The organism is Variovorax sp. YR266, assembly GCF_900107295.1.
Classification (GTDB): domain Bacteria; phylum Pseudomonadota; class Gammaproteobacteria; order Burkholderiales; family Burkholderiaceae_C; genus Variovorax.
Map to the genome: position 1 here is coordinate 1 of NZ_FNPM01000020.1, position 57,671 is coordinate 57,671.

At 66.7% G+C, this 57,671-nt stretch carries 45 protein-coding genes (1 of these 45 running past the window's edge); 15 read left to right on the forward strand and 30 right to left on the reverse strand.

Annotated elements, in window-relative coordinates; translation table 11 throughout:
- Positions 1-158: 158 nt before the first annotated feature.
- From BLW48_RS32080 to BLW48_RS32095, 4 genes are all read right to left on the reverse strand, one after another.
- Positions 159-1,154, reverse strand: coding sequence for an ABC transporter ATP-binding protein (locus tag BLW48_RS32080; protein ID WP_093179667.1), 996 nt, complete (start codon positions 1,152-1,154; stop codon positions 159-161).
- Between the two features lie 5 nt (positions 1,155-1,159).
- Entirely contained in the window at positions 1,160-2,041 is an 882-nt protein-coding gene (locus BLW48_RS32085; RefSeq protein ID WP_093058179.1) for an ABC transporter permease, read from the reverse strand.
- Positions 2,038-2,988, reverse strand: coding sequence for an ABC transporter permease (locus BLW48_RS32090; protein ID WP_093179669.1), 951 nt, complete (start codon positions 2,986-2,988; stop codon positions 2,038-2,040). The genes BLW48_RS32085 and BLW48_RS32090 overlap by 4 nt, the downstream gene beginning before the upstream one ends.
- Before the next feature lie 306 nt (positions 2,989-3,294).
- Positions 3,295-4,377, reverse strand: a complete 1,083-nt coding sequence (locus tag BLW48_RS32095; protein WP_093179671.1) for a tartrate dehydrogenase — start codon at positions 4,375-4,377, stop codon at positions 3,295-3,297.
- 349 nt (positions 4,378-4,726) lie between these two features.
- Here BLW48_RS32095 and BLW48_RS32100 point away from each other — a divergent pair, with 349 nt between their 5' ends.
- On the forward strand, positions 4,727-6,154 hold the full coding sequence (locus BLW48_RS32100; RefSeq protein ID WP_093179672.1) for a sensor histidine kinase: 1,428 nt from the start codon (positions 4,727-4,729) through the stop codon (positions 6,152-6,154).
- A 31-nt stretch (positions 6,155-6,185) separates the two neighbouring features.
- A complete protein-coding gene (locus BLW48_RS32105) occupies positions 6,186-7,043 on the forward strand; it encodes an aldo/keto reductase (RefSeq protein ID WP_093179674.1) in 858 nt (285 codons plus the stop codon).
- Between the two features lie 7 nt (positions 7,044-7,050).
- On the opposite strand, the gene BLW48_RS32110 is transcribed toward BLW48_RS32105, so the two are convergent.
- The 5 genes from BLW48_RS32110 to BLW48_RS32130 all read right to left on the reverse strand — a co-directional run bounded on the left by BLW48_RS32110 (position 7,051) and on the right by BLW48_RS32130 (position 13,663).
- Positions 7,051-8,541: a nucleobase:cation symporter-2 family protein gene (locus tag BLW48_RS32110; RefSeq protein WP_093179676.1), complete on the reverse strand. Its 1,491-nt coding sequence runs from the start codon at positions 8,539-8,541 to the stop codon at positions 7,051-7,053.
- A gap of 204 nt (positions 8,542-8,745) precedes the next feature.
- Entirely contained in the window at positions 8,746-10,518 is a 1,773-nt protein-coding gene (locus BLW48_RS32115) for an EAL domain-containing protein (RefSeq protein WP_093179677.1), read from the reverse strand.
- 115 nt (positions 10,519-10,633) lie between these two features.
- A complete protein-coding gene (locus tag BLW48_RS32120; RefSeq protein ID WP_093058878.1) occupies positions 10,634-11,389 on the reverse strand; it encodes a GntR family transcriptional regulator in 756 nt (251 codons plus the stop codon).
- A gap of 14 nt (positions 11,390-11,403) precedes the next feature.
- The gene (locus BLW48_RS32125) at positions 11,404-12,141 is read right to left on the reverse strand and encodes an aspartate/glutamate racemase family protein (protein WP_093179679.1); all 738 of its coding nucleotides are present in this window, start codon (positions 12,139-12,141) and stop codon (positions 11,404-11,406) included.
- A 28-nt stretch (positions 12,142-12,169) separates the two neighbouring features.
- Positions 12,170-13,663, reverse strand: coding sequence for an NCS1 family nucleobase:cation symporter-1 (locus BLW48_RS32130; RefSeq protein ID WP_093179680.1), 1,494 nt, complete (start codon positions 13,661-13,663; stop codon positions 12,170-12,172).
- A 198-nt stretch (positions 13,664-13,861) separates the two neighbouring features.
- Here BLW48_RS32130 and BLW48_RS32135 point away from each other — a divergent pair, with 198 nt between their 5' ends.
- From BLW48_RS32135 to BLW48_RS32145, 3 genes are all read left to right on the forward strand, one after another.
- Complete coding sequence (locus BLW48_RS32135) at positions 13,862-15,274, forward strand: Tle-like phospholipase domain-containing protein (RefSeq protein WP_143047847.1); 1,413 nt, start codon at positions 13,862-13,864, stop codon at positions 15,272-15,274.
- A 221-nt stretch (positions 15,275-15,495) separates the two neighbouring features.
- A complete protein-coding gene (locus BLW48_RS32140; RefSeq protein ID WP_371127416.1) occupies positions 15,496-15,882 on the forward strand; it encodes a VOC family protein in 387 nt (128 codons plus the stop codon).
- A 114-nt stretch (positions 15,883-15,996) separates the two neighbouring features.
- On the forward strand, positions 15,997-16,746 hold the full coding sequence (locus BLW48_RS32145; RefSeq protein ID WP_093081345.1) for a TerC family protein: 750 nt from the start codon (positions 15,997-15,999) through the stop codon (positions 16,744-16,746).
- Positions 16,747-16,770: 24 nt separating this feature from the next.
- On the opposite strand, the gene BLW48_RS32150 is transcribed toward BLW48_RS32145, so the two are convergent.
- Positions 16,771-17,670 (reverse strand): LysR family transcriptional regulator, encoded by a 900-nt coding sequence (locus BLW48_RS32150; RefSeq protein WP_093179684.1) that lies wholly within the window; start codon positions 17,668-17,670, stop codon positions 16,771-16,773.
- Positions 17,671-17,800: 130 nt separating this feature from the next.
- Here BLW48_RS32150 and BLW48_RS32155 point away from each other — a divergent pair, with 130 nt between their 5' ends.
- The 3 genes from BLW48_RS32155 to BLW48_RS32165 all read left to right on the forward strand — a co-directional run bounded on the left by BLW48_RS32155 (position 17,801) and on the right by BLW48_RS32165 (position 20,797).
- On the forward strand, positions 17,801-19,453 hold the full coding sequence (locus tag BLW48_RS32155) for a sensor histidine kinase (protein ID WP_093179734.1): 1,653 nt from the start codon (positions 17,801-17,803) through the stop codon (positions 19,451-19,453).
- A complete protein-coding gene (locus tag BLW48_RS32160) occupies positions 19,450-20,136 on the forward strand; it encodes a response regulator transcription factor (RefSeq protein WP_093058870.1) in 687 nt (228 codons plus the stop codon). The genes BLW48_RS32155 and BLW48_RS32160 overlap by 4 nt, the downstream gene beginning before the upstream one ends.
- 175 nt (positions 20,137-20,311) lie before the next feature.
- A complete protein-coding gene (locus BLW48_RS32165) occupies positions 20,312-20,797 on the forward strand; it encodes an SgcJ/EcaC family oxidoreductase (RefSeq protein ID WP_093179685.1) in 486 nt (161 codons plus the stop codon).
- Between the two features lie 28 nt (positions 20,798-20,825).
- Here the strand turns inward: BLW48_RS32165 and BLW48_RS32170 are convergent, their stop codons facing one another.
- Entirely contained in the window at positions 20,826-22,535 is a 1,710-nt protein-coding gene (locus BLW48_RS32170; protein WP_093179687.1) for a CehA/McbA family metallohydrolase domain-containing protein, read from the reverse strand.
- A 167-nt stretch (positions 22,536-22,702) separates the two neighbouring features.
- On the opposite strand from BLW48_RS32170, the gene BLW48_RS32175 reads away from it, so the two are divergent.
- Positions 22,703-24,733, forward strand: coding sequence for a putative bifunctional diguanylate cyclase/phosphodiesterase (locus BLW48_RS32175; protein ID WP_093179688.1), 2,031 nt, complete (start codon positions 22,703-22,705; stop codon positions 24,731-24,733).
- Between the two features lie 12 nt (positions 24,734-24,745).
- Here the strand turns inward: BLW48_RS32175 and BLW48_RS32180 are convergent, their stop codons facing one another.
- The 4 genes from BLW48_RS32180 to BLW48_RS32195 are packed head-to-tail and all read right to left on the reverse strand — an operon-like array spanning position 24,746 to position 29,410.
- On the reverse strand, positions 24,746-25,972 hold the full coding sequence (locus BLW48_RS32180) for a M20 family metallopeptidase (RefSeq protein ID WP_093058866.1): 1,227 nt from the start codon (positions 25,970-25,972) through the stop codon (positions 24,746-24,748).
- Positions 25,973-25,989: 17 nt separating this feature from the next.
- Entirely contained in the window at positions 25,990-27,768 is a 1,779-nt protein-coding gene (gene uraD, locus BLW48_RS32185; protein WP_093179690.1) for a 2-oxo-4-hydroxy-4-carboxy-5-ureidoimidazoline decarboxylase, read from the reverse strand.
- A complete protein-coding gene (gene puuE, locus BLW48_RS32190; RefSeq protein WP_093179692.1) occupies positions 27,765-28,727 on the reverse strand; it encodes an allantoinase PuuE in 963 nt (320 codons plus the stop codon). The genes uraD and puuE overlap by 4 nt, the downstream gene beginning before the upstream one ends.
- An 8-nt stretch (positions 28,728-28,735) precedes the next feature.
- The gene (locus tag BLW48_RS32195) at positions 28,736-29,410 is read right to left on the reverse strand and encodes a GntR family transcriptional regulator (protein WP_093058863.1); all 675 of its coding nucleotides are present in this window, start codon (positions 29,408-29,410) and stop codon (positions 28,736-28,738) included.
- A 74-nt stretch (positions 29,411-29,484) separates the two neighbouring features.
- On the opposite strand from BLW48_RS32195, the gene uraH reads away from it, so the two are divergent.
- Positions 29,485-29,835 carry a hydroxyisourate hydrolase gene (gene uraH, locus BLW48_RS32200; protein WP_056519771.1) on the forward strand — a complete coding sequence of 117 codons (351 nt, stop codon included), beginning with the start codon at positions 29,485-29,487 and terminating at the stop codon, positions 29,833-29,835.
- A 2-nt stretch (positions 29,836-29,837) separates the two neighbouring features.
- On the opposite strand, the gene BLW48_RS32205 is transcribed toward uraH, so the two are convergent.
- Positions 29,838-30,335 (reverse strand): hypothetical protein, encoded by a 498-nt coding sequence (locus BLW48_RS32205; protein WP_093179694.1) that lies wholly within the window; start codon positions 30,333-30,335, stop codon positions 29,838-29,840.
- Positions 30,336-30,391: 56 nt separating this feature from the next.
- Here BLW48_RS32205 and xdhC point away from each other — a divergent pair, with 56 nt between their 5' ends.
- From xdhC to BLW48_RS32220, 3 genes are all read left to right on the forward strand, one after another.
- A complete protein-coding gene (gene xdhC / locus BLW48_RS32210) occupies positions 30,392-31,201 on the forward strand; it encodes a xanthine dehydrogenase accessory protein XdhC (RefSeq protein WP_093179696.1) in 810 nt (269 codons plus the stop codon).
- Between the two features lie 218 nt (positions 31,202-31,419).
- Positions 31,420-32,625 carry a urate hydroxylase PuuD gene (locus tag BLW48_RS32215; RefSeq protein ID WP_093058860.1) on the forward strand — a complete coding sequence of 402 codons (1,206 nt, stop codon included), beginning with the start codon at positions 31,420-31,422 and terminating at the stop codon, positions 32,623-32,625.
- 77 nt (positions 32,626-32,702) lie between these two features.
- Positions 32,703-34,043 (forward strand): glycerate kinase type-2 family protein, encoded by a 1,341-nt coding sequence (locus BLW48_RS32220; RefSeq protein ID WP_093179698.1) that lies wholly within the window; start codon positions 32,703-32,705, stop codon positions 34,041-34,043.
- Positions 34,044-34,049: 6 nt separating this feature from the next.
- Here the strand turns inward: BLW48_RS32220 and BLW48_RS32225 are convergent, their stop codons facing one another.
- On the reverse strand, positions 34,050-34,637 hold the full coding sequence (locus BLW48_RS32225) for an LURP-one-related family protein (protein ID WP_093179700.1): 588 nt from the start codon (positions 34,635-34,637) through the stop codon (positions 34,050-34,052).
- A 239-nt stretch (positions 34,638-34,876) separates the two neighbouring features.
- Here BLW48_RS32225 and BLW48_RS32230 point away from each other — a divergent pair, with 239 nt between their 5' ends.
- A complete protein-coding gene (locus tag BLW48_RS32230; protein ID WP_093179702.1) occupies positions 34,877-36,319 on the forward strand; it encodes an NAD-dependent succinate-semialdehyde dehydrogenase in 1,443 nt (480 codons plus the stop codon).
- Positions 36,320-36,326: 7 nt separating this feature from the next.
- On the opposite strand, the gene BLW48_RS32235 is transcribed toward BLW48_RS32230, so the two are convergent.
- The 4 genes from BLW48_RS32235 to BLW48_RS32250 all read right to left on the reverse strand — a co-directional run bounded on the left by BLW48_RS32235 (position 36,327) and on the right by BLW48_RS32250 (position 41,002).
- Positions 36,327-37,043 (reverse strand): MgtC/SapB family protein, encoded by a 717-nt coding sequence (locus BLW48_RS32235; RefSeq protein WP_093179703.1) that lies wholly within the window; start codon positions 37,041-37,043, stop codon positions 36,327-36,329.
- Between the two features lie 32 nt (positions 37,044-37,075).
- Complete coding sequence (locus tag BLW48_RS32240; protein WP_093058892.1) at positions 37,076-37,651, reverse strand: HAD family hydrolase; 576 nt, start codon at positions 37,649-37,651, stop codon at positions 37,076-37,078.
- Between the two features lie 163 nt (positions 37,652-37,814).
- Positions 37,815-40,583 (reverse strand): magnesium-translocating P-type ATPase, encoded by a 2,769-nt coding sequence (gene mgtA, locus BLW48_RS32245; protein ID WP_093179705.1) that lies wholly within the window; start codon positions 40,581-40,583, stop codon positions 37,815-37,817.
- A gap of 215 nt (positions 40,584-40,798) precedes the next feature.
- Entirely contained in the window at positions 40,799-41,002 is a 204-nt protein-coding gene (locus BLW48_RS32250) for a hypothetical protein (protein WP_093081375.1), read from the reverse strand.
- A gap of 821 nt (positions 41,003-41,823) precedes the next feature.
- Between BLW48_RS32250 and BLW48_RS32255 the strand changes: the two genes are divergently transcribed.
- On the forward strand, positions 41,824-42,321 hold the full coding sequence (locus BLW48_RS32255; protein WP_093179706.1) for a low molecular weight protein-tyrosine-phosphatase: 498 nt from the start codon (positions 41,824-41,826) through the stop codon (positions 42,319-42,321).
- On the opposite strand, the gene BLW48_RS32260 is transcribed toward BLW48_RS32255, so the two are convergent.
- The 9 genes from BLW48_RS32260 to BLW48_RS32300 all read right to left on the reverse strand — a co-directional run.
- A complete protein-coding gene (locus BLW48_RS32260; protein WP_256331045.1) occupies positions 42,287-48,778 on the reverse strand; it encodes an autotransporter outer membrane beta-barrel domain-containing protein in 6,492 nt (2,163 codons plus the stop codon). The two genes, BLW48_RS32255 and BLW48_RS32260, sit on opposite strands and share 35 nt — an antisense overlap.
- Before the next feature lie 136 nt (positions 48,779-48,914).
- Entirely contained in the window at positions 48,915-49,334 is a 420-nt protein-coding gene (locus tag BLW48_RS32265) for an acyl-CoA thioesterase (RefSeq protein WP_093179708.1), read from the reverse strand.
- Positions 49,334-50,635, reverse strand: a complete 1,302-nt coding sequence (locus BLW48_RS32270; RefSeq protein ID WP_093058852.1) for a TRAP transporter large permease — start codon at positions 50,633-50,635, stop codon at positions 49,334-49,336. Before BLW48_RS32270 ends, BLW48_RS32265 begins: the two co-directional genes overlap by 1 nt.
- Entirely contained in the window at positions 50,632-51,156 is a 525-nt protein-coding gene (locus tag BLW48_RS32275) for a TRAP transporter small permease (protein WP_256216979.1), read from the reverse strand. The genes BLW48_RS32270 and BLW48_RS32275 overlap by 4 nt, the downstream gene beginning before the upstream one ends.
- Before the next feature lie 3 nt (positions 51,157-51,159).
- On the reverse strand, positions 51,160-52,242 hold the full coding sequence (locus BLW48_RS32280; protein ID WP_256331046.1) for a TRAP transporter substrate-binding protein: 1,083 nt from the start codon (positions 52,240-52,242) through the stop codon (positions 51,160-51,162).
- 48 nt (positions 52,243-52,290) lie between these two features.
- The gene (locus BLW48_RS32285; protein WP_093179710.1) at positions 52,291-53,532 is read right to left on the reverse strand and encodes an alpha-hydroxy acid oxidase; all 1,242 of its coding nucleotides are present in this window, start codon (positions 53,530-53,532) and stop codon (positions 52,291-52,293) included.
- Between the two features lie 17 nt (positions 53,533-53,549).
- On the reverse strand, positions 53,550-55,166 hold the full coding sequence (locus BLW48_RS32290; protein WP_093179711.1) for an indolepyruvate oxidoreductase subunit beta family protein: 1,617 nt from the start codon (positions 55,164-55,166) through the stop codon (positions 53,550-53,552).
- An 11-nt stretch (positions 55,167-55,177) separates the two neighbouring features.
- Positions 55,178-57,337: a thiamine pyrophosphate-dependent enzyme gene (locus tag BLW48_RS32295; protein WP_093058848.1), complete on the reverse strand. Its 2,160-nt coding sequence runs from the start codon at positions 57,335-57,337 to the stop codon at positions 55,178-55,180.
- Between the two features lie 93 nt (positions 57,338-57,430).
- Positions 57,431-57,671: the 3' portion of a c-type cytochrome gene (locus BLW48_RS32300; RefSeq protein ID WP_177142486.1), read on the reverse strand. Its footprint extends 371 nt past the window's final position; 241 of the gene's 612 nt are visible here — the last part of the coding sequence; its start codon lies off the right edge, out of view; its stop codon occupies positions 57,431-57,433.

Sequence of the window (57,671 nt, forward strand, 5' to 3'; positions counted from 1 at the left end):
GACGATGCCCACGCTCTTGCCGGCCTGCACCTCGAAGCTCACGCCGTTGAGCGCCTTGACGGTGGGCGGCGGGCCGAAGAGCTTTTCGCGCGGCAGCGCGTAATGGCGGTAGAGGTTGTTCACGGCCAGCAGGGGCTGGCCGGCGGTGGTGGGCTTGCTCATGCGGTGGCCGCCTTGGCATTCAACGCGGCGATTTCGCCCAGCCGCAGGCAGCGCACCGTGTGGTCGTTCGGCAGCATCGTGGCTTGGGGGCGCGTGCTCTGGCACAGGTCGATGGTGTGGGCGCAGCGGCCGGCAAAGGCGCAGCCCCGGGGCATGTCGACCAGCTCGGGTACGCTGCCGCGAATGGTCGGCAAGCGGCCGGCGCGCACTGCGCCGATGGCGGGCCGCGCAGCGAACAAGCCGCGCGTGTAGGGATGTGCACGGCCGGCAAAGACCGTGTCGGTCGGGCCGCTCTCCACTGCGCTGCCGCCGTACATCACGAGCATGCGCTGCACGCTGTTGGCGATCACGCCGAGGTCGTGCGAGATCAGGATCAGCGCCATGCCCATTTCCTTGACCAGGCCCTGGATCAGGTCGAGCACCTGTTTCTGGATGGTCACGTCGAGCGCCGTGGTGGGCTCATCGGCAATCAGCAGGTCGGGCCCGCAGGCGAGCGCCATGGCGATGCCGATGCGCTGACGCTGCCCGCCGGAGAACTGGTGCGGATAGGCATCAAGGCGCGAGGCCGCATCGGGAATGCCCACGCGGTCGAGCAGGCTCAGTGCTTCCTTGCGCGCCTGCGCCTTCGTCAGCCCGCGATGCAGTTGCAGCGGCTCGCCGACCTGGCGCGCGATGGTGTGCACCGGATTCAGCGCCGTCATCGGTTCCTGGAAGATCATGCCGATGCGGTTGCCGCGGATCTGGCACATCTGCTTTTCGGGCAGGCCGACGAGCTCCTGCCCGTCGAGCTTGATGCTGCCCGCGACCTTGGCGCTGGACGGCAGCAGGCCCATGAGCGACATCACGGTGATCGACTTGCCGCAGCCCGATTCGCCGACGATGCCCAGCGTTTCGCCGCGCTCCAGCGAGAACGAAATGCCGCGCACGGCCTGCGCCGGACCGCGCTGGGTCTGCAGGCCAATCTGGAGGTTGTTGACTTCGAGGAGGGGCATGGCGCTTACCGGGCTCTGGCGAGGCGGGGGTCGAGCAGGTCGCGCAGCCCGTCGCCAAGGAGGTTCAGCCCGAGCACTGCGAGGGCGATCGCCATGCCGGGGAAGACGGCCAGCAGCGGCTGCTGGAACATGAGGGTCTGCGCCTCGCTGAGCATGCGACCCCACGAGGGTTGCGGCGGTTGCGTGCCCAGGCCGAGGTAGGAGAGGGCGGCTTCGGCCAGGATGGCGATGGCGAAGCGGATCGTGATCTGCACGATCAGCACGGCCGAGATGTTGGGCAGCACGTGCTGCATCGTGATTGCGAACGGGCCCTTGCCGCAGGCGCGTGCGGCGGCGACGTACTCGCGCGACCAGATCGCGTTGGCAGAAGCGCGCGTGATGCGCGCGAAGGTCGGAATGTTGTAGATGCCGATGGCCACGATGGCATTCACGATGCCCGCGCCGAACACGGCGGTCATCATGATGGCCGACAGGATCGCAGGGAAGGCCAGCGTGAAGTCCGACAGCCGCATCACCGCTTCTTCGACCCAGCCGCGTTTTGCAGCCGCGAGCAGGCCCAAGGCGGTGCCGACCACCAGGCCGATACCGACTGCGATCACGCCGACGAGGATGGACGCGCGCGCACCGACCAGCAGCAACGAAGCCACGTCGCGGCCGAACGCATCGGTGCCGAGCCAGTGCGAGGCCGAAGGGGCCTGCATCTTGTTCGGCATGTCCATCGCATAGGGCGACCAAGGCGTCCACACGAAGGACACGAGGGCGGCCAGGAGCAGCAGGGCGGCAAGCACGCCGCCGATGACGAAGCTTCGGTGCTTCAGTGCGCGCTGCCAGAAGCCGGGGACCTTGAGCGCAGCAGCGCCTGGACTTGGAATAGCAAGGGTGCTCATATGTCGCTGGCCTTGATGCGCGGGTCGATCACGGCATACAGCACGTCGACCACGAAATTCACGATGACCACCATGGCCGCGAGCAGCATCACGCAGTTGCGCACCACGATCAGGTCGCGGTTGCTGATGGCCTGGAAGATCAGGCGGCCCAGGCCCGGCAGGTAGAACACGTTCTCCACCACGATGGTGCCGGCCAGCAGCTCGGAGAACTGCATGCCCATCACGGTGATGACGGGGATCATGGCGTTGCGCAGCACGTGGGTCCACAGCACCGCGCGCTGCGAGACACCCTTGGCTCGGGCGGTGCGCACGAAGTCTTCGCGCATCACTTCGAGCACGGCCGAGCGCGTGATGCGCGCGAGGATCGCGGCTTGAACGACGGCAAGAGACAGTGCCGGCAGCAGCAGCGACTTGATGCCCGAGAAGATGCCTTCGCCCCATCCCTCGAAGCCGCCAGCGGAGAACCACTGCAGCTGCACCGAGAACACGAGGATCAGCAGGATGGCGAACCAGAAATTCGGGATCGCGATGCCGACCTGGGCCATGCCCATCAGGCCGACGTCGCCGAGCTTGTTGTGGCGCGCAGCGGCCGTAACGCCGACGAGCAGCGCAATCACGACGGTGAGGGCCATCGCCAGCATGGCGAGCGGCACGGTGAGCGCGAGGCGCTCCAGGATCAGGTCGAGCACCGGCGAGCTGTAGGCGTAGCTGTCGCCGAGGTTGCCGGTGAGCAGGCCGCCGATCCAGTGCCAGTAGCGTGTCCATGCGGGCAAGTCGAGGCCCAGCTTGGTTGCCAGCGCTGCGACGGCTTCAGGAGAGGCATCCGGTCCCATCAGCATCTGCGCTGCATTGCCCGGAAGAATCTCCAGCACCAGGAACACGATGATGGATGCGCCCACCAGGGTGCCGATGAGCGTCAGTGTGCGTTTCAGCAGGAACAGGCCCATTTCAGTGACTCCGCTCTGCGTTGTGTCGTTGGGTGTTCTTGTTCAGGGCGAGTGCGAATGGCACCGGGTGCTCCCCTCCGCGAATGTCCCCCGCCTTCGGCTCCTCCTTTATTTCGCTGCGGGGAGCACCCGGTGCCATTCGCACATGAGCGCTGCCGTTGTGCCGGAGGTTTAAGCGCTGCGCTGAACGATCACGTCGATGGGGTGCCTTGCGCAGCGAAATAAAGGAGGAGGCCGAAGGCCGGGGGACATTCGCGGAGCAAGGTACCCCGTCGGCGTGATCGCGCCCTGAACAAGAGCAAGATTTCATGCCGAGATACAGCTCGCAATCGCACGGCCCACATCAACGGTGTTTGCAGTACCACCCATGTCGCGAGTACGCGGACCTTCGCTCAGCACAGTCTCGATGGCCGAGATCACCGCAGCCGAAGCCTCTGCGTACACGGGGTCGTTGTTGCCCAGATGGTCGAGCATCAGCGCGGCCGACCAGATCTGGCCGATCGGATTGGCGATGCCCTTGCCCGCGATGTCGGGCGCCGAGCCGTGCACCGGTTCGAACAGCGACGGGAATTTGCGCTCGGGGTTCAGGTTGGCCGAGGGCGCGATGCCGATGGTGCCGGTGCAGGCCGGGCCCAGGTCGGAGAGGATGTCTCCGAACAGGTTGGAAGCCACCACCACGTCGAACCAGTCGGGGTGCTGCACGAAATGCGCGCACAGGATGTCGATGTGGTACTTGCTCGTCGCCACGTCGGGGTAGCGCGTGGCGATCTCGGCCAGGCGCTCGTCCCAATAGGGCATGGTGATCGAGATGCCGTTCGATTTGGTGGCGGCCACCAGGTTCTTGCGCTTGCGGCGATTGGCGAGCTGGAACGCGTAGTCGATGATGCGGTCCACGCCGGTGCGGGTGAACACGGCCTCCTGGATTGCCATCTCGCGCGGCGTGCCTTCGAACAGGCGCCCACCCACCGAGGTGTACTCGCCCTCGGTGTTCTCGCGCACCACCAGAAAGTCGATGTCACCGGGCTTGCGGTGCGCCAGCGGGCCAGGCACGCCGGGCATCAGGCGCACAGGGCGCAGGTTGACGTACTGGTCAAAGTCACGGCGGATCTTGATGAGCAGGCCCCACACGGCGATGTGATCGGGCACCTTGTCGGGCGCACCCACCGCACCGAAATAGATCGCGTCGTGGCCCTGGATCTTGTCGGCCCAGTCGGCCGGCATCATCAGGCCGGTGCGCACATAGTGGTCGGAGCCCCAGTCGAAGTGGTCGTACGAGAAATCGATGCCGAAGCGGCGACCGACCGCATCGAGTACGCGCAACCCTTCGGGCATGACCTCGACGCCGATGCCGTCTCCGGGAATGACGGCAATCCTGTGCTTTTTCTGCATTGACTCAACCTGTTCCAAGTTCGTTTCGTTCGGTGCACCAGCGCTCGTGACGCGGGGCTTGCCAAAAAATTCTAGAAGCGAGAACCGGGCCTGAAGAGGGGGTTGGCACTCAAATGGCATTGACAAAATCAGAAGGCAAAGCGGAATGCCTTCGCAGGGGATTCCGAGAATTTCTTGTCATTAAATTGACTTTGACTTCAGAAAATTAGAAGGCGACAAGCATCCGCGACCGACCGCTTGCCGGCTCCGACAACCGGTTCATGAAGGTTTTCTGAAGCCCTCGGCGCGGGCGTGCCGGATACTCCACGCGCTTGCGATGCGCTCCGCAGAGACCGCCGCCTGGAGGACCATGAATCTTTTGCCTGTCGCCATGACGGCGCTTGCCCGGCGCTGGAAACGGTGGTTGCAGCCCTCGCTGCTGCGGCGCCTGCTGCTGGCGCAGATCGCAGTGGTCGTGCTGCTGTGGGGCGCCATCCTGGCGCTGTTCCTGTACGACTCCAACCGCGTGACGGATCTGGTGCGCTACGACAAGATCTTCGATAGCGTCATCACGATTGCGCAGAACCTCGCGGCCGACCCCGCCCGTCAGCAGGAGGCCCTGAAGGCCTTCGACATGGCGCTGCTCGAAACCTCGGGTGACTTCAGTTCGGAGACGGACAAGGCGCCCGTCATGCAGGTGTGGCAGCGGGGGCGGCTCATCTTCAACTCCACAGCTGCCGCGCCGGTCATGCACACGGCAGTGCCGGGTCGGGTGGAGAGCGTGCGCGTCGGCGAGCGCGTGTGGCGCGCGCGCATGATGACTTCGCCATCGCTCGACACCCGCGTGCTGCTGGCCGAGCCGAAAGTCCTGCGTTTCAGCTTCACCGTCGACCACCGCAGCTACTACCTGCTGCCGCTGGCCATCAGCCTGCCGTTTCTCGTCTTTCCGGCGTGGCTGTCGGTGCTGTTCGCGCTGCGGCCCTGGCGGCAGGTAACGCAAGAGACTGCCGAGCGTGGCCCGGCCGACCTGACGCCGCTGAGCTTCGAACCGCGGCACAAGGAGCTGCAGCCGCTGGTGCGCAGCATCAACGGCCTGCTGCGCAGCGTGCGCGACCGGGCCTCGCGCGAGCGCGTGCTGATCGCCGATGCAGCGAATGAACTGCGCACGCCGCTCGATGCGATGCGCGTGAATGTCGAAGCGCTGAAGGAACAGACCGCCGACGCGGGCCAGCGCGAACTCATGATCAACCTGCTGCGCAGCAACGACCGCGCCGCGCGGCTGGTGGGCCAGCTGCAGCAGTTGATGCGCAGCGACGAGATGCCGCAGGACGCGGTGCCCATGCGGCTCGCGTTCGATGCGCTGGTGCAGGAACGCATCCCGTTTGTGGAGGACCTTGCACGCGTGCGCGGCATCGGGCTGGACTTCGTGTCCGAAGGCGCGGTGCTGGTGTTCGGCGAACGCGAGAGCCTGATCTCGATGGTGAGCAATCTCATCGAGAACGCCATCAAGTACAGCCCGGATGGCGGCACTGTCACCGTGCGCGTTGCGTGCGAACCGGAATCGTCGAAGGCCGTGCTGCGCGTGACGGACCAGGGGCCGGGCATTCCGCCGGAGCTGCGCGAGCGCGTGTTCGACCGCTTCTTTCGCAACCCGGACCAGACGCAGTCGGGCAGCGGACTGGGGTTGGCGATCGTTCGTTCGGTGCTGAACAAGCATGGCGGCCGGATCGAACTGGCAGCCGGTGAAGACGGGAGCGGCCTGCTCGCGACCGTGTGGCTTCCGTTGTCGACGGGCTGACAGGGCCTTGCGTCCCCCGTACCATGGCCCGATGCGAACACTCCAACTCCCCACCGGCGGCGAGATGCCGGTCCTCGGTCTCGGCACCTGGCGCATGGGCGAAAACGCGGGGCATCGCGCGGCTGAAGTGAAGGCGGTGCGCGAGGCCATCGCGCTCGGCTACCGCCTCATCGACACCGCCGAGATGTACGGCGAAGGCGGTGCCGAAACCGTCCTGGGCCAGGCCATCGGCGAGGCCTTGCGTGCGGGCGACGTGCGGCGTGAAGAGCTCTTCGTCGTTAGCAAGGTCTACCCGCACAACGCCAGCAGGCGCGGCACGCGCGATGCCTGCGAGCGCAGCCTGAAGCGGCTGGGGCTCGACGCCATCGATCTCTACCTGCTGCACTGGCGCGGCAGCCATCCGCTGAGCGAGACGGTCGCGGCAATGCATTCGCTGGTGGCAGACGGGCGCATAGCCCACTGGGGCGTGAGCAACTTCGACACCGACGATATGGAAGAGCTGGCGCAGGCCGTGGGCGATGGCCCGGAGTGCGCGGCCAATCAGGTTTACTTGTCGCTCGGCGAGCGCGGCCCGGAGTTCAGCCTGCTGCCCTGGCTGCGCGAACATGGCATGCCGCTGATGGCCTACAGCCCGATCGACCAGGGCGCGCTGGCCGAAGACGACGGGCTGGGCGAATTGGCCGAGCGGCTCGGCGTGACGGCCGCGCAACTGGCGCTGGCTGCGGTGATCGCGCGGCCCGGCGTGGCGGCGATTCCGAAGGCGGTGCGCAGCGCGCACCTGAAGGAGAACCTGGCGGCAGCGGAGTTGAAGCTCGATGCGGCAACTCTCGAGGAACTCGACCAGCTGCACCCACCGCCGCGGCGCAAGGGGCCGCTGGCGATGATCTAGCAAAGGCTCAGTGGGCTTCGGCCTGCTTGGCCGCAGCAATCACGGCCTGCTCGTCGTGCTTTGCACCATTGAGGAACAGGTTCAGCAGCACAGCCGCAATCGACGCCAGCAAGATGCCCGACTCGATCAGCGAGTGAATGGCATGCGGCATCCACTGCTTGAAGTTGGGCGCGATCAGCGGAATCATGCCGATGCCGATCGACACCGCGACGATCATCGCGTTGTGGCGGTTGGTCTTGAAGTCCACGCCCGACAAAATGCGAATGCCGGTGGCCGCCACCATGCCGAACATCACGAGGCCCGCACCGCCGAGCACCACCGTGGGCAGCGACTCGACCAGCGCGGCCATCTTCGGCAGCAGGCCCAGCACGATCAGGATCGCGCCGCCGGCCACGCACACATAGCGGCTCTTGATGCCGGTGACGGCCACGAGGCCCACGTTCTGCGAGAAGCTGGTGTACGGAAAGGTGTTGAAGATGCCGCCGATCAGCGTGCCCAGGCCGTCGGTGCGCAGGCCGCGGGCCAGGTCCTTCTGGCTGATCTTGCGGTCGGTCATTTCACCGAGCGCGAGGAACATGCCGGTCGATTCGATCATCACCACGATCATGATGAGGGTCATCGTCAAGATCAGGATCGGGTCGAACTGCGGCATGCCGAAGTGAAAGGGCAGCACGATGTCGACCCACGCGGCCTTGCCCACTTTCTCGTAAGTCATGAGCCCGGTGATCGAGGCCACCACGGCGCCGATCACGATGCCGAGCAGCACCGAGATGTTGGCGATGAAGCCCTTGGCGTACTTCACGATCAGCAGGATCGACACCAGCACCAGCGCGGCCACGCCGAAGCCCGAAAGGTCTGCGTACTTGGGGTTGGGCACCGTGGGCATGATCGCGAAGCCCTTGGGCACGGCGGGAATGGAGCTGCCGGGCGAAGTCACCTCGGCCAGCCACTTCGCATAGACCGGGTCGACCAGCGCGGGCGCCGTCGGGCCCACGGGGTTGCCGAAGATCCAGTTGATGCCTACGCGCATCAGGCTGATGCCGATGACCGCGATGATGGTGCCGGTGACCACTGGCGGAAAGAAGCGCAGCATTCGGCTCACCAGCGGCGCGATCAGTATCGACACCACACCCGCGCCGATGATGGCGCCGAACAGCAGCTGCGCGCCGTTCTGGCCGGGGTTGGCATTGGCGATGGCGACCATCGGCGCGACCGACGCGAAAGTCACGCCCATCATCACCGGCAGCTTGATGCCGAAGAACTGCGTGGCGCCCAGCGCCTGGATCAGCGTGGCGATGCCGCAGCAGAAGAGGTCGGCCGAGATCAGCAGCGCGACCTCGTCGGGCGTGAGCTTGAGCGCGCGTCCGACGATCAGCGGCACCGCGACGGCGCCCGCATACATCACCAGCACGTGCTGCAGGCCGAGGGCCGCGAGCTTGCCCGAAGGCAGGCGCTGGTCCACGGGATGGACTGTTGAGAGAGAACTGTCGGCCGTCATCGTTGGGCTCCTGCTGCGGCGAGAAGGAAGGTGGGCGACACGGCTTGGCATGCGCACACCCCGTTGTGTACGCCAAACTGTATACAACTTATGCAACAATCCAGACTCTGGAAAACCCGCATCCGCGCAGGGGCCTCGCCGAACGGTCAAGGCCGCAAGACTGTCGCTGGCCGCCGGGACCATCGACGCATAAAAATCCCTGCGCTATGCGCGCGGCCGGGCCTCGCGCACAGTGAGGCCCGAGGCCGCCTGCTTGGCATCGTGCTTCGCAATGGCCGCTTCGCTCGCCACATCCTCGGCATGGCTGAACATTCCCGGCGGAATGCGCACCGCGCCGATGGACAGCGTGGAGAAGGGCGTGAACCGGACCACGCCATGCCGGTCCTCGCCGTCGATGCCACCGGACTGTCTTTCCGCTTCGTCGTAGAGGCCGGGCGCCTGCCGGTTGAAGTCGTCGATCAGCGCGGTGCAGCGCCGGTGCCAGTCAGGGCTCTGGAACAGCACCAGAAAATCGTCGCCGCCGATGTGACCGACGAAGTCGCGATGGGCGTCTGCATGCTGCGTCGCCAGTCGCGCGAGCAGCAAAATCATTTCGTCGCCGCGCCAGTAGCCGTAGTGGTCGTTGAACACCTTGAAGTTGTTCAGGTCGGCATAGCAGGCAGCAAAGTCGGCGCCGCTGTCGAGCAGGCGCGCGATGTGGATGTTGATGGGGATGTTGCCCGGCAACGAGGTCAGCGGATTGGCGTGCCGCGCGGCCTCGATGCGCGCCTCGGTCACGGCGCGCACGAGCTGGTCGCCCGTGCCCAGGCCAACGTAGCGCTTCTTCTCCGTGACGATGAAACCTTCGCTCAGGTAGCGCTGGTCTTCAGACATCAGGATGCCGAGGAGGCTCTCGACGTTCTCCTCGCGCTCCACGATGCGCGGGGTGCTGCTGCCGTAGGCTAGGCAGGGGCGGCGGCCATGGACCTCGCGGAAGTACATCCGCGCGTAGTCGTTCATGAACGACTGCCGGTTGATCAGCGAGACAGGGGTGCCCTTGTCGACCACGGCGAGCGCATGCAGCTCGGGGTGCTTCTGGAAGATTGCGGAGACCTCATCGATCGGCGTCTGCGGGCTGAGCGCGGGCGCCTGGATGACCGACAGGCTGCGCAGCACGTTGGGCTGCGACGGTTGCGACGCGTGCGGCATCACGGCGATGCGGGTGTCGCGGATGGTGGCCGCCATGGGCTCGGGCAGCGCCGGCTGCAGCGCCGGCGCCGGCCGGCCGAACAGGTAGCCCTGGCCGTGGGCAATGCCGAGGTCGCGCAGCACGTGCAGGTCTTTCGCGTCTTCCACGCCCTCGGCAATGAGCTCGGTGCCCAGCGCGTTGCCGAAGCCGACGATGGCGCGCACCAGCGCCACGCTCTGCGGGCTGTTGGCGATGCCCTGGGTGAGCAGCTTGTCGATCTTCACGAAGTCTGGCTGCAGGTCTTTCCAGCGCCGCAGGTTGGAATGGCCTTCGCCGAAGTCGTCGAGCGCAACACGTGCGCCCAGCGCATGCAGCGTCTCGACCGCACGCCCAAGCGCCTCAGGGCTGCCGGTGGCCCGCTGCTCGGTGAGCTCCACGGTCACGTCGCGGGCGCTGACGTTGTGGTGCGCGAGCATGCGTTCGAGCCAGCACGCCGTGCCCGCGCCGCCCATGGCCGCGACCAGCGCGTCGGCGCTCATGTTCACGAACAGCCGGCCCGCATCGGGCAGGCGGCCCCACTGGGCGAGGATGACTTCCACGCACAGCAGCTCGAACTCGGTCAGCCGCGACTCGGCCGTGGCAAGTGCAAGCAGCGCCTGCGGGCTGTGGAGCGGGGTGCCGGTCGGTCCGCGAATGAGGGCTTCATGGCCGAAGACCGTGCCCTTGCGCAGATCCACGATGGGCTGGAAGAAGGGCGAGATCGCAGGAGGCGAGGCAGGGGTGGCGTTGGGCCGGGTTTGCCGGGGCATGCTGTGGAAGTTGTTCGTCGGCGGCGCTTGCGCACGGGAAAAACGCGTAAGCCATTCGGGCTACAGCATGACGCAGTTGTGTGACAGCCGCACCGGCCCTGCCGGCCGTGTGGGGTCAGGCGAGCAGCGCCTTGACCAGGTCGAGCTGGCGGTCGGGCTTTTCGGTGCCGAGTTCGAGGCTGGACTCGATGCGCTCCAGGTGGTCGATCATGCTCGTCACGGCTGCCTCCACGTCGCCCTTGCGGCACAGGCGCAGGAAATCGGCGTGCTCGTCCGACGAGCAATGGGGGTCGTTCGACGAGTGGTAGAGCATCGCAATCAGCGAGCTGCGCGCGACCAGTTCACGCACCAGCTCGGCCAGCGTGCGGTTGCCGGTGGCCTCGGCCAGCGCCACGTGGAAGTCGCCCAGCAGCTTCTCGCGCACAGTGCCCGTGGTAGTGGTCTGGCGCAGTGCGGTGCGCTCGAACTTGATGTGCTGCTCCAGCACCTGGTAGTCGCGCGGCCGCGCGGCGGCGATGAACAGGCGCACCACTTCGCTTTCGAGGATGCGGCGCACCGCGAACACCTCGCGGGCCTCTTCCACCGAGGGCTGGCAGACGAAGGCGCCCTTGTCGGGAATCATCTCGATGAGCTTGTCCTTCGACAGCATCAGCAGCGCGGCGCGCACCTTGGTGCGGCTTACCGAATACACCCGGCCCAGCGCTTCTTCGCGCAGCCAAGTGCCGGGCGGCAGGCGCTTCTCGACGATCGCGGTGGCGATGTCGTTGGCGATGCTTTCGATGGAGCTGTTCTTGTCGGCTGCAGCCACGCCGTTCTCGTCCGGAACGGCGGTGGCAGGGGAAGCGGAGGGTTTGGAACTGGCGCGGGGCATGCGCGGATTGTGGCCTAGCGCGGGAGAGTGAAGCCCTCGAGTGCACCAATGATGGGCTTGGGCAGGGGCTTTGCCAGCTCTCCGTGCTTGCTGGTGCGCAGCTTCAGGGCAACGAGCGATTCGATCAGCTTGGTGCCCGCGGCCACGCCATCGATCACGGGCACGCCGAGCACCTGCTCGATGTGCGCGCACAGGTCGGTCATGCCGGCACAGCCGAGCACGATGCAGTCGGAGCCGTCTTCTTCGAGCGCGCGCCGGCATTCGTCGACGATGCGTTCCCGCGCACCCGAGCCCGGCTCTTCCAGTTCGAGCACGGGCAGCTCGCAGGCGCGCACGTTGGCGCAGAAGCGCTCCATGCCGTAAATCTCGGCCAGGTGCCAGGCCTGGCCCATGGTGCGGCCCAGGGTGGTCACCACGCTGAAGCGGCTGCCGATCATGCTGGCCAGGTGCATGGCGGCCTCGGCGATGCCCACCACCGGGCCGCGTGCCAGCTCGCGCGCGGCCTTCAGGCCCGGGTCGCCGAAGCAGGCGATCACGTAGCCGTCGATCCCGTCGCGCTCGCCCGAAGCGATCTCCTGCAGCAAGCCCGGCACGGCCAGCGCTTCGTCGTAGTGGCTTTCGATGGAGACCGGCCCCATGGCCGGGCTCACGGCCACGATCTCGGTGCCGGCATGCGCCACTGCGCGGGCGCAGGCACCGATCTTCTCGGTCATGCTCCAGGTGGTGTTGGGATTGATGATCTTGATGCGCACGGCGCGGTCCCTTTCTTTCTCTTTCAGTTCAAGTCTTGCTGTTGCGGTTCAGCAGGGCATAGAGGACGAAGCCCAGGCCCATGCCGATGAACCAAGCATAGTTGGCGCCACCGCGCAGCGCAGGCACCATCACGCACAGGATCGGTACGAGGGCCGACGGCACCAGCGCCTGGATCGCCTTCGGGTTGTAGCCGCCGCTGTACCAGTATTCGCCCTTGGGGCTCATGGTGTAGAGCGCGTCCACGTCGATGCGCTGCTTGCGCACGATGTAGTAGTCGGCAATCAGGATGCCGAACAGCGGGCCGATGAACGAACCCAGCACGTCGAGCGTGTAGTGAATGACCTCGGGGCTGTTGTAGAGGTTCCACGGCGTGAGAAACACCGAGCCCACCGCGGCGATCATGCCGCCCGTGCGCCAGCTGATGTGCTGCGGCGCCACGTTCGAGAAGTCGAAGGCCGGCGAGACGAAGTTGGCCACGATGTTGATGCCGATGGTGGCGATCATGAAGGTCAGAGCGCCCAGCACCACGGCGGTGGTGCTGTCGATCTTGCCCACGGTGTGCACCGGATCGGTGATGAGTTCACCAAACACGGGCAGCGTGGCGGCGGTGGTGATGACGGTCAGCAGCGAGAAGAACACGAAGTTCACCGGCAGGCCCCAGAAGTTGCCCTTCTTCACCGCATCGAAGCTCTTGCCGTAGCGCGAGAAATCGCCGAAGTTGAGCATCGGGCCGCTGAAGTAGCTCACCACCAGCGCAATGGCCGAGAGCATCACGGGCAGCGCGTCCCAGCCCTGGAACTTGATGCCGCCCAGGTTCAGGTCGATGTTGCTCCAGCCGGCCTTCCACACCAGCCAGCCGCAGAGCACGGCCATCACCACGTACACCGCCGGGCCGGCCCAGTCGATGAACTTGCGGATGGCGTCCATGCCGCGCCAGAACACGAAGGCCTGCAGCACCCACATGACCATGAACGCGACCCAGCCAAGCGCCGAGAGGCCGACGAAGCCGTACTGCGCGACATCGGCATACGGCGCGAGGCCCGGGGCCATGTGCAGCGCCAGCACCATGAACGCCGCCGACGCGAGATACGTCTGCACGCCGTACCAGGCCACCGCGATCAACCCGCGGATGATGGCCGGAATGTTCGCGCCCAGCACGCCGAAGGGCGCGCGGCACACCACGGGGTAGGGCACGCCCGTCACCTGGCTGGGCTTGGCTACCAGGTTGCAGAAGAACTGCACGATCACGATGCCCACCAGCAGCGACACCAGCACCTGCCAGCTCGACAGGCCCAGCGCGAACAGGCTGCCGGCCGTGATGTAGCCGCCCACGCTGTGCACGTCGGACATCCAGAAGGCAAAGATGTTGTATTGGCCCCAGGTCTGCTTCTTCAGCGGAGCGAGGTCTTCGTTGGTCAGGCGCGGGTGGTAGCCGGGCTTGATGAGGGCGTTCGATTCCGCGTGCGGCGCAATGCCTGCTTCGCTTGCCCCCGCGGGGGCCTGGCTGACGACTGTGCTCATGGTCTTTCCTCGTGCGAGTGGGGTGGATTGAGTGCTTGCTTTTCGGATGCGTTATTTGTATACAAAAAATGCACTCAATCAAGACCATTCGGGGAATCATATATCCGTAGATTCCCTGATGCGCTGCCGACGTTGCGGGGTGAACCCCGTGGCGTGCGTAGCGCGCCGCTATGCTGCGGCAAACATTTGGAGGTGGAGATGCAAAGAGAAAACTGGGGGCGTGCCGCCCGGTGCATGGCGGTGCTGCTTTGCTGTGCCGCGTTGGGAGGCTGTGGTCTCTATTCCGTCAACCGCGAGGCGAAGCTGTACCGCGCCGAGATGGCCGAGGAGATGAGGCGTGAGGTGGAAGAGTGCCGCAATGGCTCCTCACCGGAAAAGCGGCACGTTCTGGACCATCGCTACCGGGATACCGACGCGTCCGACTGCTACAGCGCGGTGATCTCCGCTGCCAGCCGCTCGCTCGAGGGAGCGAGGGTCGATAGGATTCAGAAACCGACGATAGGCAGTTCGCCGTCCGCCGTTGCAATACGCAAGCCGTGGACGCCCCAGGAAGTGGCCCAGGCAACCTCCGCGGCCGAAGTGCTCGGCCAGATGGCGTGGCCTGCAGTGCTGAGCAAAGTGGTCTACCGACGGTATGCGCCTGAGGCAAGCCGGGGCGACTGCGCGTACAGGCCGGATCTGCATCCGCTGGAGCGGCTGAAGAGGGTCCCGTCCGCCGGTGCCGGCAAATGGGAGTCATGGGAGCACTCGGGGGTCGGCTGCAAAGCCGTGGGAGGCCTGTACTACGAGACCTTCGTTTATCGCCTGCCCGACGGGCCGATCACACAAGCGTTCATTGTCTTTCGCGGTACGGAGAACTACAGCGGCCAGTTGTTGCCCGATTGGGAAGCGAATCTGGCGATGGCGCTGAATCTCGAACCACAGCAGTTCGTGCAGGTCCGGATCGGATTGAAAGAGATCGTCAGAAAATTGAAGAAAGACGCCCCGAATGTCGAGATCTACACAGCCGGGCATTCCTTGGGGGGCAGCATGGCGCAACTGGCCGCATACATGAGTGAGGACGTGAAGATCGCCTACGCCTTCAACACGTCGCCGGTGAGCGGCTGGACGTGGTTGCGCAAGCAGCAGAGCGAAAACCCGGGAGAAGTCGTGATGCCGAGAAAGGATCCCCCGATCATCAGGGTCATGCAGGACGATGAGGCTCTGGGGTTCATCCGGGTGTTCTCCAACGCGGCGAACTCGACAGTGCGCCGTACAGGCCGCACCGACGTGGCGCTGGATTTCCCTTCGAGCCGCGACGTGCTGAAAATCTCCAAGGTGTCGGGGCGTCTGAGCGCTGGCGTGGCCCTGCACTCCATTACTTTGCTCGCGTGCAACTTGACGGCTCGCGTCGCGAATGGAGCTCCCGGTGCATTTGGCTTCACGAAGGAGCAGGCTGAAGCGGTTATCAGCGAGCGAGATGGAGCCTATTCGGTAACGGGCGCCGAAAGGACAGAAGGCCTATGCCAGGTGGTTGACCGTGGCGCGAATTGCACGGTGAACTGGACCGGCGCAGGTTGGCCGACAAACTGCAGGTCGGACCAGGCGCCCTCGCTCAGCCCGTCGCCATGAGGTTTTCACATCCCGACGGTCGCGCGGATTGCATCGGGGGAGCCGGCCGTTTCTGTCGCTCTCGATCTCATTGACTGATCGAAATCCGTGTGGCTCAGAGAAAAAATATATCGCTTTCAGTTGTGAGACGCGCTGCTTAGAGTCCCGTCCATCCCCCACTTTCGATGGCAAGAACCATGAGCAACACAACCACCCGCATCCCCTTTCATCTCGCGTTTCCGGTGCGCGACATCGCCGAGGCACGCGCGTTCTACGGCGACCTGCTGGGATGCCCCGAAGGCCGCAGCGCGCCCGAATGGGTCGACTTCGATTTCTACGGCCATCAGATCGTGGCGCACCTGGCACCAGACGAATGCGGCCACCACCAGAGCAGTTCGGTCGACGGTCACGACGTGCCGGTGCGTCACTTCGGCGCGATCGTTCCCATGGACCAATGGCAGGCCATGGCCGACAAGCTCATCGCCCGCCAGACCAAGTTCGTCATCGAGCCCTATATCCGGTTCAAGGGCGAGCCCGGCGAGCAGGCGACGATGTTCTTCCTGGACCCTTCCGGGAACGCCATCGAGATGAAGTCGTTCGCGGACCTGAGCTCGCTTTTCGCCCGCTGAACGGGCAATGGCCCATGGGTCGCGGGGGCGCTGGCGCCATGTGCGTGCGCGCCTTTAAGATGCGCTCGCCCGCCGCGGTCGCCGACCGCGCGTTGACGCAACAGAGTCGCGCCCATGCTCCAACTTCTCTCCGATCCCCAGGTCTGGATCGCCTTCGCCACCCTGACCGCGCTTGAGCTGGTGCTCGGGATCGACAACATCATCTTCATCTCGATCCTGGTCGACAAGCTGCCGCTGGCCCAGCGCGAATTCGCACGGCGCATCGGCCTTTTCATGGCCATGTTCATGCGCATCGGCCTGCTGCTGGTGCTGGCATGGATCGTCGGGCTGGTGAAGCCGCTCTTCGTGGTGTTCGGCCAGGAGATCTCGGGCCGCGACCTGATCCTGATCCTGGGCGGGCTGTTCCTGATCTGGAAGAGCACGAGCGAGGTTCACCAGTCGCTGGAAGGCGAACATGAGCACAAGCAGAGCACGGCCAAGGCGACCTTCGCCTCGGTGATCCTGCAGATCATGCTCATCGACCTGGTGTTCTCGCTCGATTCGATCATCACCGCGGTCGGCATGGTGGACGACGTGCGCGTCATGATCGCAGCGGTGATCGCCTCGGTGCTGCTCATGATGCTGTTCGCCGGGCCGATCGGCCGCTTCGTCTCCAACCATCCCACCATCAAGATGCTGGCGCTGTCCTTCCTGGTGGTAGTGGGTGTCGTGCTGGTTGCCGAAGGCTTCGAGCATCACGTGCCCAAGGGGTATGTGTACTTCGCAATGGCTTTCTCACTGAGCGTGGAAATGCTCAACATCCGCATGCGCAAGAAGTCGGCGAAGCCCGTGGTGCTGAATCCACCCCACATACCGGGCGATTGAGGGGCTGAGCCGGTCAAGTCGGCACTACGCCGAACGTCGGCGAGTCGGTGCCGTCGCGTCGACCGCATCGCGCAGGCATTGGGCGAAGTGCGCCACCACGGGCGGACTGGCCCGGGGCTTGCGATGAAGCAGCCCGATCTCGCGATGGAAAGTGAACTCGCCCAGCGGGACGATGCGCACCCCCGCAGGCATCGGAAGATGCGCCTCGACCAGCGGCACAAGCGCCACGCCCAGGCCCCTGGAGGCCAGATGAATCAACCCGGGGATCTCGTCGATCTCGATGGCGTCGTTGACCGCAAGGCCTTCCCGGCGAAGAAACGCCTCGACCATCCGCCCTCCGAACGAAGCCCTGTCGTAGCGAAGGAACGGCTGTTCCTGGATCAGCGCCCGCCAGTTCTTGGTTGCAGGCAAGGCCTTGGGCACGACCAGCACAAAGGGCTCCTGCACCAACGCCTGCCACGTCAGGTCGGGAGGCATTCCGAAGGGCGGGCGGATGATCACGGCCGCATCGATCTTGCCGGCGTCCAGGTCGTCCATCAGGCGCATCGAGACGCCGGGCGACACATGGACGCGCACAAGGGGGAATGATTTGCGCAGCTGCTCGAGCGCACGCGCGAGCAGCGTAGGCTGCGCCGAGGCAATCGAGCCGATGCGAAGGAGCCCCCGGGTGGCATCGTCGTGAGGAAGTTCGCCGAGCTTGGCGAACAGGGCGCAGATTTCTTCCGCCCGCGGCAAGGTCGTCTGCCCCGCGACGTTCAAGGTGGCCGATCGGCCCGTCCGGTCGAAGAGCTCGAAGCCCAGGGCCTCTTCGAGCCGTTTCATCTGGCTGCTCACTGCCGATTGCGTGAGGCCGATGCGGTCGCCGGCTGCCGCGAAGGTGCCGAGCTTGCACACCGCAATGAAGGTCTTGAGTTCGTTGATCACGCCTGGAGCATCGCAAACATCGATGCTCGGGTCAATCGAGCTTCAACAGAAGTGATGGAAGTCTGGCCGTCCAACGGGCATGGGCTATTCTTCGCACCCTTCCAAGCAGGTATCCGCCTCGCACCGATCGATGCCTTCCATCAAATTCCGCTCGCGGCTCTCGCTGGCCTTTGCAGCGCTCGTTGCGCTGGTCTGCGTGCAGGCAGCCTTCATCTACCTGGGCTCCGAGCGCGTCACCTTCTATGCGCAGCACAGCCGGCTGGCAAGCGACATCCAGTCCGACCTGCTGGAGCTGTCCGCCAACAAGCAGCGGCTGCGAGTCTGGGCCTCGCAGCGGCTGATGAATGGCGACGCACCCATCGAGTCGCGCGACCGCTGGCTGGCCGGCATGCGCTCCAGCGCAGCCAGCCTGCGGGACCTGACACAGCGCGACCTGGCCTGGTGGACCACCGTGACCTCGGCGCGGGGCACACAGGTGCCCGAAGCGGTGACCCAGCTGGCGGCCAGCATCGACCTGCTCGATGCCAACATCGCCGCGGTCCAGGATCGCCTGCTGCAGCTCACGCCACTGCAGCCGGGAGCGGAGTTTTCATCGGTGTGGCAGCAGATCAACCAGGTGTTCGACGTGACGCGCGGGCGCGACCTGCGCGAACTCGTCAACGGCGCAATCGAGCGCCAGAAGCAGGCGGTGCCGGCCGCGCGCCTGGCCACCGAGCACGCCATCGAGGTGCTGCGCCTGCAGGCCATCGGCCTCGCTGTGTTGACCCTGGCAGCGGCGGTGCTGCTCGCCATTCGCCTGAACCGGCGGCTGCAGGCACCCATCGCCAGCCTGCTGACCGGCACGCAGGCCTTGCAGGCGGGCCAGATGGACCATCGCATGGCAGTCGGCTCGGGTGACGAATTCGGCCAGGTGGCCGAGAACTTCAACGCCATGGCCGCCGAACTGCAGCAGCGCCGAAGCGATGCCGAAGCTGCGCGGCACAAGCTCGAAGAAGCAGTGGATGCGCGCACGGCCGAGTTGCAGACCGCGCACGTCACGCTGCAGAACATCGACCAGCGCCGCCGCCAGTTGTTTGCCGACCTGAGCCACGAGCTGCGCACGCCGGCCACCGCCATCCGCGGCGAGGCCGAGATTGCGCTGCGCGGCACCGACAAGCCACTGGCCGAATACAAGGAAACGCTGTCGCGCATCGTCGGCGGCGTGGAGCAGCTCGCGCGGGTGATCGACGACCTGATGCTGATCGCGCGCGCCGAGGCCGATCAGCTCGTCATGCGGCAGGACCAGGTGGACCTCGGCCTGCTGGTCGGCGATGCCGCCGAGCAGGCCGAGGCGCTGGGTGCGCTGCACGGCGTTGGGGTTCGCCTCGATGCCTCGCACGACGCACAGCCAGGGCTGCTCTACGTGCATGCCGATGCCGACCGGCTGCGCCAGGCCTTGGTGATCGTGCTCGACAACGCGGTGCGCTATTCGCGCTCGGGCGGCGAGGTCCGCATCGGCTGGCGTGAAGTCGACGGATGCGCGGAGATCGCAGTGCGCGACAAGGGCATCGGCATCGATGCCGACGAGCTGCCCACGGTGTTCCAGCGCTTCACGCGCGGCCAGCGCGCGCGGGCTCATCGGGTCGACGGCACCGGCATCGGCCTGTCGATTGCGCAGGCCATCGTTGTCGCGCACGAAGGCCGCATCGACATAGACAGCGAACCGTTCGTGGGCACGACGGTTCGCATCCGGCTGCCGCGCTTTGATGGCGCAGCCAGCCCCACAACGCCGGAGGCCGCATGAACAACATCCTCGTGGTCGAAGACGATCCGCGCGTGGCCGACTTTCTGCAGCGCGGCCTGCGCGCCGAAGGTTATGGCGTGCAGCTGGCGCGCACTGGCACCGAGGGCCTGGCATTGGCGCGCGGCGGAGAGCCGGCGCTGCTCATCCTCGACCTGATGCTGCCCGGCATCAGCGGCCTGGAGCTCTGCCAGACGATGCGCGCCGAAGGCCATCATGTGCCGGTGCTGATGCTCACGGCCATGAGCTCGCTGGAGGACAAGGTCAACGGCCTGCGGCTGGGCGCGGACGACTATCTGACCAAGCCCTTCGCCTTCGAGGAGCTGCTCGCGCGCATCGAGGCGCTGCTGCGGCGCGGACGCGAACAGCGCGTGAAAGCGAGCAGCCTGCAGGTGGCCGACCTCGTGCTGGACCGCGAACGCATGCAGGTCACGCGGGCCGGACAGCCGATTGCGCTGACGGCGAAGGAGCTGGCCTTCCTGGAGCTGCTGATGAGCGCGCCCGGCCGCGTCTACAGCCGCGAGCGCATCCTCTCGAACGTTTGGGGCACCAACGAGGACCCGCTGACCAACGTGGTCGACGTCTACGTGCGCCGCCTCAGGGCCAAGATCGACGAGGGCCACCCGCTCGCGCTGCTCAAGACCGTGCGCGGCTTCGGCTACCGGCTCGACGCGCAGGAGGCCTGAACAACTGGACGCCCGGGCGCGCGTTCATCCGTTGTTCATCTGCGCTTCAACCCGCGTTCATGGCCCGCCACGGGTCGTGTTCATCTCTGCGCCAGAGACTTGATTCCTGCCTCGCGAATGCGGTGCAGCGCCGGCAGACACCGGTGCTTCAACACTTTCACAACAAGGAATCTCCGTGAAGAAAAGTCTCGTCACCAGTGCCGCCCTCGGCGTTCTTTCTCTCACTCTCGCCACCGGTGCGCTGGCCCAGGGTGCGGGCGCCGTTGCCTGCGCGCCGACCAATGAAGCGCAGATCGGCGCGCTGTTCGACCGCTGGAACAACTCGCTGCGCACGCTGGACCCCGACAAGGTGGTCGCCAACTACGCACCCGACGGCGTGCTGCTGGCGACCGTGTCGAACCAGCCGCGCACCAACCCGGCGGAGATCCGCGACTACTTCGTCAAGTTCCTCAAGAGCGAGCCGCAAGGCACGATCGACAAGCGCATCGTCAAGATCGGCTGCAACGTGGCGCAGGACGTCGGCACCTACACCTTCCGCTTCAAGGATGGCGGCACGGTGCATGCCCGCTACACCTATGTCTACGAATGGGTGAACGGGCAGTGGCTGATCGCGCATCACCACTCGTCGGCGATGCCGGAGGCGCGCGCCGCGAAGAACTGATCGATGCGGGCGGGCTCCGGCTCGCTCGCTACAGCGCCGCGACCTTCACGAACACCGGGTTCGAGTAGAACCACAGGTCGCTGTAGTTGCGCACGTTGATCGCATTGAAGCGCGCCACGTTGTCGGTGCCGGTGGTCTGCGCATCGGGCAGCGGCTCACCGGCGGCGGTTTCGTTGGGCACGTCGGTGCCCAGGTTGGTGCCTCGCAGGCGGAAGTACTGGTTGTTGCCGGCCTTCACCGTGTAGCTCACCGAGAAGTAGCCGTCGGCATCGAGCTTCCAGTCGTTGCGGGTGAAGCGCTTGAGCACGCGCGTCGACGGGTTGGTGTCGCGCGCATAGCCCGGCGTGCCCGCCAGCTCGGGCCCGGTCACGTCGCCGCCGATCAGGTCGATGTGGTCGACCACCGGCTTCACGTTGGCGAAGTTGCCGCTGCCGAGCTGGTATTCGAAGTTGTTGCGCTCGGGGCTCTTGAAGCGGATGGTGATCTTCAGGTCTTCACCGGCCTTGGCCGTCACGTCCGAACCCATCTCACCAGCACCTTTGGCGCTTTGCACCTTGAAGTCGAGCGCGTCGATCAGGCCGCCGTTCACAGCGAAGAGCTTGCCTGAGCGCAGGGCCGAGAGCAGCGACTTCGGATCCTTGACGTCGCCCCACAGGTGGTTCCTGGCGTATTCGCCCGGCGCGTAGCCGCTGCTGTACTGGCCTTGCGAGGTGGTGAAGTGGTAGTCGGAGTCGGCCACGTTCCAGATGTGGCGGCCTTCGGACAGCAGCGCGTCCCAGGTGCCGCCGAGCTTGGCGACGAGGTAGTCGACGCCGCCGTAGGTGCGCGAGGGCAGGTTGGCCGGAATGTAGGCGCTGTTGTAGCCGCCGCGGTCGGGCTCCATCTGGTTGCCGACCATGCCTTCGAGCGAGAACACGATGTTCGGCGCGAGGTCGTTCATCTCGCGCAGCTGGGCGATCGTGTACTTGCCGGGGTTGCGCGAAGGATGGTTGATCTGCAGGTAGCTGGTGTCGGGGTAGTTCTTCTTGAGCCAGGCGATAGCGGCGAGCGTCTCGGCGTGCGTGTCGTAGTTGACGCCGGCCTTCGGGCCCCAGGCGGTGACGTCGCCGGCCGGGAAGAGTGCGGCGGCCCGGTTGGTGAAGAGGTATTCGAACTGGCTCGCGGCCTTGAGCGCGGCATCCGACATTGGGTTGTCGGTCAGGATGCCGACGTTGCCGTGGTCGTGCGAGGGCATGTCCCATTCGAAGGACGCGAAGATCGTCTTGTCGGCATATTTGCCGCCGGCCTGCAGCGCCTTGATGCGCGGCACCTGGTACTTGGCCATGCCTTCCGAGAACGGAATCTGCGCCGGCAGCTTGGTGCCGTTGTTGTCGTAGGAGGACAGGCGCAGGTGGTCGGACAGCGCCGCCCAGTCGAGCCCGAACTGGTCGAAGGCCTTGGCCAGCACCTGGTCGAGCGTGGAAATCTGCTGCGTGTCGTCCGACTGGATCGTGTGGATGTGGAGGTCGCCCACGGTCCAGCGGCCTGGCGGCACCGACGGGCCTGGATCGGCTGCGGGAGCGGGAGCGGGAGCGGGCGCGACGGCCGCCGGGGTGCTGGGCGCCACGGGGAAGAAGGCCGGGCCGCTGGAGTCTCCGCCGCCGCAGCCGGCCAGCATGAGCGTGCCGATGGCGAGGGTGGAGAACAGCGTGCGGCGGAACGGGAGGGGCGTCGAGAGGGCGGTCGGAAGAATGAACATGGCGGTCTGAAAAAAATGACGCGCACCTGAAGTGCGCGTGTCGAAGGAAGTCGCCGAGTCTCGAATGGCGCGATGACGCTTCGATGAAAGCAGAACGAAAGTTCGTTGTTTTCGCGCCAGCAACCGGGCCGCCGGAGGGCTTGCCCTCTATAAACTGTGCCCCTTCCATGATCCCCAGCGCGCCCGTCCCCCTGCCCACCGCATCCATCGACGATGAAGTGCTGTCGCGCATGGTGCGCACCGATCAGCTCGTGACGGTGCGCCGCAGCGTTCTCTCGGCCATTCCGATCAGCGTGGTGCTGAGCTTCACCGCGGCGCTGGTCGCCCTCAATGCCGGCCGCGCGTTCGAAGGGATGAGCTGGCTGCTGCTGTCGCTCATGGTGAACGGGATGCGCAGCTACATCTGCCGCTGGCCGTTCGCGCCTTCGCCCGGTGCCGAGCCCGGCAGTGATGTCCTGACCTCGCCAAATGGTCGTCCGGTCGAATGGCACTTGCGCATTGCTGCGGTCCTGGCTGCGGTGTCGGGCTGTGTGTGGGCCCTCATTCCGTTTCTGTGCGACGGCTACTCATCGCCGCAAGCGGTGTTCTATCTCACGGTGGTGTGCGGCATCTGCGCGGGGGCCGTCACCTATGGCATTGCCTATGCGCTCGTGCCCATCAGCTTCATCACGCCGGCGCTGCTGTCGGTGGTCGGTTGCCTTGTCTATGCAGGCGGCTTCGACAATCTGAGCCTGGCGGCGATGGTGCTGCTGTACCTCGCGGCACTGGTGCGCGGTGCGCTGCACAGCGACAGGACCTTCCGCGAAGGAAGCCGCCTGCGCAACGAAGCCACCGCCATGGCCGCGCAACTGCGGCTGGTGCACGCGCTGTCGCTGGACGCCACGCAGCAGCTGGCCTTCCGGGCCTCGCACGATTCGCTCACAGGCCTGCTCAACCGCGAAGGCTTCACCGAGGCGGCGACGCTGCACATCGCCGCACCTGGTGGCCGCCAGCACGGCCTGCTGCTGCTGGACCTCGACGGCTTCAAGGCGGTGAACGATGCCTTCGGCCACAAGGTCGGCGACCGCGTGCTGCAGGACGTGGCCCGCTGGCTGCAGCGGGAGACCGCCGACATGCAGGCCGTGCTCGGCCGCTGGGGCGGCGACGAGTTCGCGGTGCTCTACAGCCTGCAGGACGAGCGGCAGGCGCCCACGGCGATTGCGCAGGCGCTGATCCGTTCGATCTCATTCGCCACTGCGCACTACGGCGGCCATCTGGGCGTGAGCATCGGCATCTCAGTCTCGGGCGAGGCCGAGATTGCCGACATGATCAGCTTTGCCGACGAGGCCGTCTACGAGGCCAAGCGCACCGGGCGCAACCGCTACCAGGTCTTCGACAAGGCGCTCAACCAGCGGCTTGCCACGCGCCGGGACGTGGAGCGCGACCTGCTCCATGCCATCGAGGCGCGCGACATCGGCGTGTGGTACCAGCCGATCATGAACAGCGACGGCCGGGAAGTTCACAGCCTCGAGGCATTGATGCGCTGGAACCATCCGCGCCATGGCCACATTGCCCCTGAAGAGGTGATCTACGCGGCAGCGAGCACCGGCGTGGCCGAGCCGCTGCTGCGGCATCTGGTCGACGAGGTCTGCCTGGGCATGCGCCAGCTGGAGGCCGTAGGCTCCAGCCTGGCCGCCGTGCCGGTTGCCATCAATGTCTCGCCGCGCGAGATGGCGCAGCTGGCGGTCGACGACATCGTGCTCGGCATGCTGAAGGCGCGCGGCGTGGCACCGCGCCGGCTGCAGATCGAGATCACGGAAGAGGTGGCGCTCGACACCCATGCCACGCGCAGCCGGCTGAGCGCGCTGTCGGCCGCGGGCGTGGCAATCGTGGTCGACGACTTCGGCGTGGGTTATTCGTCGCTGGCGTCGCTGCGCAGCGAGTACGTGCGGCAGGTGAAGATCGACCGCAGTTTCATTCTCGACCTGTCGTCCTCGCCGGGCAACGTGGTGCTGGTGGACGCCATCGTCCAGCTCGGCCGCTCGCTGAACATCCAGGTGGTTGCCGAAGGCGTGGAAACGCAGGACGAGCTCGATGCCCTGCACGCGATAGGTTGTCGGCTGGTGCAGGGCTATCACCTGGCGCGGCCCGCGCCGCTGCCCGATGTGATGGCGTGGGCCGCGGCGCGCTCGTTGCCCACGGCCGTCAAGGTCATCTGAGCCGGATCAGGATCAGGCCAGCAGGTCGCTGAGCGTGCGCGCGATCACCTTGGTGGCGCGGCGCAGGTCTTCGAGCACCACGCGCTCGTCGCTGCGCTTGGCGTGCGATTCGAGCACCGTGCGCGGGCCGGCGCCGTAGATCACGCCGGGAATGCCGGCTTCGACGTACAGGCGCACGTCGGTGTACAGCGGCGTGCCCATGGCCTTGATGGGCTCGCCGAACAGTTCGCCGCCGTGCTTCTGGATCGCATCGACCAGCGGCTTGTTGCCGGCCAGCGGCTTCATCGAATTGGCGAGCAGCAGGCGCTTGATCTCGACCGTGATGCCCGCGCTCTCGGCGGCGGCATCGGCAATCACCTTGCGGATGGCGGCTTCGACTTCGACCGGGTTCTCTTCGGGGATCATGCGGCGGTCGAGCTTGAACACGACCTTGCCGGGGACCACGTTGGTGTTGGTGCCGCCCTCGATACGGCCGACGTTGAGGTACGGGTGCGTGATGCCCTCGACCTTCGACGTGACCTGCTGGTAGAGCGTGTTCTGCGCATACAGCGCGTTGAGGATCTTCACGGCGCCTTGCAGCGCGTCGATGCCGGTGGCCGGCACGGCGGCGTGGGCCATCTTGCCGTGCACCGTCACTTCCATCTGCAGGCAGCCGTTGTGCGCGGTGACCACTTCGTAGCTGAAGCCGGCCGCGATCATCAGGTCGGGCTTGGTCAGGCCCTTGTCGAGCAGCCAGCCCGGGCCGAGGATGCCGCCGAATTCTTCGTCGTAGGTGAAGTGCAGCTCGACGCTACCCTTGGTCGGCTTGGCCACCGCTTCGAGCGCACGCAGCGCGAAGGTGAAGCTTGCGAAGTCGCTCTTGCTGACTGCTGCTGCACGGCCGTAGAGACTGCCGTCAGCGATCTCGCCGCCGTACGGGTCGTGTGTCCAGCCTTCGCCGGGGGGCACCACGTCGCCGTGGGCGTTCAGCGCCACGGTGCGGCCTTCGTTGCCGTACTTGCGGCGCACGATCAGGTTGGTGATCGATTCGAGGCCGTAGTCCTTCACTTCCTGCGCGGGCACGGCGTGCTTTTCGGCGTCGAGGCCGAAGTCTTTCAGCAGCTCGGCGGTGCGCTCGGCGTGCGGCGCGTTGTTGCCCGGTGGCGTGTCTGTGGGCACCTGCACGAGTTGCTGCAGGAATTGCACTTCCTCGTCGAAGTGGGCGTCGATCCAGGCGTCGAGCTTGGCGTAGTCGGTCATGGTTGTTCTTCTGTGAATCAGTGGGCTTGTTCGGCGGTGAGGTTTTCCAGAAGCAGCTGGAAGGCCTGCACTGCGAGCTGGATGTCGTCGTTGGTGCTCGATTCGAGCGGGTTGTGGCTGATGCCCGAGTTGATGCCGCGCACGAACAGCATGGCCTGCGGCATCACCTCGTGCAGCTTCATCGCGTCGTGGCCGGCGCCGCTGGGCATGCGAAAGAGCGGAATGCCCAGCGTATCGACGGCCTTTTCCCAACGCTGCTGCCAGGCGGGTGCGCTGGGCGCGGCGGCGGCGCGCATCGTCTCTTCGAGCTCGTAGCGCACGCCGCGGCGCTCGCAGATGTCCTTCAGTGCGTTGACCACGTCGGTGGCCAGCGCGTCGCGCTGCGCGTTGTTGGGCGCGCGCAGGTCGAGGCTGAACTTGCAGCGGCCCGGCACCACGTTGATGGAACCGCTGGGCACTTCGAGCATGCCGACGGTGCCGACCGAGTCGCCGTCTTTGGCGGCGCGCTGCTCGGTGTAGAGGATCAGCTCGGCCACGGCGGCCGCGGCGTCGCGGCGGCGGTCCATGGGCGTGGTGCCGGCGTGGCTGGCCATGCCGATCACTTCGCCCACGTAGCGCACGCTGCCGTTGATGGAGGTGACGATGCCCAGCGGCAGGTCGAGCTCGGTGAGCACCGGGCCTTGCTCGATGTGCACTTCGACGAAGCCGAGGTAGCGCGCCGGGTCGCGCTGGATCTTCGGGATGTCTTCTTCCTTCAGGCCCGCATGCTGCATGGCCTCGCGCATGGTGATGCCGTCGGCATCCTTCTGGTCGAGCCAGCGCTGGTCGAAGTGGCCGATGAGCGCGCCCGACCCGAGGAAGGTCGCCTTGTAGCGCTGGCCTTCCTCTTCGGCGAAGCCCACCACCTCGAAGGCGAAGGGCAGGCGCTTGTTCTGCCGCTTGAGTTCGCGCACGCAGGCCATCGGCACGAAGATGCCCAGGCGGCCGTCGTACTTGCCGCCGTTGCGCACGGTGTCGTAGTGCGAGCCGGTGAGCAGGGTCTTGGCGCCGGGCGTCGAGCCTTCATAGCGGCCCACCACGTTGCCGACCGCGTCGATGTGCACCGAGTCGAAGCCCACGTCGCGCATCAGCGCGCTGATCTGCGCGGCGCAGGCGCGGTGCGCATCGGTCAGGTAGGTGACGGTGAGCTGGCCTTTCTCGGCATAGCCCGGGTCGGTGTGCACCGAGAGCTGTTCCTGCCAGTCCCACACATCGTTGCCGAGCGTGACGTCGGCAGCGAACTTGTCGTCGAGGCGAATCTCCGCAATGCGATGGATGTTGCGCAGCGCCTCGCCGAGTTCGAAGTCGGGGTGGTTGTAGAGCCGGCGCGCGAAGGTGTCGATGATCTCGCGCTTGGCCAGCCCCGTGCCGCGCGGGCCGCGCACCGCGAGGATGAACGGAAAGCCGAACTTCGCGTTGTAGTCGGCGTTGAGCTGCTGGATCTTTGCGAACTCCTCGGGCGTGCAGTCGGTCAGGCCGGCCTTGCTCTGCTCGTTGGTCGATTCGGCCGTCAGCGTCTTGCTGACCATGGCCTTGCCGGCGAGTTCGGGGTGGGCGCGGATCAGGCCGATCTGCTCGTCGGCCGACGAAGCGGCCAGCGCCTGCACCAGCGCATGCTTGAGGTGCGCGAGCGAGCGGAACGGGCGAGCGGCCAGCGCGCGCTGAGCGATCCAGGGCGAGTGCTCGTAGATGCCGTCGAGCAGCGCGACGGCTGCGGCCGGCACCGCGGCGTTGAGTTGGGCGATGGTGAGGCTCATGATGCGGCTCCGGCTTCAAAGGGGTGCGCCTGCTTCCAGTGGCGCGCGATGTCGATGCGCCGGCAGACCCACACGCGGTCGTGTTGTGCGATGTGATCGAGAAAACGCTGCAGTGCCGTGATGCGGCCCGGCCGCCCGAGCAGGCGGCAGTGCATGCCGATGCTCATCATCTTCGGGCTGTTGTCGCCGTTCGGGTCGCCTTCGGCATACAGCGCGTCGAAGGTGTCCTTCATGTACTGGAAGAACGGGTCGGCGTGCGAATAGCCCTGCGGCAGCGCGAAGCGCATGTCGTTGCAATCGAGCGTGTAGGGCACGATGAGCTGCGGCACCACGGTGCCGTCGGTCTTTTGCACCTTCATCCAGAAGGGCAGGTCGTCGCCGTAGTAGTCGCTGTCGTATTCGAAGCCGCCGTAGTCGGCCACGAGGCGGCGCGTGCGCGGGCTGTCGCGGCCGGTGTACCAGCCCAGGGCGCGTTCGCCGGTGAGCTTTTCAATGGCTTCCATGCCCAGGCGCATGTGTTCGCGCTCGGTGGCTTCGTCGAGGTTCTGGTAGTGGATCCAGCGCCAGCCGTGGCAGGCGATCTCGTGTCCCAGTTCCTTGAAGGCGGCGGTCAGCTCGGGGTAGCGCTCAAGCGCCATGCCCACGCCGAACACGGTCAGCGGCAGGCCGCGTTTTTCGAACTCGCGCAGGATGCGCCACACGCCGGCACGCGAGCCGTACTCGTAGATGCCTTCCATGCTGATGTGCCGGTCGGGAAAGCTCGCCGGGTTGAACATCTCGGAGAGGAACTGCTCGGAGCCCGCATCGCCGTGCAGCGTGGCGTTCTCGCCGCCTTCTTCGTAGTTGAGGACGAATTGCACCGCGACACGCGCACCGCCCGGCCATTGGGCGTGGGGCGGGTTGCGGCCGTAGCCGACGAGGTCGCGCGGGTAGGGCAGGGTGGTGTCGTAGACGGTCATGGTTTGGATCAGGACAGCGCGAGGGAGATGTCGTTGGTGGGCACCTTGCGGTCGAACGTGAGATTGGCCTCGACGTGCTCCAGGTGTTCGGTCATGAGGCGCACGGCGCGCTCTTCGTCGCGCGCGGCCAGCGCCTTCACGATGTCGGCGTGCTCGTCGTTGGAGTGCTCGGCCGCGCTGGCGCTCTGGTACATCAGCGTGATGAGGGCGCAGCGCGAGATGAGTTCGCCGAGGATCTGCGCCAGCACCTGGTTGCCCATGAGCTCGGCCATGCGCACGTGGAAGTCGCCGAGCAGTTCGGTGCGGCCCGAGATGTCTTCGCCCGACACGGCTGATTTTTCGAGCGCAACGTGCTCCTTCAGCGCCTTGATCTTGGCGGGCGTGACGGTGCGCACGAACTCGCGCGTCATCTCGGCTTCGAGCATGCGGCGCACGGCGAACACCTGCTTGGCCTCGTCGACGGCCGGTGCGGCCACGAAGGCGCCGCGTGCGGGCTCGAGCCGTATGAGCTTGTTCTGCGACAGCTGGAACAGCGCCTGTCGCACCAGCGTGCGCGAGACGCCGAAATGATCGGCCAGCTTCTGCTCGGCCAGCTTGGTGCCGGGCTGAAGCCGGTGCTCGACGATGGCCTTCGTGAGGGCATCGACGATCGAACGGGTGGTGGAGGACTCCATGTTTTTCATGATAGACCCAAAGCCGGTAACTGTATACACTTTTGTCCACCGGAATTTCCCGCACCCATTTCAAGGAGCGCCCCATGGGCCTGAGCACTCACGTACTGGACACGATGCATGGCGGTCCCGCAGCCGGCATGGAGGTCGCGCTGTTCACCACCGACGGCGACGCCGCGACGCTGGTGAAGCGCTTCACGCTGAATTCGGACGGCCGCAGCGACGGCCCGCTGTACGACAACAACTCGCTGAAGGCCGGCACCTACCGGCTGGTGTTCGACGTGGCGGGTTACTTCAAGGCTCGCGGCGTCAAGCTGCCTGAGCCGAACTTCCTGAACAAGGTGTCGCTGGATTTCGGCGTGGCGCACACCGACCAGCACTATCACGTGCCCCTGCTCGTCAGTCCGTGGAGCTACTCCACGTACCGGGGCTCCTGAGGTCAGTCGCCTTGTTGCTGGCCTTCTGTCAGGGTGTCGAGCTGGAAGCGCCCGCTCTTGTCCCACAGCCAGGTGTCGGTCCACGTGACCGCTCCGAGGCGCGTGGCGGCGGGGAAGGGCGCGGCCTGCAGCACGGCACGCTCGATCTCGGCGATCACTTCGGGCGCATGCTGGGGCGCGCGCAACCAGTGCATCGACACCACCTTGCCACCCGCATCCAGGTTCACCTGCAGCGTACCGACCGCATAGAGCATCGGCGGCAATTGCCCGCCGTAGATGCGCGAGCGGTTGATCTCGTAGATGTGGCGCGCCGCATCGCGGCGGTAGTCGCGCGCCGTGGCGGCGTTCGATGCACGAGGCACCCGGCCGGATGCGTTGGAAGGGGAGGCGCTGCTCAACTGGCCGGGCACGGCGCCAGGACTGCCGCAGCCGGCCAGCCAGAGGGCGGAAAGAACGGAAGCAGCAAGTGCAAGGCGGCGGGGCGTAAGCTGGCGATTCATCGCCGGGTTTATACCGTGAGTCTTCACGGGCCAGGCAACCGAAGGTATCGACAACGATGAGCGGTGCGGTCGATCAACTGCTGGCACGTCTTCGCCACGAAGACGCGGTGCTGGTGCGCGTCGAATCGACGCAGGGCTCGGCGCCGCGCGAGGCCGGCACCTGGATGGCGGTGTGGGCCGATGCGCTCACGGCCACCATCGGCGGTGGGCAGCTCGAATTCCAGGCCACGAAGGAAGCACGCGAAATGCTGGCTGGCTCGCGCAAGCCCTTCGATGGCATCCAGCGATACCCGCTGGGCCCGAGCCTGGGGCAATGCTGCGGCGGCGTGATGTTCCTGTCGTACGAGCGCATCACCGCCGCTGATGCGCCAAGGCTGCAGCGCGAACTGGTCGCGCAACTCAAGCCCGTGGCGCTGTTCGGCGGCGGCCACGTGGGCGCCGCACTGGCAAGGCTGCTGGCTGCGCTGCCCTTCGCGGTGCGCTGGATCGACAGCCGCGACGGCGTGTTTCCCGACGAATTGCCCGCACAGATCGACACCGAACATTCAGAACCCGTGCAGGACGCCGTGGCCGCGCTGGTGCCGGGCAGCCGCGTGCTCATCATGAGCTTCAGCCATGCTGAAGACCTGGACATCGTCATCGCCTGCCTGAAGCGCCTGCGCGAGCGCAACGACTTGCCCTATGTCGGCCTGATCGGCAGCAAGACCAAGTGGGCCACTTTCAGCCATCGGCTCGAGGCGCGTGGCTTTACCGCCGACGAACTGGCCCGCATCACCTGCCCGATCGGCGTGCCCGGCATCACGGGCAAGGAGCCCGAGGTGATCGCCGTGGCGGTGGCGGCACAGTTGTTGCAATCGCTGGGCTGAACAGGGTTTTCCCGGCGGCCACGCCCTAAAAAACAACCCCGTCCCTTGCCAAAACTGTATACACTTTCGGTCCACAACAAGCCGCAGCGGAGCGAGGCCCATTTTTTCATGGAGCCTGCGTTCGCGGCACTTTCTCTGCTTACAGCGCCCGCGGTGGTGAGCAGGCTGAAACCCCTCCTTGGTGCCCCCACGCGCCAATCGGGTTGAGAGAGAAGCATATGGAAAGTTATTACCTCGACTGGGCCAACCTGCTGCTGCGCTGGGTCCACGTCATCACCGCCATCGCCTGGATCGGCGCCTCCTTCTACTTCGTGATGCTGGACAACAGCCTCGAGAAGCCGCAGGACCAGGAATCGCTCGACAAGGGCGTGGGCGGCGAGCAATGGGCCGTGCACGGCGGCGGCTTCTACAACATGCAGAAGTACGCGCTGGCGCCCAAGAAGCTGCCGGACCACCTGCACTGGTCGTACTGGGAGAGTTATTCGACCTGGATCACGGGTTTCACGCTCTTCACCATGTCGTACCTGTGGAACGCGAGCACGTACCTCATCGACAAGTCGAAGATGGACTGGCAGCCCGGCGCCGCCATTGCCGTGGCGCTGGCCTTCTTCGTGGTGTTCTGGATGGTGTACGACGGCATCTGTCAGATCTTCGGCCGGCGCAAGCACGGCGACACCATCGTCGGCGTGCTGATCGCCATCTTCATCGCCTTCGCGACCTGGCTGGCCTGCCAGTGGTTCGCGGGCCGCGCGGCCTTCTTGCTGGTGGGCGCCATGATGGCCACGACCATGAGCGGCAACGTGTTCTTCTGGATCATTCCCGGCCAGCGCAAGAACGTGGCGGCGCTGCGCGAAGGCAAGCCGGTGGACCCGGTGCACGGCCAGCGCGGCAAGCAGCGCAGCGTGCACAACACCTACTTCACGCTGCCGGTGCTGTTCGCGATGCTGAGCAACCACTACAGCTTTACGTACACGCACAAGTACAACTGGATCGTGTTGCTGCTGATCATGCTCGGCGGCGCGGCCATTCGCCAGTTCTTCGTGGTGCGGCACCGCTTCAAGCTGGGCAATGCGGGCAACCCGCTGCCCTATGCGCTGGTCGGCATCGTGGTGCTGGGCCTGACCATCGTCTGGATGAAGCCTGAACCCGTGGCGGCCCCCGCGGTGGCTGCCGCTGCGCCTGCCGTTCCGTTCAAGGACGTGCAGAAGGTGCTCGAACAGCGCTGCTTCATGTGCCACGGCGCGGCCGTTCAGATGAAGAACGTGCGCGTCGATTCGCCGGAGCAAGTGGCCGCGCATTCGCAGGCGATCTACCAGCAGGTGGTGGTCACGAAGATCATGCCGATGAACAACGCTACGGGTATCACTGACGAAGAGCGGGCCCTCATCAGCCGCTGGTTCCAGGCTGGCGCAAAGACCAACTAGACAGACAGAAGTTGACCGGCGGCAAGAGGGCGGGTCACGGTCCGCAGCACAATCGCCGGATTGGAGACAAAGCAGCAATGACCGCATCGAACCCCGCCTTCGGCCCCGCTCCCGATCCGCGCGAAGCCCCGCGCGCCTTCCTCGAACATCTCTACCGTGTGGCGGTGGACCGCGCGCTGCCGCTGTCCACGCTGGGCGCCCATCTGCCGCCGCCGCCCAAGGGCCGTACGCTGGTGCTGGGCGCAGGCAAGGCCGGCGGCTCGATGGTGCAGGCGCTCGAGGCCCTGTGGCCGGCCGATGCGCCGCTGTCGGGGTTGGTCGTCACGCGTTACGACCACATTCCGCCGCGGCCCGAAGGCGTCCCGCAGCGCATCGAGATCGTCGAGGCCGCACACCCCGTGCCCGACGCAGCAGGCCAGCAGGCCGCCGAGCGCATCCTCGCGCTGACGCAGGGCCTCACGGCCGACGACCTTGTGCTGTGCCTGATCTCGGGTGGCGGTTCATCGCTGCTGGTGCTGCCGGCCGAAGGCCTGACGCTGGCCGACAAGCAGCGCATCAACAAGCAACTGCTCGAAAGCGGCGCAGGCATCGGCGAGATGAACTGCGTGCGCAAGCACCTGTCGCGCATCAAGGGTGGCCGGCTGGCGGCAGCATGTGCACCGGCCCGCGTGGTGACGCTGACGATCAGCGACGTGCCAGGCGACGACGCAGCCGTCATCGCCAGCGGCCCGACGGTGCCCGACGCCACCACCTGCGCCGATGCGCTCGCCATCCTCGACCGCTATGGCATCGAAGTGCCGGCGCCGGTGCGCGCGCAACTCGAAAGCGGTGAACTCGAAACGCCCAAGCCACACGACGCCGTGTTCAAGGGCCACGAGACGCACATGATCGCCACGCCGCAGCAGTCGCTCGAAGCGGCGGCCAAGGCTGCGCGCGAGGCCGGCATCGAGGCGCACATCCTCAGCGACGAAATGGAAGGCGAATCGCGCGAAGTCGGCAAGGTGCACGCTGCGCTCGCGCGCGCCGTGGCGCACCGCGGCGAGCCGTTCGCGCGGCCCTGCGTGATTCTTTCGGGCGGCGAGACCACGGTGACGATCCGCCCACGCCAGCCGGGCCAGGCCAAAGGCCGCGGCGGGCGGGCCGGCGAGTTCTGCATGGGGCTGGCCGGTGCGCTCATGGGCCAGCCACAGGTGTGGGCGCTGGCCGCCGACACCGACGGCATCGACGGTGTGGAAGACAACGCTGGCGCCTTCGTCACGCCCGACACGCTGGCGCGCGCCACCGCTGCCGGGAAGAAGCTGTCGGACCATCTCGATCGCAATGACGCCTACGGCTACTTCGACGCCATCGGCGACCTGTTCGTGACCGGCCCGACCCACACCAACGTCAACGACTTCCGCGCGCTGCTGGTGCTGTAAGGAGCTTTACTCCTTCAGCACCATGTCGATGCACATCACCGCCGCCACGATCAGCAGGCGGCGGGCATCGTTGGCCGGCACGCCCGGGTCGATCGACAGCATGTAGTTGTCGGCGGTGGTGAAGAGCTCCTTGCCCAGCCCCGCCCATTTCTTGGACACGGCAGCGAACTCGGTGCTGCCCTGCACGAAGCGGAAATCCCAGCTGGTCCACTTGCCCTTGAGCGTGCAGGCGACCCGCTCCTGTGCGTCGAGCACGTCGAACTTGCCGCCGATGGAAAAGAGCTTCTGCTTGAACGAACCGACGACCTGGTCGTTGCCGTCGAGCACCTGCACCTTAGACAGGAAGATGGACACGCCGCGCTTGATCGACAGCACCTTCTGCCCTTCGGGTGTCGACACCACCACGTCGAATGGCGTGAAGCGCTTGTAGTCGGTGAAGCGCAGCAGCTTGCTGAAGAAGCCGAGGTTCGGCTCACGGCACTCCAGAATTTTCTGTTGCGAATTCGGGTCGAAGATGTCGTAGTTGTTGGCGGCCTTGAAGATGCCGACGTGTTCCTTGATGAAAAACAGGTTGTTGCGCAGCGCTGCGTGCATGGATTTCCCTCGTCCTCTGTGTGTTTGTGTGACGGGGATTATGTTCGGCGCGCATGACGACCCCGTTCCTCGCCCGTGACCGCCGGCGGGCGGGGTTTGTGAACTCGGGTTAATCTATGCCCCCGGCGGCCTGTGGCTGCCGTTGAAGTCGGCGCATCCTTTCGGGTGCAGAGCCGCACAGCACCTCCAGAATTCCCCATTCTTCTTTTCATCATCCAGTCCCCGAAGGAAAGTTCGCCATGACCGCCACCTACACCGACACCCGCCTGCTGATCGACAACGAATGGGTCGACGCCACCGGCGGCAAGACGCTGGACGTCGTGAACCCCGCCACCGGCAAGGCCATCGGCAAGGTGGCTCACGCCAGCATCGCCGACCTCGACCGCGCCCTGGCCGCCGCACAACGCGGTTTCGAGACCTGGCGCAATACCCCCGCGAACGAGCGCGCCGCCGTCATGCGCCGCGCCGCCGGCCTGATCCGCGAACGCGCCCCCGAAATCGCCAAGCTCCTGACGCAAGAGCAGGGCAAGCCGCTGGCCGAAGCCAAGGGCGAAACGCTGGCTGCCGCTGACATCATCGAATGGTTCGCCGACGAAGGCCGCCGCGTCTACGGCCGCATCGTGCCCTCGCGCAACCTGGCCGCACAGCAACTCGTGCTGAAGGAGCCGCTGGGCCCCGTCGCCGCGTTCACGCCGTGGAACTTCCCGATCAACCAGATCGTGCGCAAGCTCGGCGCTGCGCTGGCCACCGGCTGCTCGTTCCTGGTGAAGGCCCCTGAAGAAACCCCGGCATCGCCCGCTGCGCTGCTGCAGGCTTTTGTCGACGCAGGCATTCCGCCCGGCACCGTGGGCCTGGTGTTCGGCAACCCCGCTGAAATCTCGAACTACCTGATCGCCCACCCGATCATCCGCAAGGTCACCTTCACCGGCTCGACCCCGGTCGGCAAGCAACTCGCCGCGCTGGCCGGTTCGCACATGAAGCGCGTGACGATGGAACTGGGCGGTCACGCCCCGGTGATCGTGGCCGAAGACGCCGACGTGGCGCTGGCCGTCAAGGCTGCGGGCGCAGCCAAGTTCCGCAATGCGGGCCAGGTCTGCATCTCGCCGACCCGCTTCCTGGTGCACAACAGCCTGCGCGAAGAATTCGCCCGCACGCTGGTCAAGTACACCGAAGGCCTGAAGCTCGGCGACGGCCTCGCCGAAGGCACGACCATCGGCCCGCTCGCCAACGCGCGTCGCCTCACCGCAATGGCCCATGTGCTGGAAGACGCGCGCAAGAAGGGCGCCACCGTGGCGGCCGGCGGCGAACGCATCGGCGACACGGGCAACTTTTTCGCCCCCACCGTGCTGACCGACGTGCCGCTGGACGCCGACGTGTTCAACAACGAACCCTTCGGCCCCATCGCTGCCATCCGCGGCTTCGACAAGCTCGAAGAAGCGATCGCCGAAGCCAACCGCCTGCCCTTCGGCCTGGCGGGCTATGCCTTCACCAAGTCGATCAAGAACGCGCACCTGCTGAGCCAGAAGCTCGAACTGGGCATGCTGTGGATCAACCAGCCCGCCACGCCGTCGCCCGAAATGCCGTTCGGCGGTGTGAAGGATTCGGGCTACGGTTCGGAAGGCGGCCCTGAAGCGCTCGAGGCCTACCTGAACACCAAGGCCGTTTCGATCCTGGGCGTTTGATCGGCGCTTAGTCTTCGGCGGAGGCGTTCCAGAACGCCTGCTGCACGCCGTCGAGCGTTTCGAGTTCGGCAACCACCTGGTCGAGTTCCAGCGGCTCGACTGCGGTGGCGTACAGTGTCGCCTCGATTTCCGTGTCGGCCGGCCCGAAGGCGTGCTGGTCGACATCGCGCACAGGGTAGTTCGCCGCTTCCAGGAGCAGCAGCAACTGGTCCATTACCTCGGGCCGCGCCGCGCGCGAGCAGATCACGCGCACTGCATAGGTCGCCTCGCTCGATTCTTCGCTGATCGGGCGACGGTTGATCCGATTGACCACCGGCCGCAGCAGCGTGTTGCTGGCCAGCACGAACAGCGCGGCGATCATCGCCTCGCCCAGCAGATCGGCGCCCGCGCAGGCGCCTACCGCCGCCGACCCCCACAGCGTGGCCGCCGTGTTCAGGCCCGTGATGTTGGCGCCTTCCTTCATGATCGCGCCCGCGCCCAGGAACCCGATGCCCGAGACCACGTAGGCCACCACGTGCACGGCCCCGTCCTGGCCATGCAGCCGATTGGCCATGTCGACGAACACCGCCGCACCCACGGCCACCAGCGTGTTGGTGCGCAGGCCCGCGGTGCGCTGCCGTATCTGCCGCTCGAGGCCGATCAGCGAGCCGAGGACGAACGCGGCCGCGACGCTGATGAAAGTGTCGAGCAGCGAGAGCAGGTTGATGTTCTGGATGGCTTGCATCGAAAGGTTCCTTGTTGTTGTGATGTCGATGTTCAATCGGCCGGCGGCGTCATGCCGGTATGCCGCTGGATGTGTTCACGCCAGTTGCGCTTCTCGATACGCCTCACATTCGGAACGTCCGCAAGGTGCGTCAGATACGTCGCCAGCAGCGGCAACTCCGCATCGCTCCTGTCGCCCACGAACTCGCGCACCGTCACCAGATTGCCGTAGCTCCTCGCGTACTTCGATGGCGTGTCGTCGACGGCGATGATCGATTCGAGTGGATAGCCCTTGGACTTCAATTTCTGCAGGTTCTTGATGCTCTGGTACTCACCCGTCGTCCAGTCTCGCGTTGTCGTGCAGCGTGCGCTCGACCAGACAAACTCCAGCGTGCCGCTCGGGAAGATACGCTCGACGATTTGCAATGCGTAGCTTTCGCCCGATGCAGTCCAGACACCGACCTTGAACTGCGCGAGCACGTTGCTCACGAAGTCGGCAAGGTGCGGTCGCAAGTGCACGCGATAAGGACCAACGCGAAAATCTTCGTCGTGGCCGAGTGCGTTCTCCGTGGCGTGAACCAGCGTTTCGTCGAGATCCAGCACCAGAAGTTTGCGGATCTTGGGTGTCATGTGCATGTCGGGTTGCGTCACATTGGGAGACAAAGCATATTCGACCGTTGTGCGCTGTTTCGGGGGGGGCGAGCACCCTGTCGATGTGATCAATCAGAGTCGTGGTTGATCGGCCAGCACGACAGTCGCACGCGTCCCGAACAGTCCCTTCAGCACAGGCACATCACTGCCACCCATACCGCCGCGCATACCACCCCTTCACCGCCTGCGTCAGCACTGCATAGCCGACCAGCATGGCGACAAGCCAGGGGAAGTACATCAACGGCAGCGCCTGCAGCTTGAAGTAGTGCGCCAGCGGCCCCATCGGCAGCCAGATGCCCACCGCCGCAATCGCCGCACCCATGATCAGCAGCGGCCATGCCGCGCGGCTCTGAAGGAAAGGAATCTTGCGCGTGCGGATCAGATGCACGATCAGCGTCTGCGACAGCAGGCCCTCGACGAACCATCCCGACTGGAACAGCGTCTGGTGGCCCACCGTGTTGGCCGCGAAGACGAACCACATCACCGCGAACGTGAGGATGTCGAACACCGAACTCAGCGGGCCGAAGAACACCATGAAACGGCCCAGGTCCGCCGGGTTCCAGCGCTGCGGGCTCTTCAGGAACTCCTCGTCCACGTTGTCGAACGGAATCGCGATCTGCGACACGTCGTACAGCAGGTTCTGCACCAGCAGGTGCAGCGGCAGCATCGGCAGGAACGGAAGGAACGCGCTCGCCACCAGCACCGAGAACACATTGCCGAAGTTCGAACTGGCAGTGAGCTTGATGTACTTGAGCATGTTCGCAAAAGTGCGGCGCCCCTGAATCACGCCTTGCTCCAGCACCATCAGGCTCTTCTCCAGCAGGATGATGTCGGCCGACTCCTTGGCCACGTCCACCGCGCCATCCACCGAGATGCCGATGTCCGCGGCGCGCAGCGCGGGCGCGTCGTTGATGCCGTCGCCCATGAAGCCCACCACATGGCCATTGGTATGCAGCGCGTGCACGATGCGCTCCTTGTGGGCAGGCGTGAGCTTGGCGAACACCTGGTGCGCTTCGACCACCAGGCGCAGGTCGGCATCGGCCATGTCCTCGATCTCTCGGCCGAGCACGATGCGGCCGACTTCCAGTCCCACGTCGGCGCAGACCTTGCGCGTGACCAGTTCGTTGTCGCCCGTCAGCACCTTCACGGCCACGCCGTGCTCGGCCAGCGCGCGCAATGCGGGCGCGGTGGATTCCTTCGGAGGGTCCAGGAAGGCGACGTAGCCCAGCAGCGTGAGCCCTGACTCATCGGCCACGCCGTAGGCCGGCTTCCGTGCCTCGGTCTTCAGCGAACGGCTGGCCACGGCCACCACACGCAGGCCCTGGGCATTGAGCTCCGATGCCACGCGATGGATGCGCGCCAACACCTCCGCATCGAGCGCCAGCACTTCAGCGCCACGCTCGACCGAGGTGCATACCGACAGAATCTCTTCCAGCGCGCCCTTGCAGATCAGCAGGTGCTCGCTGTCGCCATTGGCCACCACCACCGACATGCGCCGGCGCGAGAAATCGAAGGGCACTTCGTCGATCTTGCGATAGGCCGTCTGCAGACGCGTTTCGAGTTGCAGCTCGGCATGGCTCAGCACGGCTTTGTCGAGCAGGTTCTTCAGACCCGTCTGGTGAAAGCTGTTGAGGTAGGCCAGCTGCAACACGTGGTCCGAGCCTTCGCCCCAGGCGTTGGTGTGGCGCTCGAGCACGATGCGGTCCTGCGTCAGGGTGCCGGTCTTGTCGGTGCACAGCACGTCCATGGCGCCGAAGTTGTGGATGGCCTCGAGCCGCTTCACGATCACCTTCTGGCGCGACATCACGACCGCGCCCTTGGCCAGCGTGGCCGTCACGATCATCGGCAGCATCTCGGGCGTGAGGCCGACCGCGATAGACAGCGCGAACAGCGCCGCCTCCCACCAGTCGCCCTTGGCAACGCCATTGATCACCAGCACCAGCGGCGCCATCACCAGCATGAAGCGGATCAGCACCCAGCTCACGCGGTTGATGCCTGCCTGGAACGCGCTGGTGCCGCGATCGGTGGCTGTCACGCGTTGCGCCAGCGCACCGAAGAATGTGCGATCGCCCGTGTGCACGATGAGCGCGGTAGCGGTGCCGCTGATCACGTTGGTGCCCATGAAGAGCAGGTTCTCGCGTTCGAGCACGCCCGCCGCGTGGTCGCCGCGGTCGACGACGAATTTTTCCACCGGCATGGCCTCGCCCGTCAGCGCGGACTGGCTGATGAACAGGTCCTTGGCGGTGAGCAGTCGGCAATCGGCCGGGATCATGTCGCCGGCCGACAGCGCGATCACCTCGCCCGGCACCAGGTCGCGCATCGGCACTTCGACGCGCACCGTACCGGCGTGCGTGGTGTCGAAGCCCTCGTCGCCAGCGGCACCCGCCTTGTAGCCCGGCGCAGGCCGCAGCACGGTGGAGGTGTTGCTCACCATGGCCTTGAGCCGGTCGGCCGCCTTGTTGGAGCGCGACTCCTGTAGGAAGCGCAGCACCGTCGACAGCACCACCATGCTGCCGATCACGAGCGTGGCCTTCATGTCCTCGGTGACATAGGAGACCAGCGCCAGCACCGTCAGCAGCAGGTTGAACGGATTGCGGTAGCACTGCCACAGGTGCTTCCACCAGGGCAGCGGCTGCTCGTGGCGAACCTCGTTGCTGCCGAGGCGCTTGCGCAGCACTTGCGCATGGCCTTCGCTGAGGCCGCGCGGCGAACTGTTGAGCTTGAGCAGCATCTCGCCGGCATCGGTGCGCGAGGCGGCGCCCAGTGCCTTCGCGATGTCGGGCGGCATGCGGACGGAGGAGCCGGTGTCGACGGGCTTCGAGCCCAGCAGCGTCTGCCAGCGCTCGAAGTGATGCAGCATGTGGCGGCTGCGCAGGAAGCTTTCGAAGAAAGACTTCAGGACGTTTTTCATGGGGTTCTCCTTCGGGGCGGCCGCCGCCCGCCCAGGGAGAACCTCCGGGCCTCAATCAGCCAGGAGCAACCCTTTGCGAAGCGCGGCGACGGGCCGCGTTGTTGTTGGTGCAATCGATCGAAGCGAAGGGGGCGCGCTACGGCGCAAATGAGAGGCTGGGTCCATCGTGTGCTCCCGGGTTGCTTGCAGGTTGAAAGAAGGGCTCGGAGCGCGGCTCAGCGGCGAGGCGCGCAGGCCGGCTGGAGCACCAGGAAGCTGCGGATGCGGCGCGTTGTCCAGAGCGCCGCGGCCTGGTCGAGCGAGGCATCCACGACGGGCGCGGCGTCAACTGCCGCAGGGTCGCGGACAGGCGCGTGCGCCGACGGGCGAACGCGCTGCTGCTGTTCGTGCGGCTGACGACGAAGATGAAAGTGACGCATGACAAGGCTCCTTCGCAGTGAAGGGCCTCGTGCACGGACGCACGCAAGCTGACTGAAAAAGTCAGCGACGAAACGACGGGAATCGGAAGGAAGGGAACCGCTTGCCGATGAGGCAAGAGGGCCACGCTGTGTGCACACCTGCACGCAGCGCGGGAGAAGCCTGCGCTAGAGAGCCGGGTGTGTCACGCCTGCCGAGGCACGCGTCTTGTCACTGATCCAACTGGCACTGTCCACGCACGGGGCTCCGAAATGAAGATGCAGGATTGTTGCACTGCGGCACGAACAGCGTCAACCCTTTTGGCCATGTCCCTCGATGCCAGCATGGTAGTTATCGCCTCACTGTTGCGGTTACGTCTCGCTTGTGCGGGCACCTGAGACGGTCGTGCAAACTGCGCGCCCTCACTTCACAGAATACCCGCGCTGACTTCATGCTGAATTCACTTCGCTTGAGCACACTGGCTTCGACAGCAGACGGCGCTGGTAGAGGCGAGGGAGGAATAAAACCGCTCAGGGAAGTGCCTCGATGCCGACTGCTGTCACCTTTCACGGTCTGCAGGACCATCAGACCAGATCGCTCGGGCGTGAAAAAGCCCGCTCGAAGCGGGCTTTGGGAATGTGGTCGTGAACTCTTACGCGGTCCACGCTACGGCAAATTCTTTTGCATGAAGTCATTATTGTTTTTCTCGTCGTAGTGACTTCGACGCGCTGGTGTGAGATTCAGCTTGCCTGGCCAGGCAGTGCTCAGGATCATTGAGCGAGGCCGCATTGTAGCCTCTCTGCCGCATCCATCAGCCCGCGAAATCATCCAGCCGTTGTCGCATATGAAGAAACTGGCAATTCTGTTTATTTGCACCGGCAACATCTGCCGCTCCCCCACAGCCCACGTCCTGTTGATGCACAAGGCCCGCGCAGTGGGTTTCCACGTCGAAGTCGACAGTGCAGCCGTCTCCGACGAAGAGCGCGGCAATCCGCCCGATCCACGCTCCGTGGCCGAGGCCAAACGCCGCGGCATCGAGATGCACGCCCATTCCGCGCGGCAGGTCCGCAAGGCCGACTTCGAACGTTTCGACCTGATCATCGGCATGACTGCCCAGCACTGCGCCGCGCTGCGCAGGCTTGCCCCCGCAGGCACGGCCCACAAGGTGCACCTGTTCACCGAATTCGCCGAGGGCGTCGAAGGCGATGTGCCCGATCCCTGGTATGGCGGGCAACAGGCTTTTGTCGAAGTCTTCGACCTGATCGATCTTGGCGTCGATGGCCTGCTGACGAGGCTGGCCGCGCTTGCTACCAGCGCACCCGCACACCCAGCGACGCGTTGATCGAGCTCTTCAAGCGCGCCGCGCCGCCCGAGGCCCACAGCTTGCCCAGCTCCCCGTAGAGCGAGGCGCGCTCGCCGAGAGCGAGCGTCACGCCACCGGCCACTTCGGTGCTGGTCGAGCCCGTTTCGCTGCGGATGGCCGTGCCGCCGCCGAAGTTCAGGAACTGCGTCACGTCGGCACCGCCGGAGGCGTGGAACACGTTGATGCGCCCATATGGCTGCAGCGTCCCCGCGCCGGTGGCGATCTCGCCCTTGATGCGCACGCCTGCGCGCACGATGAGGCCGTCATGCGGGTCCTGTGTCACCGCGGCGCCGGAGATGCCCGTGTCGTCCATGCGCAGGCGCTGGTGAATGAGCTGCAGCTGCGGTTCCACGATCCAGCCGCTGCCGATGCCGAAGGCCTTGCCCACCTCGATGGAGGCCAGCAGGCTCTTGCCCTTGCCCGAGCTGCCGAAGGTCGCGAACGGCTGCACGTTGTAGCGGTGCTGGCCGGCCTGCAGCACGGCATCGGCGTACCAGCCCTCGTCGCCGTGCCAGGTGGCGTAGGCGCCGAGGTAGCGGCTGCGCAGGTCGTTGGAACCCACGTCCAGCCCCTGGATGCCGCGCGCGAAGCCGTTCACGCGGATATTGCCTTCGAGCTGGCCGACGTAGACGCCCACGTTCCAGCGGGTGTCGGCCCACAGGTCGGTACCGGCCTGGAAGCCGTGGAGGCGACCCTTGCTCTGCGCGTTCGCAGTGCCGCGCTGGCTCGCGTCGATGTCGGCGCTGATCAGGCGGCCCCAGGCGCGGCGACCGCGAGCGCTGGCGCCGTCGGAGGCGAGCCGCGTGTCGTCGCCGCCGCGCAGGTGCAGGTTGCCCAGCATCTCGAGGTTGCCTTGGCGCAGCTGTTGCGCCAGCGCGGCATACAGCGGCACTTCGATGCGGTAGGTAGGCAACCCGCCGATCCCGCCCGGCCCGCCCGGTGCTCCAGGAAGGCCGCCGGTGGTGGAGCGCAGGTACCAGTTCTCGCCGCTGCCGCTGGCATCCGCCGGGTACAGCCGGTACTCGTAGGCGCCAGCGTCCACGTGGCCGCCGGCCAGCGAGAAGGCGTCCCTGGTGGTCTGTGCGGTGGTGGTCGCGCCGTTCAGGGCGCTGATCACCTCGATGCCGTTGCCGGTCGTCAGCGCGCCCAGTCCGCCGAGGTTGATGATCTGCACCGTGGTGCGCCCGCTCGCGGTTGCGCCGGTGCCGTCGAGCACCAGGCGGTCCGAGGGGCCGGTGGCATTGAGCACCGCGCCCAGTTGCAGGATGCCGTTGTTGCCCGTGTAGGGCCCGGTGACGGTGAGCGTGGTGCCCGGCGCGGCGCCGGCCAGCGAGACCGTGCCGCTGTTGGCCAGCGCGGCCACCGTCTGGCTGAAGCCGGCCAGGTCGAGCGTCGCACCCGCGGACACGCTGGTGGCCGAGGCAGCGCTCAACGCATTGGCCGCGCCTGCGCGCAGCGTGCCCGCGTCCACCTGCGTTGCACCGGTGTAGGTGTTGGCGGTGCCGGCCAGCGTCAGCGTGCCGCTGCCCTCCTTGACGAGCGCGCCGCCGCCGCTGACGGCGCCCGTGAGCGTGCCGTTGAAGGCACCGGTGTCGACCACCGCGCCACCGCCGCCGGCGGCGAGCGTCACGTTGTTGGCGACCGTCAGGCCATCGGCCGCAAGACCGAGCGTGGTGCCGCCAGACATCGCAAGCGCGCCCGTGCCCAGTGCCGCATTGGCGCCCACGTCGATGCGGCCCTGTGTGAGCGATGTGCCGCCCGCATAGCTGTTCGCGCCGGTCAGCGTGAAGGTGCCCGTGCCTTGCTTGACCAGGTCGCCGCTGCCGCTGAGCGTGCCGCCGAAGGTGGTGCTGGTGTTGTCGCCGCCGGTCGTGAGCGTTGCGCTGCCGAGCTGGAGTTCGCCGCCGGCCGTGCCGCCGCCGGACAGCGAGCCGATGGTCTGGTTGAAACCGTTCAGGTCCAGCGTTGCGCCCGCCGTGTTGGCCAGTGCGATCGGCGCGGTGGGATTCAGCAGGTCCGGCGCGCCGAAGCGCAGCGTGCCGGCCGCGACGGTGGTGGCGCCCGTGAGGGTGCTGGTGCCTGCGAGCGTCAGCGTGCCTGCGCCCGACTTGACCAGGCCGCCGCTGCCGCCGAGCGCGCCGCTGGCGGTGAAGTCCAGACCCGGATCGACGATCTCGATGCCGCCGCCCGCCGCGCCGATGTCCAGGTTGCGCGCGGTACCGGTGAACGCGGTGCCCGTCACCTGCAGGCGCCCGCCGTCCAGCGTCACATTGCCGGCGGCCGCGCCGAGGTTCACATCGGCGGAAACGGACAGCGTGCCGCCCTGCACCGCGGTGCCGCCGGTGTAGGTGTTGGTGCCGCCGAGAACCAGCGTGCCGTCGCCGGTCTTGGCGATGCCGGCCGTGCCCGCGACCGTGTTGTTCAGCGTGGCGGTGAAGCCGGTCGAGCCCGCGCCGCCGTCGCCGACGCGGATCTCCGCCTTCGCGCCGCCCCCCGCGCCCAGCAGCGTCAGCGTGTCGCCGGTCAGCGTGTAGCCGTTGCTCGCGAACTGCAGGCCGGTGGCCTGCACCGCGCCGCCGGTGTTGTCCACCGTCACTGTGCCCGGCGCGCCGGTGAAGATCGCGAAGCCCGGCTGCGGCTGCATCGGCAGCGAGATGTTGCCCACCGCATCGGTCCACACCGGCGAGGTGGTCGACCAAGTGCCGGTGCCGCCGCCCGACTGCGTCGGACTGGCCAGGCCATTGGCATTCCAGAAGTCCAGCGTCATGCCCGTGCTGTTGACGAGCGTGAAGCGCTTGTCGGCGCTGAGGTTCTGCAGGACCACCGTGGCGCCGCCGGGCACACCGCCCAGCGTCAGCGTGCCGCCGCCCGTGAGCGCGCCGCCGTAGTCCACGAGCCGGTACACACCGGGGCCGAAGCCGCCGGTGTCCGTCACGTTGATGGTGGTGTTGCCCGCGATGAGGAGGTTGCCGCCCACGCTCACGCTGTCGCTCTGGCCGGGCGTGGCGAAGTTGGCGCCGGGCGTGCCGAACTGATAGTCGAACACGCTGCCGTTGGCAAGCGACAGGCTGCCGCCGATGGTGAGCATGCCCATCGCGCCGGGGGTGCCCGGTGCCAGCACGGCAGTGTTGTTGAGCGTGACATCGCCACCGATGCGGCCATTGCCCGACAGCGTGGAGCCGTTCTGCATCGTGACCGCGCCGCTCCCGGTGGCGCTGCCGGTCGCGTTGCCCACCTGCAGCGTGCCGCTGGCGACCACGGTCGGCCCCGAGTAGGTGTTGGCGTTGTTCAGCGCCAGCGTGCCGGTGCTGCCCATCGAGATTCCCCCGGCGCCGCTGACCGTGCCGCCGAGCGTGATGTTCCTGGCGCCCGCGACACCCAGGTTGTCGTTGAGCACGACGTCGTTCGCCAGCGCCACGTCGGTGCTGGCGCTGAGCATCGCGGTGCTGGCCACCGTCAGCGCGCCGGTACCCAGGGCTGTGTTGTTGCCGACGCTGAGCGTGCCCGCCTGCAGGGTGACGCCGCCGCCGAAATTGTTGGCGTTGTTGAGTGCCAGCGTGCCGGTGCCGTTCTTGATGAGCGAGCCGGCACCGCTCACCGTGCCGTCGAGCGTGAGGTCTGCTGCACCGCCCACGGTGAGCCCCGCGCCTGCTCCGAGCGTGACGGCGTTGGTCAGCGCGAGTGCACCGCCCGTGCTCGACAGCGTGGCGTTGCCCGTCACGCCGAGCGTGCCGGTGCCCAGCGAGGTGCTGGTGCCCAGCGCGAGTTGGCCGCCGGCCAGCGTCACGCCGCCGCCGAAGTTGTTGGCGCCCCCCAGCGTGACGGCGGCAGTGCCGTTGACCGCGAGCGCGCCCGCACCGCCGATGACGCCGCCCAGCGTGAGCGCATTCGCGCCACTCAGGCCCAGCGTGGCGCCGCCGTTGAGCGTGACGTTGTTGCCCAGGGTAATGCCGGGTATGCCTGCGTTCAGGTTCGCGCTGCCGCTGACACCGAGCCCACCCGTGCCCAGCGCGAGGTTGTTGCCCACGCTGAGCGTGCCGCTGGCCAGGTTGACGCCGCCCAGAAGGCCGACGTTGGCGCCATTGAGGCCCAGCGTCGCCGTGCCGTTGTAGCCCAGCGCGCCGATGCCCGACACCAGCCCGCCGAGGGCGATGTTGTTGGCGCCGCCCACTGTCAGACCCGCGTTGAGAACGACCGCGTTGCCCACGCTCACGTTCGCACTCGCATCGAGCGTGGCGGCGCCGTTGACCGTCAGCGCGCCCAGGCCCAGCGACGTGTTCGTGCCGATGCCCAGGCCGCCGGCCTGCAGGTTCACGCCGCCGGAGAAAGTGCTCGCGCCGCCCAGCGAGAGCTTGGCGGCACCGGTCTTGATGAGGCCGCCGAGGCCGCCGAGGCCGCCGTTGAGCGCCAGGTCGCTGCCGCTGCCGATGGTCAGGCCGGCATTGAGGTTGAAGTTGTTGGCAAGGCTCACGGCCGCGCCGGCCGTGAGCGAGCCGGCACCGCTGACCGTGACCGCCCCCGTGCCCAGCGCGAGGTTGTTGCCGACGGTGAGCGCGCCGCCGCCCAGGTTGAAGCCGCCGGCGAAGTTGTTCGCGCCGTTGAGCGTGAGTCCCGGCGCACCGGCCAGGCTCATGCCGCCCGCGCCACTGATCGTGCCGTTGAGCGTCAGCGCACCGCCTCCGCCACCCGCGCCGAAGTTCAGTGTGTTGTTGAGCACGACAGCGTTGCCGATCGTCACGCCGGCCACACCGGTCAGCGAACCGGCGCCATTGACGGTCAGCGCGCCCGAGCCGAGCGCGGAACTGTTGCCGAGGTCGATCGAGCCGGCCTGCAGCACGGTGCCGCCGCCGTAGTTGTTGCTGCCCGTCAGCGCCAGGGCGCCGCTGTCGAGCGTCAGGCTGCCGGCACCGGCAATGTTGCCGCCCAGAGTCAGGGCGCCCGCGCCGTTGAGCGACAGGGCGCCATTGAGCTGCACCGGGTTGGTGAGCGTGCCCGTGAAAGCGGTGTTCAGCGTGGCCGGACCACCGACCAGGAACAGGCCGGTGCCGAGCGAGCTGGCTGAGCCCAGCGTCAGCCCGCCCGCATTGAGCGCCAGCCCGCCGCTGAAGTTGTTGCTGCCGGACAGCGTCAGGGTGCCGGCCCCGTTCTTGATCAGCCCGCCCGCGCCGCTGATCGTGCCGCCGAGCGTCAGGCCGTTGGCGCCCTGCACGATCAGGCCGCCTGTCAGGTTGACGTTCTGCGCCAGCGCCAGGCCCGGAAGCGACGCCTCGATGGCGCCGCCGTTGGCCGTCAGCGCCCCGGTGCCGAAGGCCAGCGGGTTGTCGAAGACCGAGAGACCGCCGTTGAGCGTGGTGGCGCCGCTCACCACCGCGCCGGTGAGCGTCCACGTCCCGCTGTTGACGGTCAGGTTCTCGAAGTTGAGGTACTGCAGGCCCGAGATGTTGCCGGTGCCGCCCGTGCCGGAGCCGGGTCCGGCGATGGTGTTCTGCAGCACGAGCGTGTCGCTTCCGCCGACGCCCGCATCGACCGTGCCCGTGGCGGCGAATGTGAGCAGGCCCGGTGGGAGGGTGAGCGTGGGAATGGCCACGGCAGGCAGCGGTATCAGTGGATTGCCGATCGACGACCCGGTCACCGCCACGAAGGTGTCGTTGCTGACTGTGGTGCCCAGCGAGACGCTGCCGTTGATGGTGCCCGCGTTGACGAAGGTGTTGCCGCCAGCGGTGGGGCTCTCGAAAGCCACGCGGCCCGTGATCGTTCCGGTGTTCGTGAAGTTGACGTTGCCGCCGCCGTAGACGGCGACCGCGATCGAGTTGACCGGATCGAAAGCGCCCAGCACGCTCACGCCGATCGAGCCGCTGTTGTTGAACGTCGTGGTTCCGGCGTTGGCGATGACCGCCGCCGTGCCGAGCAGGCCGAAGGTGCCGTCGAAGGTGCCTTCGAGCAAGCCCGAGTTGTTCACCGTGACGTTGCTGCTGGTGGGCGCGATCAGGTTGCCGATGGTCAGGGCCCGCGCGAGCACGAGGGACCCCGCCGCATTCGCATCGATGGCACCCAGGTTGTTGAGCGTGATGTTGTTGCCCCCAAGGGCCATCGCGGTGCCGCCGGGCAGCGTGCTCATGATGCCGCCCGCCTGCACCGTCACGGCGAGGCCGTTCGCGTTGCTGAGAAAACTGTTCGGGTTCGGCGGCAGCGTGATCGGCACGCCGGTGCAACTCACCGTGTCGTTGTCGATGGGGGCTGCGGGTGTGCATGCCGCCGCCGCTTCGCCGCTGTGAAACTGCAGCGCCGCCAGCACCGCGAGGGCAGGGAGCACGCTGTGGCATACAGCACCGGTGCTGCCTCTTGTCCTTCCTGAACCACTGCGCTTCGTCAGTTCCGATGCGACCCGGAACTCCCCCGACCGATGATCAAAGATGACACGGTAGACATGGTTCACGGCTCGCCTCCAGCCTTGTAATGGCTGCGATTATTTGTATCGAGGCGTGTGAAATGAAAGGGTACTGAAAGGCTTCACGGAGCGCGAAGCCGCGGCGAATGAGGTCCAAGGAATTAATCGGTGTCGCTGGCCGGCGCTACGCGCAGAGTGCGCGAATGTCCGGCGGAATCGGCACCGCGCGGATGCCGCCGCCCTCGCGTTTCGCGGCAAAGATCCGCACCTCTTCGCATTCGAGGATCAGGTCTTCGTCGCGCGTCACGCGGTAGGTCTGCACGAAACTCTTGTCGCGCCACTCGGTGATGCGCACCGCAATCCGCAGCGTGTCCCCATAGCTCGCGGCCTTCACGAAGCGCGTGTGCGTGTCGACCAGCGGCGTGCCGATCACGCCCAGCGTCTCGGCTGTTTCCTCCCAGCGCGGCACGCCGCACTCGGCAAAGAAGTGCCGGGAGGCCGCATCGATCCAGCGGAAGAAATTGGGAAACCAGACGATGCCGGCGGGGTCGCAATCGCCGAATTCGACGCGTGCGGTGTAGACGATTTCTTTGATGCTGCTCATCAGCCCATTCTCGTTGGCAGCCACAGGGCAATGATGGGGAAGGCGATCAGGATCACCAGCCGCACGATGTCGGTCACGATGAACGGCAGCACGCCCTTGAAGATGGTGGTGAAGCTCACGTCCTTCACCACGCTCTTGATGACGAACACGTTCATCCCCACCGGTGGATGGATGAGCCCCAGCTCCACCGTCATCACGATGATCACGCCGAACCAGATGGGGTCGAAGCCCAGGTGCACGATCACCGGGTAGATGATGGGCACGGTCAGGATGATCATCGCCATCGCATCCATCAGGCAGCCCAGCACCAGGTACATCAGCATGATGAGCGCGAGCACGCCGTAGCGGCCGATGCCCAGGCCGGTGAGAAATTCGGTGAGCTTCTGCGGGCTTTGCGTGATGGTGAGGAAGTAGCCGAACAGCAGCGCGCCGATCAGCACCGTGAACACCGCCGCGGCCGTGCGCGTGGCCGACAGCAGTGCCTCGCGGATCTTCGGGCCGTCGAGCTTGCGCCGCACCAGCCCGAGGATGAACGCGCCGCTCGCGCCCACGCCGCCCGCCTCTGTCGGCGTGAAGAAGCCGCCGTAGAGCCCACCGATCACGAACACGAACAGCACCAGCGGCGCCCACACGTTCTTCAAATCCTTCAGGCGCTCCGACCATGGCTTGATCTCGCCGCCGGGCAGCCAGTCGGGCCGCAGTTTCACGATGATCGCGATGGTCAGCACGTACATGGCCATCGCGAGGATGCCGGGCACGATGCCCGCCATGAAGAGCTTGCCGATGTCCTGCTGCGTGAGGATGGCGTACACCGCCAGCACGGTCGAGGGCGGCAATATCGCGCCCAGCGTGCCGCCCGCGGCAATCACGCCGGTGGAAAACGACTGCGGATAGTTGAAGCGCCGCATCTCCGGATACGCCACCGCCGAGAACGTGGCGGCCGTGGCTACCGACGAGCCGCAGATTGCCGCGAAGCCGCCGCACGCCACCACGGTGGCCACGCCGAGCCCGCCGCGCAGGTGGCCGATCATCGAGTTCGCGGCCTTGAAGAGTTCACGGCTCACGCCCGACACCGACACCAGCGCGCCCATCAGCATGAACATCGGGATCACGCCGAAGGTGTAGTCGGTCACGGTGCGCATGGAGGTCTGGCCCACCAGCTTCAGCGCGGGACCGGGCCCGACGAGGTAGCTGTAGCCCACCACGCCGACCAGCCCCATCGCCATGCCGACCGGCACGCGCAACAACATCAACACGAAGAGGGCGACGAAGCCCAGGATGGCAACTGCATCGGGGCTCATTCATCAGCCTTCTGTTCGGGGTGGATTTCTTCGAGCTGCTCGGGGTGGAAGATCAGCCTGTAGGTGCGGATGGCGATCAGCAGCACCGCGCACACGTCGCCGGCCCAGGCTACCGCGTAGAAGGGCCAGGTCGGAATGTTGAGGTCGTAGGTCTGCACGTTGTCGACGTAGGTGCCGCGCACCTTGTCGAACAGCATGGCGGTCTGCACCGCCACCACGAACAGCAGCACCAGCGTGGCGAACACGTCGATCACGCGCTTCATGCGCGGGCCCGCCGCCGTCCACACGAGGTCGACCGTGATGTGGCCGCCGCGGTAGCTGGTGGCCGCAATGCCCCAGAAGATCAGGATGCCCAGCAGCATGCGGCCGAAATCGTATGCATCGGGGATCGAGGTGTCGAAGAACTTGCGCAGCACCACGGCCACGAAGATGTTGAGCGCGACGATCCCCACGAAGATGGCGGCAAGCCATTCGATCGTGTTGATCGCGCGGTCCATATAGCTGGCGGACCGTGTAGCCATCGCTCAGAGCGCCGATTTGTATTTGACGAGGCTGGCCTTCAGTGCATCCATGATGGCCTTCGGGTCTTCACCCACCTTCTTCACGCTCTCGGCCCACTGCGCCTCCGAAGGCGCTGCCGCCTTGCGCCATGCGTCGAGCTGCTCGGGCGTGAGCTTGTAGATCTCATGCCCCGACAGCGCCGCCATCTTGGCGTGCCCCGCAAACTCGAAGTCGGCCCACGGGCCGGCCACCTTCTGCGCCCATTCGCTGGTGCAGTGATCGTCGATCACCTTCTTCTGCGCGGTGGACATGGCGTCGTGCTTGCCCTTGTTCATCACCCACACGAAGGGCGTGACGTAGAGCGGTGCGTCCATGTGGTACTTCACCACCTTGTCGATGCCGAACAGGCCGATCGATCCCCACGGGAAGGTGATGGCGTCGGCCACGCCGCGCTCCAGCATGTCGCGCGACTCGGGCGCCGAGGCCTGCACGTTGGTGCCGCCCAGCGACGTGATGAGCTGGCCCACGGTGCTGGTGGCCGGGCGCACCTTCATGCCCTTGACGTCGGTGGGCACCGTGATCTTCTTGCGCGAGTGGAAGGTGCCCGGGTCATGCACGAACGCGAAGCAGTACTTCACGTCCTTCATTTCCTTGGCCGCGTAGTTGCGATACCAGGCGTCGATGGCAGCCGAGCCCTCCTTGCCGTTGGCGAACAGGAAGGGCAGCGACGCGCCCGCCATCACCGGGAAGCGCCCCGGTTGGTATCCGGGGTTCACGTACGAGAAGTCGGCGATGCCGTCGCGCGCCATGTCGTAGTGGTCGAAGGCCTTGCCGAGCTGTTCCGACGGAAACAGGATGGCGGTGATGGTGCCGCCCGATTCCTTCTTGATGTCGTCGGCCCAGGCCTGCAGCGCGGGGTTGAGCGGGTGCTGCGCGGGCACCCAGCTCGACAGCTTGAGCTGCACGGGCTTGTCCTGCGCCTGCACGGCGGGCGTGCCCGCGACGAGCGCGGCGCAGGCTGCGAGCAGGGCAAGGGGCTGGATGCGGCGAGCGACGCGTTGCGGGCGTGGTTTGCCGAGGCGGCGGGGGCGGTGCGTGGTTTGCATGGTCTCCTTCGTTATGGGTAGCGTGTGAAATCGTCGAGTCCGGTGAGCCTAGGCAGGCGCGCGTGCGGGGTAAATGGAGGGTTTCCCGCGCGTGCTTTCCGGAGGTCGTTGTGGGGAGCCGTTCTGTTCGTCGAGCGAACGCGGTGTGGGCCGGTCGACATGGCGTGGCCCGAGCTCGCGTGCATGCGCGGCGCCGAGCAGCGTCATCGTGCGTTCGGTCTCCTGCGCGAGCAGTTGCAGCACCGACAGTGCGCCTCGCTCGCCGTCGCAGGCCAGTCCGTAGACGGGTGCGCGGCCGACGAGGACCGCACGCGCGCCCAGTGCGAGCGCCTTCACAACGTCGCTCCCGCGCCGGATGCCTCCATCCATGAGCACGGGGATGCGCCCGCCGACCGCATCGGCGATGGCGGGCAGCGCCGCGATGCTGGCCGGTGCCGCATCGAGTTGGCGTCCGCCGTGGTTCGAGACCACGATGCCGTCCGCGCCATGCCGCACCGCGCGCCGCGCGTCTTCCGCGCCGAGCAGGCCCTTCACGAGCAGCGGGCCGTCCCAGAGCTTGCGCAGCCACGCGAGGCTTTCCCATGTCAGCGTGCGGTCCATGGTGCGCGAGAGCAGCGCGGCCTGCGTCTGCGCTGAGACCGGTGCGTCGTCGTCATCTGGCAGCAGATTCGCGAACTGCGGCATGCCACCGCGCGCCAGGCGCAGCAGCCATGCGGGGTGCCGCGCCATGTCGAACACCGTGCCGGGCGTGAGGCGCATCGGCACGCGGAAGCCATGCCGCAGGTCGCGTTCGCGCAAGCCGCCGACGGGTACATCCACCGTGAGTACCAGCGCCTCGAAATTGGCTGCGCGCGCGCGGCGCACGATGCGCTCGGCGATGGCGCGCTCGCCCATCACATAGAGCTGCATCCACAGCGTGGCGTCGGGGGCGGCGGTGCGCACGTCCTCGATGCGGGTGTTCGATGCGGTCGAGAGAATGAAGGGCACGCGCGCGGCCTGCGCGGCGCTGGCCAGCAGGGCATCGGCGCGCGGGCGCACGAGGCCGGCCAGCCCGATGGGCGCGACCGCGAAAGGCGCACGCCAGCGTCGGTCGAAGAGTTCGATGCCGATGTCCATCGCGTGCGTGTCGCGCAGGCACTCCGGAATCAGCGGCAATGCTTCGAGCGCATCGCGGTTGCGTCGCAGGCAGCGTTCGTCCTCCGCGCCGCCGTCGACATAGTCGAACACCAGGCGCGGCAGCACGCGCCGTGCGCGGCGGCGGTAGTCCTCGACGTTGAGCAGCTGCGTCATCGTGGGCGCCTTCCGTCTCAGGCGCCGCCGGTCGGCTTGCGCTTCATCCAGCGGATGGGCTGGGCCTTGATGGGGCGTGCGGGCGCGCCATGTTCGACCAGCGCGGCATCGAGCGCCTTGCCCGCGTCGTCAGCCAGTGCGGCCGTGCGCGCGGCGGCCACGGCCAGCGCGCGATCGGCCGGCGCCACGCCGGGCTGTGCGGCGAGGTGGTCGGTCACGTGCAGCAGGTTGTCCTTGCCGCGTTCGTTGGTGCTGCCGTAGCCCTTGATGAGCCGCCCGCACAGCGCGAGTTCGTGGCCCAGCGTCCAGGCTTCGCGCGTGCCGGCTTCCACGGCGGCGAGCCAGCGTTCGATGAGCGCCTGTTCTTCGGCGAAGCGGCTGCCGCGGCGGCGCAGCCAGCGCAGCGAGGCCAGCAGCCGCAGCGAGGCCATGCCGAACACCGAATGACTGCCCACCTTCAGCGGCAGCGCCCACGGCACGAGGCCGCGCGCCTGCCGGCCCCGGTCCCATGCCGTCACGCGGCGCGAGAGCGAAGGAGGCAGCAGCGCCGCGAACTCGGCGGCACCTGGCTTGAAGTGGTCGTAGACCTTCACGATGTCTTCATCGCCGGCCCGCACCTCCTGCCGCACCCGCTGTGCGCGGCTCGCGCGGCCCTTGAGCGCGGCCACGCGCACGATGTCGTCGAAGGCCATCCACAGCGCGAGCCAGCGCGCGGCCTCGCGGGTGATGGCAAAGCCATGTGCACCGGCCGGATCGGCGGCGCGCTCTGCGTCCAGCACGCGGCCCAGGCGCTCGGCGTAGAGCGCGGCGTAGGCGCTGTCCTGATAGTCGAGCACGCGGGCGTGGCCGAGCGTGAGCATGTCGTGCACGGCCGGCGGAAAGCGCCGCGCGAGGTCGGCGGGCAGGGCGCTGGCTGGCGGTGGTGCGTCGCTCGTGTCTCCGGCCAGCACGCTGCTGACGAAGGCGGCCTGTGCGCGCGGGGCGCTCACCGCGTCGAAGGCTGCCGCGAAGCCCCGCAGGCTGGCGGCGGCCATCTTGCCGAGCTTGTCCGGCGCGCTCGTGTCGCCGCCGCGCACAACGTGCTCGTACGCCTCGCGCGGGAACGGAAGCAGCCCGCTGCCCGCGATGGCGCCGAGCATCACTGCGCTGACCACCGTGCCGCTGTCGCGCGCGATGGCGTTCATGTCGAACACATGGTGCTCGCGGCTGAAGGCCTTCACCACGTCGAGAAGTCGTTGCGCGTCGGCGCGGCCGTCGCCGGGCTCCATGCGCTCGGCCGTCGTGAAGATGCGCGCCGACGAACTGATGACCAGCGTGCGCAGCGGCGCGCTCATGCCGTTGCCGATCTGCCGCGCGGTTTCCAGCAGCTCCGACGAGACGATCGCGTCGAGCGCGCCCGGCACCGGGCTCAGGCTGAACACGGGGCGCTTGCCGCCGAGCTGCGCGAGCGGCACCGGGAACACTTCGAGGTAGTAGGTGGTGGCGCCCGTGCGCTGTGCCACGCCGGGAATCGACGTGCTCTGCGCCGCGTAGCCGGCGTGGCGTGCGATGTCGACCAGCCATTCGGTCAGCACGCCGCCGCCTTCGCCGCCGAGGGCGCAGACGAGCAGGGTGAGGGGGCGGTTCTGTTCCATGCCTTCGCTCCTCACGCCGGTTGCAGCGCGCGAACCACCGCACCGCGCAGCCCGTGCAGCAGTCGCTCATGCCACTTCGGGTTCTGCACCACCTCGGCCCGGTAGAAGCTCGGGCACAGCGTGGCCGCATGCGCATTCGCGCCGCACAGCCCGCAGCCCACGCAGCCGTCGATCACGGTGGCAACTGGGTCCACCTTCAGCGGATCGGGGTTGTCCTTGAGCGTGAGCGTCGGGCAGCCCGACAGGCGGATGCAGGCGTGGTCGCCGTTGCACACGTCCTCGTCGACGCCGTACTTCACGCGCACCACGCGCTCGCCTTTCTTCAGCAAGCCGGCAATCCACGGCTTGATGCGGCGCTGGCGCTCCAGCTGGCATTCGCCCTCGGCGATCACCACCTTCAGGCCGTTGAAATCGCTGGTGAGCGCCTCGGTCAGCGTCTTGCGCATGCGCTCCACGTCGTAGGTGGTGACGGTGCGCATCCACTTCACGCCCAGGCCCTTGAGCGTGTCTTCGATGGTCTGGTTCTTGTCGACCAGGCTCTGCTGCTTGTCGACGGCGCGCTCCTTGATCTCGTCGTCGGGCGTCGAGATGATGTCCTGCGTGCCGGTGGCCGAGGTGTAGCCGTTCTTGAAGATCAGCAGCACCGCGTCGTCACCGTTGAACAGCGCGCTCTGCACGCCCGTGAGCAGTCCGTTGTGCCAGAAGCCGCCGTCGCCCATGATCGACAGCGTGCGGCGGTTCATCATCGGCGCCACGCCCGCGCGGCTCGCCAGGCTCATGCCGTAGCCCAGGATCGAGTGGCCCATCGAGAAGGGCTCGAAGGTGCCGAAGGCATGGCAGCCGATGTCGGCCGCGATGTGCACCGGGCCGGTCTGCTGCTGCGCGAGCTTCAGCGCCGAGAACACGGGTCGTTCGGGGCAGCCGATGCAGAAGCTCGGCGGCCGGTTGGGCAGCGGCGCGCTCAGGCTGCGCGCAACGGCTTCGCGGCGCTCGCGGTTGCCGGCCAGCCAGGCCTGCGCCGAAGACGAGGCTTCGCTTGCCTCGATGTACTTCGCGGCAAAGGTGCCGATGCCGCCCGAGAGCACCTCGACGCCGTACTCGCCCGCCGACGGCAGCATGTCCTTGCCATGCAGCGGCGTCTGGATGTCGCGCCGGCGCAGCAGCGTGGCAATGTCCTGCTCGATGTACTCGGGCTGGCCTTCTTCCACCACAAGCACCGCGCGCTTGCCTACGCAGAAGTCGGCGACCTGTTCAGGTACCAGCGGGTAGGTGACGTTGAGCACGAGGATCGGGATGTCCGTCTCGCCGAAGGCATCGGCCAGCCCCTGCTGTTGCAGGCTGCGGATCAGTGCGTTGTAGAGCCCGCCCTGCACAACGATGCCAAGGTCGGCGTGGCGCCGGCCCGGTATCAGCTCGTTGAGGCCGTGTTCGACGATGTAGCGCCGCGCCGCCGGAATGCGCTCGTCGCCCTTGAGCTTCTCGTGCCGGAAGGTGACTGGCGGATGCGCGAGCCGCATGTAGTCGAAGCCCGCCGGCTCCGTCATCAGCGCGCGGGTCGAAATGGCGGGCGCCATGTTGTCCTTGCATTCGAAGCTGCCGCGCACGTGGCAGGTGCGGATGCGCAGCTCCATCAGGCAGGGCATGTTCGAGCTTTCGGAGAGGCGGAAGCCTTCTTCCACCATGCGCACCATCACGCCGAGGTCGGGCCGCGGGTCGAGCAGGCACATGCTCGACTTGAGCGCGTAGGCATGCGTGCGCTCCTGGATCACGCTGGCGCCTTCGCCGTAGTCCTCGCCCACCACGATCAGCACGCCGCCGGTTACGCCCGGCGAGGACAGGTTCGACAGCGCATCGGCCGCCACGTTGGTGCCGACGATGGACTTCCACGTGACCGCGCCGCGCAGCGGGTAGTGAATGGACGCGCCGAGCATTGCCGCGGCCGAGGCCTCGTTGGAGCAGGCCTCCACGTGCACGCCCAGTTCGTCCATGTAGGCCTTGCCCTGGACCATCACGTCGAGCAGGTGCGACACCGGTGCGCCCTGGTAGCCGCCGACGTAGGCCACGCCCGATTGCAGCAGGCCCTTGGTGATCGCGAGGATGCCCTCGCCGTGAAAGGTGTCGCCTGCGCCGAGGCGCAGCATTTCCACTTCCTTGCTGAATGAGACTTCCAAGAGATTCGGCTCCGATGTTCGTTGGGGGGAGGGTTCGGGGTGCGCAGTGCCGGCACCGTGCATCCGCCGGTGCTGCACGCCGGAAGAGGGCGTTTATTTGGGAGGCGGCTTTGGCGCCGCGCCGGGAAAGCGCGCCACGTAGTAGGCGAGGGTGTCCAGGTCTTCCGGCGGAACGCGGCCCACCGCTTCGCCCATGGCCTGCGTGTAGCCCGGGCGCTTGCCGGTGCGGAAGCCTTGCAGGGACAGTTGCAGATAGTCCTCGTGCTGCTGTGCGATGCGCGGCACCTGCTGGCCGCCGCTCAGGTCGGCGCCGTGGCAGAGCAGGCAGCGATGT

Bases quoted from the DNA above. Each gene is read 5' to 3' on its own strand.
- BLW48_RS32110 (WP_093179676.1), bottom strand. From the start codon at position 8,541: ATGACGGCCGACAGTTCTCTCTCAACAGTCCATCCCGTGGACCAGCGC.
- BLW48_RS32155 (WP_093179734.1), top strand. From the start codon at position 17,801: ATGCCTTCCATCAAATTCCGCTCGCGGCTCTCGCTGGCCTTTGCAGCG.
- BLW48_RS32215 (WP_093058860.1), top strand. From the start codon at position 31,420: ATGGAAAGTTATTACCTCGACTGGGCCAACCTGCTGCTGCGCTGGGTC.
- uraD (WP_093179690.1), bottom strand. From the start codon at position 27,768: ATGAGCCTCACCATCGCCCAACTCAACGCCGCGGTGCCGGCCGCAGCC.
- BLW48_RS32085 (WP_093058179.1), bottom strand. From the start codon at position 2,041: ATGAGCACCCTTGCTATTCCAAGTCCAGGCGCTGCTGCGCTCAAGGTC.
- BLW48_RS32180 (WP_093058866.1), bottom strand. From the start codon at position 25,972: ATGACCGACTACGCCAAGCTCGACGCCTGGATCGACGCCCACTTCGAC.
- BLW48_RS32205 (WP_093179694.1), bottom strand. From the start codon at position 30,335: ATGAATCGCCAGCTTACGCCCCGCCGCCTTGCACTTGCTGCTTCCGTT.
- BLW48_RS32100 (WP_093179672.1), top strand. From the start codon at position 4,727: ATGAATCTTTTGCCTGTCGCCATGACGGCGCTTGCCCGGCGCTGGAAA.
- BLW48_RS32115 (WP_093179677.1), bottom strand. From the start codon at position 10,518: ATGCCCCGGCAAACCCGGCCCAACGCCACCCCTGCCTCGCCTCCTGCG.
- BLW48_RS32255 (WP_093179706.1), top strand. From the start codon at position 41,824: ATGAAGAAACTGGCAATTCTGTTTATTTGCACCGGCAACATCTGCCGC.
- mgtA (WP_093179705.1), bottom strand. From the start codon at position 40,583: ATGAAAAACGTCCTGAAGTCTTTCTTCGAAAGCTTCCTGCGCAGCCGC.
- BLW48_RS32170 (WP_093179687.1), bottom strand. From the start codon at position 22,535: ATGTTCATTCTTCCGACCGCCCTCTCGACGCCCCTCCCGTTCCGCCGC.
- BLW48_RS32175 (WP_093179688.1), top strand. From the start codon at position 22,703: ATGATCCCCAGCGCGCCCGTCCCCCTGCCCACCGCATCCATCGACGAT.
- BLW48_RS32250 (WP_093081375.1), bottom strand. From the start codon at position 41,002: ATGCGTCACTTTCATCTTCGTCGTCAGCCGCACGAACAGCAGCAGCGC.
- BLW48_RS32225 (WP_093179700.1), bottom strand. From the start codon at position 34,637: ATGCACGCAGCGCTGCGCAACAACCTGTTTTTCATCAAGGAACACGTC.
- BLW48_RS32230 (WP_093179702.1), top strand. From the start codon at position 34,877: ATGACCGCCACCTACACCGACACCCGCCTGCTGATCGACAACGAATGG.
- BLW48_RS32120 (WP_093058878.1), bottom strand. From the start codon at position 11,389: ATGCCCCGCGCCAGTTCCAAACCCTCCGCTTCCCCTGCCACCGCCGTT.
- BLW48_RS32090 (WP_093179669.1), bottom strand. From the start codon at position 2,988: ATGGGCCTGTTCCTGCTGAAACGCACACTGACGCTCATCGGCACCCTG.
- BLW48_RS32145 (WP_093081345.1), top strand. From the start codon at position 15,997: ATGCTCCAACTTCTCTCCGATCCCCAGGTCTGGATCGCCTTCGCCACC.
- BLW48_RS32080 (WP_093179667.1), bottom strand. From the start codon at position 1,154: ATGCCCCTCCTCGAAGTCAACAACCTCCAGATTGGCCTGCAGACCCAG.
- BLW48_RS32235 (WP_093179703.1), bottom strand. From the start codon at position 37,043: ATGCAAGCCATCCAGAACATCAACCTGCTCTCGCTGCTCGACACTTTC.
- BLW48_RS32105 (WP_093179674.1), top strand. From the start codon at position 6,186: ATGCGAACACTCCAACTCCCCACCGGCGGCGAGATGCCGGTCCTCGGT.
- uraH (WP_056519771.1), top strand. From the start codon at position 29,485: ATGGGCCTGAGCACTCACGTACTGGACACGATGCATGGCGGTCCCGCA.
- BLW48_RS32275 (WP_256216979.1), bottom strand. From the start codon at position 51,156: ATGGCTACACGGTCCGCCAGCTATATGGACCGCGCGATCAACACGATC.
- BLW48_RS32220 (WP_093179698.1), top strand. From the start codon at position 32,703: ATGACCGCATCGAACCCCGCCTTCGGCCCCGCTCCCGATCCGCGCGAA.
- puuE (WP_093179692.1), bottom strand. From the start codon at position 28,727: ATGACCGTCTACGACACCACCCTGCCCTACCCGCGCGACCTCGTCGGC.
- BLW48_RS32130 (WP_093179680.1), bottom strand. From the start codon at position 13,663: ATGAGCACAGTCGTCAGCCAGGCCCCCGCGGGGGCAAGCGAAGCAGGC.
- BLW48_RS32240 (WP_093058892.1), bottom strand. From the start codon at position 37,651: ATGACACCCAAGATCCGCAAACTTCTGGTGCTGGATCTCGACGAAACG.
- BLW48_RS32195 (WP_093058863.1), bottom strand. From the start codon at position 29,410: ATGAAAAACATGGAGTCCTCCACCACCCGTTCGATCGTCGATGCCCTC.
- BLW48_RS32135 (WP_143047847.1), top strand. From the start codon at position 13,862: ATGCAAAGAGAAAACTGGGGGCGTGCCGCCCGGTGCATGGCGGTGCTG.
- BLW48_RS32160 (WP_093058870.1), top strand. From the start codon at position 19,450: ATGAACAACATCCTCGTGGTCGAAGACGATCCGCGCGTGGCCGACTTT.
- BLW48_RS32270 (WP_093058852.1), bottom strand. From the start codon at position 50,635: ATGAGCCCCGATGCAGTTGCCATCCTGGGCTTCGTCGCCCTCTTCGTG.
- xdhC (WP_093179696.1), top strand. From the start codon at position 30,392: ATGAGCGGTGCGGTCGATCAACTGCTGGCACGTCTTCGCCACGAAGAC.
- BLW48_RS32280 (WP_256331046.1), bottom strand. From the start codon at position 52,242: ATGCAAACCACGCACCGCCCCCGCCGCCTCGGCAAACCACGCCCGCAA.
- BLW48_RS32285 (WP_093179710.1), bottom strand. From the start codon at position 53,532: ATGACGCAGCTGCTCAACGTCGAGGACTACCGCCGCCGCGCACGGCGC.
- BLW48_RS32290 (WP_093179711.1), bottom strand. From the start codon at position 55,166: ATGGAACAGAACCGCCCCCTCACCCTGCTCGTCTGCGCCCTCGGCGGC.
- BLW48_RS32265 (WP_093179708.1), bottom strand. From the start codon at position 49,334: ATGAGCAGCATCAAAGAAATCGTCTACACCGCACGCGTCGAATTCGGC.
- BLW48_RS32095 (WP_093179671.1), bottom strand. From the start codon at position 4,377: ATGCAGAAAAAGCACAGGATTGCCGTCATTCCCGGAGACGGCATCGGC.